Annotated in this window: 45 protein-coding genes and 1 tRNA gene (2 of these 46 cut by a window edge); 20 read left to right on the top strand and 26 right to left on the bottom strand. The window is 36.3% G+C overall.

Going from position 1 to position 57,671, the window contains the following annotated elements:
- The 3 genes from Q1K34_RS01945 to Q1K34_RS01935 form a co-directional block, all read right to left on the bottom strand.
- Positions 1-1,309: the 5' portion of a hypothetical protein gene (locus tag Q1K34_RS01945; RefSeq protein ID WP_300433988.1), read on the bottom strand. Its footprint begins 626 nt before the window's first position; 1,309 of the gene's 1,935 nt are visible here — the first part of the coding sequence; the start codon lies at positions 1,307-1,309; its stop codon lies off the left edge, out of view.
- Positions 1,310-1,477: 168 nt separating this feature from the next.
- Positions 1,478-2,128 (bottom strand): hypothetical protein, encoded by a 651-nt coding sequence (locus Q1K34_RS01940; protein ID WP_300433987.1) that lies wholly within the window; start codon positions 2,126-2,128, stop codon positions 1,478-1,480.
- A gap of 297 nt (positions 2,129-2,425) precedes the next feature.
- Positions 2,426-2,836: a hypothetical protein gene (locus tag Q1K34_RS01935; protein WP_300433986.1), complete on the bottom strand. Its 411-nt coding sequence runs from the start codon at positions 2,834-2,836 to the stop codon at positions 2,426-2,428.
- A gap of 110 nt (positions 2,837-2,946) precedes the next feature.
- Between Q1K34_RS01935 and Q1K34_RS01930 the strand changes: the two genes are divergently transcribed.
- From Q1K34_RS01930 to Q1K34_RS01920, 3 genes are all read left to right on the top strand, one after another.
- On the top strand, positions 2,947-3,126 hold the full coding sequence (locus Q1K34_RS01930) for a hypothetical protein (protein WP_300433985.1): 180 nt from the start codon (positions 2,947-2,949) through the stop codon (positions 3,124-3,126).
- A gap of 78 nt (positions 3,127-3,204) precedes the next feature.
- Positions 3,205-3,990 carry a sigma-70 family RNA polymerase sigma factor gene (locus Q1K34_RS01925; RefSeq protein WP_300433984.1) on the top strand — a complete coding sequence of 262 codons (786 nt, stop codon included), beginning with the start codon at positions 3,205-3,207 and terminating at the stop codon, positions 3,988-3,990.
- Position 3,991: 1 nt separating this feature from the next.
- Positions 3,992-5,089: a hypothetical protein gene (locus Q1K34_RS01920; RefSeq protein WP_300433983.1), complete on the top strand. Its 1,098-nt coding sequence runs from the start codon at positions 3,992-3,994 to the stop codon at positions 5,087-5,089.
- 201 nt (positions 5,090-5,290) lie between these two features.
- Here the strand turns inward: Q1K34_RS01920 and Q1K34_RS01915 are convergent, their stop codons facing one another.
- From Q1K34_RS01915 to Q1K34_RS01845, 15 genes are all read right to left on the bottom strand, one after another.
- Complete coding sequence (locus Q1K34_RS01915) at positions 5,291-6,274, bottom strand: type I phosphomannose isomerase catalytic subunit (protein WP_300433982.1); 984 nt, start codon at positions 6,272-6,274, stop codon at positions 5,291-5,293.
- Positions 6,275-6,319: 45 nt separating this feature from the next.
- A complete protein-coding gene (locus tag Q1K34_RS01910; RefSeq protein ID WP_300433981.1) occupies positions 6,320-7,633 on the bottom strand; it encodes a sugar MFS transporter in 1,314 nt (437 codons plus the stop codon).
- A complete protein-coding gene (locus Q1K34_RS01905; RefSeq protein WP_300433980.1) occupies positions 7,623-8,450 on the bottom strand; it encodes an alpha/beta hydrolase in 828 nt (275 codons plus the stop codon). The genes Q1K34_RS01910 and Q1K34_RS01905 overlap by 11 nt, the downstream gene beginning before the upstream one ends.
- Before the next feature lie 16 nt (positions 8,451-8,466).
- Positions 8,467-9,627 (bottom strand): esterase, encoded by a 1,161-nt coding sequence (locus Q1K34_RS01900; protein ID WP_300433979.1) that lies wholly within the window; start codon positions 9,625-9,627, stop codon positions 8,467-8,469.
- Between the two features lie 7 nt (positions 9,628-9,634).
- Positions 9,635-11,116, bottom strand: coding sequence for a glycoside hydrolase family 30 beta sandwich domain-containing protein (locus Q1K34_RS01895; RefSeq protein ID WP_300433978.1), 1,482 nt, complete (start codon positions 11,114-11,116; stop codon positions 9,635-9,637).
- 64 nt (positions 11,117-11,180) lie between these two features.
- The gene (locus Q1K34_RS01890; RefSeq protein WP_300433977.1) at positions 11,181-12,191 is read right to left on the bottom strand and encodes a LacI family DNA-binding transcriptional regulator; all 1,011 of its coding nucleotides are present in this window, start codon (positions 12,189-12,191) and stop codon (positions 11,181-11,183) included.
- A gap of 168 nt (positions 12,192-12,359) precedes the next feature.
- Positions 12,360-13,673 carry a cellulase family glycosylhydrolase gene (locus Q1K34_RS01885; RefSeq protein WP_300433976.1) on the bottom strand — a complete coding sequence of 438 codons (1,314 nt, stop codon included), beginning with the start codon at positions 13,671-13,673 and terminating at the stop codon, positions 12,360-12,362.
- Positions 13,674-13,815: 142 nt separating this feature from the next.
- Positions 13,816-15,450, bottom strand: a complete 1,635-nt coding sequence (locus Q1K34_RS01880; RefSeq protein ID WP_300433975.1) for a sodium:solute symporter — start codon at positions 15,448-15,450, stop codon at positions 13,816-13,818.
- Complete coding sequence (locus tag Q1K34_RS01875; RefSeq protein WP_300433974.1) at positions 15,447-17,015, bottom strand: cellulase family glycosylhydrolase; 1,569 nt, start codon at positions 17,013-17,015, stop codon at positions 15,447-15,449. The genes Q1K34_RS01880 and Q1K34_RS01875 overlap by 4 nt, the downstream gene beginning before the upstream one ends.
- Positions 17,008-18,060, bottom strand: a complete 1,053-nt coding sequence (locus Q1K34_RS01870; protein ID WP_300433973.1) for a glycosidase — start codon at positions 18,058-18,060, stop codon at positions 17,008-17,010. The genes Q1K34_RS01875 and Q1K34_RS01870 overlap by 8 nt, the downstream gene beginning before the upstream one ends.
- A gap of 139 nt (positions 18,061-18,199) precedes the next feature.
- Positions 18,200-19,405, bottom strand: coding sequence for a glycoside hydrolase family 26 protein (locus tag Q1K34_RS01865; protein WP_300433972.1), 1,206 nt, complete (start codon positions 19,403-19,405; stop codon positions 18,200-18,202).
- Positions 19,406-19,415: 10 nt separating this feature from the next.
- On the bottom strand, positions 19,416-20,822 hold the full coding sequence (locus Q1K34_RS01860) for a hypothetical protein (protein ID WP_300433971.1): 1,407 nt from the start codon (positions 20,820-20,822) through the stop codon (positions 19,416-19,418).
- A gap of 78 nt (positions 20,823-20,900) precedes the next feature.
- On the bottom strand, positions 20,901-21,842 hold the full coding sequence (locus Q1K34_RS01855) for a hypothetical protein (RefSeq protein ID WP_300433970.1): 942 nt from the start codon (positions 21,840-21,842) through the stop codon (positions 20,901-20,903).
- Between the two features lie 16 nt (positions 21,843-21,858).
- Positions 21,859-23,352 (bottom strand): RagB/SusD family nutrient uptake outer membrane protein, encoded by a 1,494-nt coding sequence (locus Q1K34_RS01850; protein WP_300433969.1) that lies wholly within the window; start codon positions 23,350-23,352, stop codon positions 21,859-21,861.
- A gap of 11 nt (positions 23,353-23,363) precedes the next feature.
- Positions 23,364-26,432, bottom strand: coding sequence for a TonB-dependent receptor (locus Q1K34_RS01845; protein WP_300433968.1), 3,069 nt, complete (start codon positions 26,430-26,432; stop codon positions 23,364-23,366).
- 266 nt (positions 26,433-26,698) lie between these two features.
- On the opposite strand from Q1K34_RS01845, the gene Q1K34_RS01840 reads away from it, so the two are divergent.
- From Q1K34_RS01840 to Q1K34_RS01770, 15 genes are all read left to right on the top strand, one after another.
- Positions 26,699-27,571: an AraC family transcriptional regulator gene (locus tag Q1K34_RS01840; RefSeq protein WP_300433967.1), complete on the top strand. Its 873-nt coding sequence runs from the start codon at positions 26,699-26,701 to the stop codon at positions 27,569-27,571.
- Positions 27,572-27,659: 88 nt separating this feature from the next.
- A complete protein-coding gene (locus Q1K34_RS01835) occupies positions 27,660-28,463 on the top strand; it encodes a sugar phosphate isomerase/epimerase (RefSeq protein ID WP_300433966.1) in 804 nt (267 codons plus the stop codon).
- A gap of 693 nt (positions 28,464-29,156) precedes the next feature.
- Positions 29,157-29,516 (top strand): single-stranded DNA-binding protein, encoded by a 360-nt coding sequence (locus Q1K34_RS01830; protein WP_300433965.1) that lies wholly within the window; start codon positions 29,157-29,159, stop codon positions 29,514-29,516.
- A 78-nt stretch (positions 29,517-29,594) separates the two neighbouring features.
- A complete protein-coding gene (locus Q1K34_RS01825; protein ID WP_300433964.1) occupies positions 29,595-30,044 on the top strand; it encodes a JAB domain-containing protein in 450 nt (149 codons plus the stop codon).
- Between the two features lie 587 nt (positions 30,045-30,631).
- Positions 30,632-31,159: a BfmA/BtgA family mobilization protein gene (locus tag Q1K34_RS01820; RefSeq protein ID WP_300433963.1), complete on the top strand. Its 528-nt coding sequence runs from the start codon at positions 30,632-30,634 to the stop codon at positions 31,157-31,159.
- Entirely contained in the window at positions 31,159-32,184 is a 1,026-nt protein-coding gene (gene mobB / locus Q1K34_RS01815; RefSeq protein ID WP_300433962.1) for a MobB family relaxase, read from the top strand. The genes Q1K34_RS01820 and mobB overlap by 1 nt, the downstream gene beginning before the upstream one ends.
- 11 nt (positions 32,185-32,195) lie before the next feature.
- Positions 32,196-33,800: a type IV secretion system DNA-binding domain-containing protein gene (locus Q1K34_RS01810; RefSeq protein WP_300433961.1), complete on the top strand. Its 1,605-nt coding sequence runs from the start codon at positions 32,196-32,198 to the stop codon at positions 33,798-33,800.
- Entirely contained in the window at positions 33,797-34,477 is a 681-nt protein-coding gene (locus Q1K34_RS01805; RefSeq protein WP_300433960.1) for a hypothetical protein, read from the top strand. The genes Q1K34_RS01810 and Q1K34_RS01805 overlap by 4 nt, the downstream gene beginning before the upstream one ends.
- 102 nt (positions 34,478-34,579) lie before the next feature.
- Positions 34,580-34,936, top strand: coding sequence for a hypothetical protein (locus Q1K34_RS01800; protein WP_300433959.1), 357 nt, complete (start codon positions 34,580-34,582; stop codon positions 34,934-34,936).
- A 142-nt stretch (positions 34,937-35,078) separates the two neighbouring features.
- Positions 35,079-36,281 carry a hypothetical protein gene (locus Q1K34_RS01795; RefSeq protein WP_300433958.1) on the top strand — a complete coding sequence of 401 codons (1,203 nt, stop codon included), beginning with the start codon at positions 35,079-35,081 and terminating at the stop codon, positions 36,279-36,281.
- Between the two features lie 7 nt (positions 36,282-36,288).
- Positions 36,289-37,161, top strand: a complete 873-nt coding sequence (locus tag Q1K34_RS01790; RefSeq protein ID WP_300433957.1) for an exonuclease domain-containing protein — start codon at positions 36,289-36,291, stop codon at positions 37,159-37,161.
- A 5-nt stretch (positions 37,162-37,166) separates the two neighbouring features.
- Positions 37,167-39,833 (top strand): tellurite resistance TerB C-terminal domain-containing protein, encoded by a 2,667-nt coding sequence (locus Q1K34_RS01785; protein WP_300433956.1) that lies wholly within the window; start codon positions 37,167-37,169, stop codon positions 39,831-39,833.
- 3 nt (positions 39,834-39,836) lie between these two features.
- Entirely contained in the window at positions 39,837-41,150 is a 1,314-nt protein-coding gene (locus tag Q1K34_RS01780) for an ATP-binding protein (RefSeq protein ID WP_300433955.1), read from the top strand.
- On the top strand, positions 41,150-43,273 hold the full coding sequence (locus Q1K34_RS01775; RefSeq protein ID WP_300433954.1) for a DEAD/DEAH box helicase: 2,124 nt from the start codon (positions 41,150-41,152) through the stop codon (positions 43,271-43,273). The genes Q1K34_RS01780 and Q1K34_RS01775 overlap by 1 nt, the downstream gene beginning before the upstream one ends.
- A gap of 5 nt (positions 43,274-43,278) precedes the next feature.
- On the top strand, positions 43,279-43,536 hold the full coding sequence (locus tag Q1K34_RS01770) for a phospholipase D-like domain-containing protein (protein WP_300433953.1): 258 nt from the start codon (positions 43,279-43,281) through the stop codon (positions 43,534-43,536).
- Here Q1K34_RS01770 and Q1K34_RS01765 read toward each other — a convergent pair.
- From Q1K34_RS01765 to Q1K34_RS01740, 6 genes are all read right to left on the bottom strand, one after another.
- On the bottom strand, positions 43,526-44,743 hold the full coding sequence (locus tag Q1K34_RS01765; protein WP_300433952.1) for a site-specific integrase: 1,218 nt from the start codon (positions 44,741-44,743) through the stop codon (positions 43,526-43,528). The two genes, Q1K34_RS01770 and Q1K34_RS01765, sit on opposite strands and share 11 nt — an antisense overlap.
- Before the next feature lie 243 nt (positions 44,744-44,986).
- A tRNA-Asp gene (locus Q1K34_RS01760) sits at positions 44,987-45,060 on the bottom strand.
- An 86-nt stretch (positions 45,061-45,146) separates the two neighbouring features.
- The gene (locus Q1K34_RS01755) at positions 45,147-46,076 is read right to left on the bottom strand and encodes a DUF58 domain-containing protein (RefSeq protein WP_300433951.1); all 930 of its coding nucleotides are present in this window, start codon (positions 46,074-46,076) and stop codon (positions 45,147-45,149) included.
- A gap of 81 nt (positions 46,077-46,157) precedes the next feature.
- On the bottom strand, positions 46,158-46,475 hold the full coding sequence (trxA, locus tag Q1K34_RS01750; protein WP_300433950.1) for a thioredoxin: 318 nt from the start codon (positions 46,473-46,475) through the stop codon (positions 46,158-46,160).
- 242 nt (positions 46,476-46,717) lie between these two features.
- Positions 46,718-51,103: a DNA polymerase III subunit alpha gene (gene dnaE, locus Q1K34_RS01745; protein ID WP_300433949.1), complete on the bottom strand. Its 4,386-nt coding sequence runs from the start codon at positions 51,101-51,103 to the stop codon at positions 46,718-46,720.
- Between the two features lie 253 nt (positions 51,104-51,356).
- On the bottom strand, positions 51,357-51,803 hold the full coding sequence (locus tag Q1K34_RS01740; protein WP_300433948.1) for a PA2169 family four-helix-bundle protein: 447 nt from the start codon (positions 51,801-51,803) through the stop codon (positions 51,357-51,359).
- Positions 51,804-52,070: 267 nt separating this feature from the next.
- Between Q1K34_RS01740 and Q1K34_RS01735 the strand changes: the two genes are divergently transcribed.
- Both Q1K34_RS01735 and rimM read left to right on the top strand, forming a co-directional pair.
- A complete protein-coding gene (locus Q1K34_RS01735; protein WP_300433947.1) occupies positions 52,071-52,655 on the top strand; it encodes a 30S ribosomal protein S16 in 585 nt (194 codons plus the stop codon).
- A gap of 14 nt (positions 52,656-52,669) precedes the next feature.
- A complete protein-coding gene (rimM, locus tag Q1K34_RS01730) occupies positions 52,670-53,197 on the top strand; it encodes a ribosome maturation factor RimM (protein ID WP_300433946.1) in 528 nt (175 codons plus the stop codon).
- A gap of 123 nt (positions 53,198-53,320) precedes the next feature.
- Here rimM and leuS read toward each other — a convergent pair whose 3' ends face one another.
- Both leuS and Q1K34_RS01720 read right to left on the bottom strand, forming a co-directional pair.
- Positions 53,321-56,638, bottom strand: coding sequence for a leucine--tRNA ligase (gene leuS, locus Q1K34_RS01725; protein ID WP_300433945.1), 3,318 nt, complete (start codon positions 56,636-56,638; stop codon positions 53,321-53,323).
- 173 nt (positions 56,639-56,811) lie between these two features.
- Positions 56,812-57,671 carry the 3' portion of a 2-dehydropantoate 2-reductase gene (locus Q1K34_RS01720; protein ID WP_300433944.1) on the bottom strand. The gene runs 70 nt beyond the window's last position, so the window shows 860 of its 930 coding nt (coding positions 71-930); the start codon falls outside the window, past its right edge — the gene reads right to left on this strand; its stop codon occupies positions 56,812-56,814.

The following is a 57,671-nucleotide window of genomic DNA, read 5'->3' as shown; positions in this document are numbered from 1 at the left end:
TTCCAAAATAAAGAGGAGAAGAGCTAAATTGAATTAAATCAAAATCTATGTGTCCTTCTTCTACATAGCATTCATATTGCTTAATCAAAAATTCTAGCTCTGGAGCTAGAACTCTAATTTTTTCATAAGGTGATATATTTTTCGAAGGAACAGATATCCGTAAATTACTAATTTCAAATTCTTCGTTTAGAAGTTCATTTACTTGAAAAGAAATCACTTCTTCCATTGATATATCATTTTCCTCTAAATAATTTAAATAGAGAGCAATTTGTAAATGAGAAAGGAGTCCTTTTTCATAAAATTTTTGTGAAATCCAATATTCATGCCTTGATCTCATTAAAGCGTTTTCAAATGGATCTATTTGATAGTGTTTTGTTACTAAATCTATACAGCCTTGATCATTTACATACCTAAATAAACTTGAAAAATTTTGAAAAACACCATTTAATGTTTTAGTATGATTCAACCATTTTTCGGAATAAGAATATGTCAAGGTACCTTCGTCTCTTAATATTTTTATCGGTTCTTGTTGATCAGCGGAAATTGTCCCTCCAATTCTATGATTAGATGTAACACCCTCTTCTAAAATTTCCTCATTCAATCTATCTGATACTTTTTTAGCTTTAAGCTTAATTTTGTCTGATAGTTTTAGATAACTTGATTTTACAATTAATCGAACATAATTTAGATTTGCATTTGGTGATTGTAAATAGTTTTCAATAATTACTTCTATTTCCGATTCCTTAAATTTCGGGAAATGCATCTCAGGGTGATCAGAAAAGTGCTCTTGTTCATAACAGGAAAGTAATAATTCGGCAGTTTCACTTGATTGGATAAGGTAGCTTTTAATTTCTCTTGAAAAATGATCAACAATCTTCTTTTGCTTTAATACTGGACGAATATTAAAACGTTTGTTTTTTAATAATTCATCCAAAGTATTTGGATTTATTTTCTTAAACGTACTGAATTTGCTTATGAGAGTCCAAAATGAATCGTAGTAATGGAATTCTATTTCTGAAAAAAGTTTTAGAAAATTTTCATCATCAATCTTAATCCAAAAGTTTCTTAACCACTCCCAATATTTTTCAACGATATTCTTATATTCTTGTTTTGTTTTTTCATCCCAACGGGATAGAAAAATCTCGTGATCGAAATATAATTTGATTTGGTATAATTCTATTATATCATTTACATCTAAACCGTCTTCTGAATTTAATTTCTTGAAAATTTTTTCCGCACTTTCTAGATTTCTATCTGCAGATAAGTCATACTTTGAATAAAATACTACTCTATTAAACTCATTTTTCATTTAAATTGAATTATGATAAAAATTGCTGCCCACGATCCCTGTTAACAACAAGTAGTGCGGAATTATGGACGCGGATTTGTCGGCTTAATATTAGTTTGTTGATCAAGTAAATATTTTCATTCTAACGCTGCCGGCTATTGGAGATTAACCTTTGTTCTTTGTTCGTGATTACGGGTCACATAGTAAAAATATACCTGATGCTACTGTTACTATGGCACCAGCCACAGGAATTAATAAGTCGGCAATTGCGCTTCCTCCAACTGCAATCCATTTACCTGTAGCTAAAATCTTATCATTTGGACTAATATCACCTTCTGGTTTTTTAAGTGTCTTTCTAACTGCTTTATCAAAAGCTTTTTGTGAAACTTGAACCGCAACTCCTCCAGCTTCTACAATTTTATCAAATGCTGCACGGAATTTTGCAATTAGCCAAGAATTGGTTGTAAGGAATTCCCATTCTTCATATAATATTTGTGTGATATCTCTACTTTCCGTTAGTTTCAACAAGTTTCCATAAAGATCCTCATTATTTATCTCAGATGACTCATACAGTTTGATATTATCTGAATTCTGGATCAGAAAATTCTTGATTAATTCCGGATTGCTTATATTTTCTTTAATTTCAAATTGGATTGCTAATTGATTAAGCATATTTATATTAGACTGATCATTATCGATAAATACACTTTTCAACATTTCAATAAGCTTTTTAGATATTACAATTTTATCTTCGTAATAATCCCTTAGTATTCGCGTTAGGTCAAAAAGACTGTCTTGATGCAATATTATGGATGCATCAATCATTATTCGATCTTTCATATTTTCTAAATTTCTGGTCGGTTTAATTACCTTAATTTACTGAAAATATCTAAATCACGACGCAAAACTCATTATAGCTATCAAAATATATTCCTCTAATAAATAATACAGCGGATTAAGAAAAGGTTTTGTTTAAATAATAAAGTATGGAAAGGAAGATTGCTAAAAATAAAGAGAAAGAGAGTCTCATTCAAATTTTGAGAATGAGAGATTTTACTTCTGACAAATCCTTCTAGAGAAATGATTTCATGGAATAAACCTCGAGGGCTAATTAAGTTTAAAATTTAAATTATAAACTTACTTTTTTGAATTGCTTTCAAGTTCGGTAATACGTTTCTGAAGAATTGCTTTCGTCTCTTTCAAAGAATCATTGGCATCTTCCAAAGCATTATTTGCTTTTTCCAGCGCATCTATTTGGCTTTGGAGGTTAACCAATTTTTCGCGGAGAACTCCTGGATCAGTTTCATTATAAATTGATTCTGCGGAATCCTTTTGAAGCATAGGACCATTCCCAGTTAAAATCCATTCTGCACTATATCGGGGATAATTATCTACTAATGCTAATAACCACTTTGCCTGAATATCAGTGCCTTTACTTATTGCCCGCGATAACACACCCTTACTTGCCCCAATCGTTTTTTCTAAGTTGGTTATACTAACCCTTTCATTTTGGGCAATATCTATAAAAACTTGTAAAATATTTCTCATACAGAAGATAATTATCTTCAAAAAGTTAGTTTAGTTGAAAATTATCAACTATATTTGGTTTTGTTCCCAACAAAGGAACAAGCCACCGAACAAGCAAACTTACGTAATTTATGAAGAAAACTTATAACACTGGAGTAGTAAAAGCCCTTGCTTGTAAATACGATGTGACTCCTCGTTACATAAGATATTGTCTAAGCGGTGATCGAACTCCGATATATGCAGATGAATTAATTGCAGAATATTATAAAATGTTGGAACAAGTGGAAAAAGCCCTGAAGGTCGGAGAATAAAGTTATAGAATTTAAAAATAGGCACCTCATTTAGGAATAAATCGCTCTGATTAAATAACTCAAGAAAAGAAAATTCTTATGTCACATGATTATTATGAATTATTATCACAGGGTCATCCTGCTGCTTTAAAATTTATACATAACCGATACAGCCGAATGGTTTACTGGTTGGGTAAAGGAATTATCAATGATGATTTCATTATAGAATGTTTAGTCCAGGATACTTTTTTAAAATTATGGGCGAACCGGGATAAGATCGAATCAGAGAAACATCTTTTCTTCTTTTTGAGAATGGTGATGAAAAGAAAATGTTATACCTATTATACTAGCCCCAAGCGTAAGTTCTTCCAGAAAATAAATTCTTTAGAAAGCTATGAGAACTATCAGGATTATCTTGCAGGGTATGATCCCAAAGAAGATATCAAGAACCAGAAGGACCATGAATCTCAACAGGAAGATTTTGAACTCGTACAAAAAGTATTACCCTTACTAATTCCAGAACGAAAAAGACTTATTGAACTCTGTTTGAAATATGGGTTTCGGTATAAGGTGATTGCCAGGGTCATGGGAATAAGTATAACCGAAGCCAGTAATGAGGTAAAGCAAGCCATTCAGGATCTTAAAAATATTCTCAACCATGATAGTAAACCAGAATCTAAGCCGCAACCTATTGTGAAAGGAAAAGTTCAGGATGAAATTTCAACTGAACAACAAAAAGTATTGGAGCTGCGATGTGTGAAGAAATATTCCTTTGAAGTTATTGCCACTGAACTTAATCTATCTCAAAAGCAAGTACATGCTGTATTTACAGCGGCTTATAAGCTAATGCAGGAGAAACACAATGATCAATTACAAATGGCTTGATATGGCAAATAAGACGATGAAATTGACGCGGAAAATCCAGCTGCTGGTAGACCTACCCACTAAAGAAGAGCGAAAAGAAGCGATGAATACACTCTACCAGTGGCAAAACAGGGCTTATCGGGCTGCCAATCTTATGGTCACTCACCTGTACGTTCAGGAAATGATCAAAGACTTTCTCTATTTATCAGAAGAGGTTAAGTATAAACTTGCAGATGAAAAAAAGGACGACCTCGGCATTTTAAATGGTTCGCGAATCCATACCACTTATCGGGTGGTATCCAACCGGTTTAAAGGTGAAATCCCTACTAATATTTTAACTAATCTAAAAAGTAGCTTATATAGCTCTTTTAATAAAGAAAAACTCGAATACTGGAAGGGTGAGCGTTCTTTAAAAAATTTCAGGAGGGATATGGCTTTTCCATTCGATACAGAAGGCATGAGTAAAATAACCTATAATGAAGAGAATAGAGCTTTCTGTTTTCGGTTATTCAAAATACCCTTAAAGACCTATTTGGGAAGAGACTTTTCTGATAAGCGAGTTTTACTGGAAAGGGTTATGAATGGAGAACTCAAACTCTGCACCTCTCATATAAAACTAAAGGATGGTAAGATCTTCTGGCTTCCTGTATTTGAGATAGAAAAGGAGAAACATGAACTCAAACCTGAAGTGATCGCCGAGGCTACGCTGTCCCTTGAATATCCAATTATAGTAAAAATTGGTAGGAAGAAGCATACCATTGGTACACGAGAGGAATTTTTATACAGACGACTTGCCATACAGGCTGCTATAAAAAGAGCAAAACACGGAGTTACGTATGCCAGATCTGGAAAAGGCCGTAAAAGAAAAACAAAAGCTCTGACCACGTTTCGTGATACCGAGAGAAATTATGTACATAATCGCCTCCATGTCTATAGCAGGAAACTCATAGATTTCTGCGTTAAACATCAGGCAGGAACTCTTCTGTTATTGAATCAAAAAGAAAAATCAGAAATAGCCAAGGAGGAAGAATTTGTGGTGAGGAACTGGAGTTACTTTGAACTAATGACCAAAATAAAATACAAGGCCGAAAAGGCCGGGGTAGAACTTATTATAGATTAAGTTTTAGTTGCGAGGGTGCCTGTACACCCGCAAGGTGAGGTCTAAGACACTCACTAAATGCGTAGAGCATATACAACGCGTGGGCTTGCTTATAACAATAATTAGATTGCCTCACATTTTAAATACACAATCAAGATAGAACAAATTTTACCTCAAAATTGGACATTCATTTTATTTGAGATAATCTAAATTTTAACATATCTATGAAATATAAACTTCAAGTAATTTTGAATGTTCACTTGTCATATGGGCGAAATCACAGATGGCGGGAATTAGTATTGATTCTCCTTGCTTGAGATGATCATTCTTGCCATTTATTCCAATCTCAACCTCTCCCTCAACAGACATTAATACTACAAATGACTTTAGATAGGAGTAATCCCTTTTAATTTCCCCATTAACCTTAATAAGGTTAGTTGTAAAAAATCTGCAATCAACAAGATTCGAAGTACTATTATTATTAATTGAATAATTGACAGTATGGTCATCAACAACATTATAATTCATTGCTTCCGCCGCCAACTCAGTATGTAATTCTCGGGATTTTCCATTTTCGTCTATCCTGTCCCAATCATAAACCCTATAAGTGATATCTGAAGTCTGCTGGATTTCAGCTAACATAACACCTTCTCCAATCGCATGCACTTTCCCGGCCTTAATAAAAAAAGTATCTCCCTCTTGAACCTTAATGAAATTAAGATGATCGGTTATTGTCCCTTTTTTTAAACTTTCACTGTATTCTTCTGAACTGATTCTATTTTTCCAGCCAACGTTTATCATTGCTCCTTCGTCAGCCTGCATCACATACCACATTTCTGTTTTTCCGAAGGAATCATGCTTTTTCTTGGCCATTTCATCCCCTGGATGCACCTGAACAGATAAGTTCCTGGAAGCATCTATATACTTGATCAGCAAAGGAAATTTTCCACCAAATCTGTCAACTACATACTTTCCCAAAATCTCGTCGGGAAAATGCTCAAGCAGTTCATCCAAATTCAAACCCGCATATACACCATTTTTTACTTCAGAGATATTACCTTCTACAGTTGAGATCTCCCAGCTTTCACCAGCCTTATCAGAAGCCGACTTCCCAAGGAGATTCCTTAATTTGGAGCCTCCCCAGATTTTATCTTTGATGATGGGCTTAAACCTAATTCCATACGGAATAAATTTTTCAGATGTCATAATTAATATTTTTTCTACTATTTTTAAAATTAACTGATTCCGATATTAGATAATTGAAACATTATTTGATTTATTTCTGGTTCCGTAGAAAATGATATAGGCATAACAGAGAATTACAAGTAAAAAAGCCATACCAAATCCGAAAGAATCGGTTAAGAACCCAAATGCCGGAGGGATAACGGCTCCTCCCATTATCATAGTACAAAGGATTCCAGACCCCTGGGGTTTATCATTTCCTAGTCCATCGAGTGCCAAACTGAAAATAGTTGGAAACATAATAGAATTGAAAAAACCTACGAAAATGATTGCCCACATCGCTAATAGACCTGACATTAAGGAAGAAAGCAAAATCATGATTATTGCGCACGTAGCAAAAGCTATTAATACCTTTGCAGGATTAATTATTTTTGTTAAATAAGATCCTATAAAACGTCCTACCATGGCTCCCGTCCAGTAGAATGTTACGAAAACCCCCACTAAAGCCATATCACTCGAGGAAGTGGCCCCCGTATTCAAAATTCCTTCGGCTATCCAAACCATGAACGGAGTACTAAGAGTTATTTCCTGAATATTTAAACTAAGAAAATAATTCACCATATAACTTCCTAAGGAAACCTCTGCACCCACATAAAAGAAAATTCCAAAGGCCCCCAATATCAAATTTTTATTTCGCAATACACCCCGGTAATTATTTGAAGAGGCCGTATCTCCAATCTTTGGAAGGTTGACAAAGCAAAAAAGTAAAGCTATCACTCCTATAAACGCAGCGATTCCCAAAAATGGAATCTGCACAGTAGCTGCTTCGTCAATATAATAATCATGCCTTGCACTTTTACTGAGCCTTTCAATATCAGAAATTGTCAATACCTTGTCTTTTAAAATAAAAAGTGCTCCTATTGCCGGTGCTACCGCCGTCCCTAAAGAGTTGAACGCCTGAGAAAGGTTTAAGCGACTGGAAGCATGTTTCTCAGGACCCAGCACAGTAACGTATGGATTAGCCGCAACTTGTAAAAAGGTTATTCCCGCTGCCAATGTGAAATATGCAAGCATAAATAGACCAAAAGCACGAAGAGATGATGCTGGATAAAAAAGCAAACATCCTAATGCCATTGTTACGAGACCAACTATAATTCCTCTTTTGTAACCTATTTTAGAAAGAAGGTACCCAGCTGGTATTGATAGTATCATATAGGCCCCAAAAAATGCAAACTGAACCAGCCCAGCCTGGAAATAAGATAAAGTAAAAATTTCTTTTAACCGAGGAATTAATGAATCAACTAGAACAGTTATGAAACCCCAAAGAAAAAAGAGTATTGTTATTAATGCAAATGATGATTTATACCTCCGATTATTTTTCATGATTAATTATTGATTGGACTTCATTCATGATTAATGGTATTGCAGGAACAACGTTAGAATGCCCATATCCCTGCAATTCAAATAACTTGGTATAATTATGTCCGGAGACCTCCATCATGTTTTTTAGAAATAAATTTTCTTCATATCTACCTGGTATGTCCATAATTCTATCACCGGTAAATAATATTAATGGAGGTGCATTATTAGTAATATGATTAAGTGGTGCATATTCATCAATAAGTATTTTATTATCCGGATATCCCATTTCTTCAATTATAGTTGAATGAGTTACCATCTGACCACTTAGAATGAACAAACCTGCCAATTGATTTGTGTTTATTCCGTAATTACTTAACCATTTTTTATCCAAACCAACTAAACTAGCCAGATAACCGCCAGCTGAATAACCCATTAAGAATATTTTCTCCTCATCACCTCCATAATCTTTTACGTTTTTAAATGTCCATGCAATAGCGGCGGCAACATCTTCTATATAAAGTGGGGCCTTAACTTTAGGAGAAAGTCTATAATTAACACTTACAATATTTAGCCCGGTATCCAATAATTCTTTAGGTAATTCAATTTTATCTCCTCCTTTTAACCAGCCCCCATGGATGTAAATGATTGTTACATTGTCTTTGGATAATTCGGAGTAATAAACATCAAGTGTACATTTTGCGATAATATCCTGAGAGGTCTGTAACGAGTCAGGGTAATAGTTTATATCAAAAACTGCCTGCTTCTCTTTATTTACCTGACTATTGGCCGTAAAAATCCATGAAAATAGAATTATGCAGATCCAAGATAATCTATGCATTTTCGTATTTAAATCTTTAATTTTTGAATAGCCTTTCAGTAAAACTTCTTAACTGCTCTCTCCAAAATTGCCATTCGTGGCCGTATGATGCCACATAAAATTCAGCATCAATTCCGTTATTCTCTAATTGGGTTACAAATTGTTTATGCCCCTCAAACCTAGGATCTTTACTGCCACAGGCTATCCAGAGTAATTCTAAAGATTTATTTAAAAGTTCAGATTTATTAAAAACCCCTGGGATATATGTTCCCATATTTATTTCCGGATCACTTAAAATGCCTGCACTAAAATCTCCAACGTACGAAAACTTATCAGGGTTTCTCATACCTATTACTACAGCTTGGCCACCGCCCATTGAAAGGCCTGCAATTGCCCTATCATCTTTATTTTTACTAACATGGTAACGCTTTTCAATCACTGGAATAATATCTTTAAATAACTCCTCTTCTAAATATTCCATTCCTTCAACTGTACTTCCACTGGCCCAAGATCCGTCAATTAAACCGTTAGACATAACAATGAGCATCGGCTTTGCTTTCCCTTCATTGATCAAATTATCAAGAATAATATTCGCATGCCCGTCATTTACCCAACTACCTTCATTATCCCCTCCTCCATGGCGTAAGTACAGTACTGGAAATTTTTTCTCTGGTGAAGCCAGATATATTTTTGGCACATAGACAAACATTTTTCGAATGCGGCCTAATGTTTTAGACCTATAATTTATAATATGCACATCCCCATGGGGAACATCCTGAAGTTCATCAAACCTCGCAGGGTCGCCCGGAACCTCCACAATACTACCATACACTTTAGTACCAACCTTAATATTGGGGTTTTCCGGATCCAGTTTTCTGAAGTGACCATTTACAAAAAAATTATATTGGTAAATTCCCGGTGGCACACTATCCAAGGTAACAGTCCAGTTGCCATCTTTATCTTTTAACATTACCTTTTTTTGTACATCCCATTCTCCAAAATGAAGTTCAACTGAAGTTGCCTCTGGTTCTTTCAATCTGAAGGTAATGCTATTGTCACCGCTAACTACAGGAGAAAATTTTGGTGCCGCCGGGCCCCACCAACCCTTAGTACTAAATGGGTTTCCCTGACCATAATTGTATGAACTCCCTAAAATGATCAGGAGGAATACGATTAAATATATTTTGTTATTCTTCATTATTATTTTAAATTTTCCAGGTAAATGTTCCTACCGAGCCTGGATCGAGACTTAAAACTGCATACTCTCCACCGTACTGAATCTTAAAAGAATTTTTGCCTGAACTGGTATTGGCTACAACTAGGACGATCTTATCATCAGGCGTTTTAAAGGCCACATTGGGCAAAAGGTTATTTTGACTACTGGACCATACCCTATTTACCATAGGTCGCTGTTCGTCCTGGTAAATGTATACAATCGGGTCATCCCCCTGAGTAGAATAAATTCTGCGTGATCCTGGTCTTACCAATTTTGAGGCATGGGCAATAGTATAAAATGCCAAATTTCGAGAAACCTTATTGCCATCAATTGTTAGAGCTCCCTGGCACATTGAACAACCACCGTTATCGGTGTGTGGATCATTTTCTGGATCTGCGGCCAGATTCCATAAAATGATATTTCGACTCCAGTTATTAATTCCTTGTATCACCAATCGGTTTACAGGTTCTGTAATATCGATCGAATCACTTTGAGGGTTTTCGGTAACCATTTGTTCGGTAAAATAAATGTGTTTGTCAGGACGAGCACGGTGAATTATTGACATGGTTTCCATATTACCTCGATAATTATGGAAGGCCGAACCATCAATAAATTTACTAGCTGTAGTATCCTGTAGAATACTCAAGGGATAATCCGGTCTATCTGTGTTATGATCGAAAATCACAATTTTAGTACTAAGTTTATTTTCCTTGAATTTAGGTCCTAAATGTTTTTTTATAAAATCTGCCTGTTCAAACCAGAACCAAGACATACTTGGAGTATTGCGAGAATTCATTGGTTCGTTTTGAATGGTGATTGCATCTATAGGAATCCCTTGTTCTTTCATTTCAAGAATATATTTCACAAAGTAATCTGCATATACTTCATAACAATCTTCTTTTAATTTCCCTCCACGAATATTATCATTAGTTTTCATCCATAAAGGAGCAGACCATGGGGACCCCATTACTTTGATTTCAGGATTAATTTCTAAAATTTCCCTCATAACCGGCACTACATCCTGCAGGTCCTGGCCAAGTGAAAATTTTTCCAATTTATAGTCTGTTTCTCCTTGTTCTAAATCATTGTAAGAAAAAGTGAAACTATTTAGATCAGAAGATCCTATACTCAACCTCACATAACTTACACCTATGTCCTCAGGATTGGTGCCATAAACATTTTGCAGAATTTCCCTTCGCTTTTTAGCTTCCATTTTCATCAGAAGCTCCGCACTTCCACCAGTAACGGCAAATCCGAAACCATCAATAGCCTGCATGGTTTGATTCGGATCAATAATAATGGCGGGATATCGGGGATTATTTTCCTTAGAAAAAGAAGCAGTTTTATTTCCTTTTTGAAAAAGTCTAGTGCGATCCTGACTGGTTATCCAGCATTCTATTTCTCTATTCTCCTGCGCAGTATGTGAGAATGCACTAAGGAAACATAGGGTTAGTAAAATTCTTATTTTCATTTTTCGGTATCTTAAGGGTGATTCTTGCTTATTGGATCCGGTTTATTTTTTATCCTTAAACCTTTTAAACGAATGTCCGCGTAGATTGTCGTTGTATGATTTCAGAATGCAATTGATGGTTAATATTTCCTACTGGAAGCAAGCCTTTAATTCTATCAATTAAAGTTTCTAGAGCTAGTCGCCCCTGTTCCTTTGGTTTAAGGTCGATAGAACTTAGCGGTGGCCAAAAGGATTTGCCAAGGTAACTATCATTAAAGCCTAAAACGGATACATCGTTGGGTATGGAAAATCCGTTTTTTAAGATAAAGCTCATTACCTCAATCGCTAATTGTTCTGTACAGGCAAGTATCCCGTCCATAGATTTTGACAAAAGGCGCTCTTTTAGATGTCTTTTTGGAAATTTTTCTCGGTACTCAATAATAACAGGAGTTAAACCTAAAGACTGCATGGCGTTTCGGTACCCTTTTTTTCTGGATTCATAAATGCCCACATCTGATGAATCAGCCAGAAAAATGATGTTTTCACAACCTGCCTTTTCCAAATTGTAAATTGCCAATTCTGTTTTCAACTCCTCATCAGTAGTTATAGTATCACAATCAATTTCCGAAAACCCTCTATCAAATGTTACAACAGGAATTCTATAAGCTTTTAATTTCGACAAATGTCCAACGGCTTTTGTTCTTTTTGTTTCACGAGAAGGTGAAATAATAAGTCCATCAACCTGTGTTTCAACAAGTTTTTGAATGCAGGCTTTTTCCTTTTCCAGTGATTCATTTGACAAACAAAAAACTATCCTATAATTATTTTTAACTGCTAAAGATTCAATTCCTTCAAAAACACTGGAAAAGAATGGAGTTGAAATAGTTGGAAGAATTACCCCAATTGTATTGCATTTTCCTGCTTTTAAGTTTCGCGCTGCCATATTGGGAACATAGTTATTTAACATTGCAAATTCTTTAACTTTATTTACCGTTGTCTTACTGATTTCCGGGCTGTTATTCAGAGCCTTTGAAATAGTACTAATAGATAAATTAAGTGATTTTGATAATTCCTTCATTGTCACTTTTCCCGACATTTATAAGCAATTTTATTAGATGATTAATTTCTAACCTCTCTTCAAGTATTTAGAACAAATAATAAACTCTATGAGTTTAGCTTTACCGAATCATAACTTTTTTAAATTTTCATAGAGATAAGTTTCGAATCGATTCCATATAGAGCTACAATAATTAAATCTTTATTTTTATAATTCTTGATTTAAACTTTCCGTTAATTCAGTATTGAGAGATGTAAATTTTTCCGAGAAATTTTTTAATATGATGAGAGTGGAAATATCTTTATTATAAACAGAATACCACCCTTGATATTCATGTGGAGGATCTCCTATAAAATCATCTCCTGTTTTCCAAATAGCCTTTGGAACTCTGGGTCTTCCCTCGCCTCCCCAAGCCCAAAAATTTACTCCAGACATTTGCTTCAAATTCTGAGCATAATTTAAAATTGATTGAAAAATAAATCTGAAGTAATTATCTCTATACATTACTTCTGAAGCTACCTTATAACTATTATCATCCCTTGATATTCCGAATTCCTCCAGAACTATCGGTTTATTTAATTCCTTTGCGACTTTCAGATGTTCATTAATATATTGAGAAGCCTTAAGGATAGCATCACTATATGTTTCTTCAGGTTCCTTTGGATTGTACCACCCCCAGTTTTGTACCCATAGATGAAACGTACAGTAATCTATAGAAGAGTAATTGTGGTCATTAAAAAAGTCTGTTCCATTTTTTGGTGAGGGGGTGTTTCCTTCGCTACCTATTGATACTAAATGATTACTGTCTAATTCTTTTATGAAATCGGCGGTTTCAAAGATCCATTTCCTATATAACTCCGGTTTATCTATTCCTTCCGGTTCATTGGCCAGTTGCCAAGCCATAATGGTTGGATCATTTCTGTATTCTAAACTATTTATAGTATTCTTTCTATTTACAATTTTGCGGATTAAATCTTTAAACCATTTTTGAGCTTTTTCATTTTGATAAAATTTTGCAGAGTATTCCTGATAAGTCCGCCAGTTTCCTCCTTCTGCAGGTGGGGGAAATGGAATCTCCTCATTTCCGTTCGCCCATGAAACGTATTGAGCGAACCCGCCAGACCAAGGCCAGAAATTATTTAGACATACAACTGCGAGCATATCCCGTTTTTTCATCTCATCAAGTAGAAAATCCAACCCAGCTAACAAATTTTCATTAAATTCTCCCGGTTCCGGCTGTAGGGTCGGATGCATTCGCCAGGGAGAATCTGGTTCACCCTCTGAAGATGCCATAATTCTTAAATTTTTCACCCCAAGTTTTTCTAATTGGTTTAATTCTCGAATCAGCCTATCCTTATTATTTGCGCCCAAGTTCATACCATACCAAAAATTTGTTCCCAAATAATGATAGGTTTTTCCACTCCTAACGAATTGGCCATCTTGAACCTCTACAAAATCTTGGGCATTGATTATTGAAAACATTAGCAAGCAGATAACTAAAATTATATAGTCTTTTTTCATATTTCAATTATATGGTTGATCTGGAATTAGAAAAACATAGTTAAAGCCATTGGGGATCAAATCTTTCCTTCATATCTTAATTCTAAAAGGCATTGATCTCTTTAAGAAATTTTTGCTTTGAAGGCCTTAATGCAGCCATTTTTTAGAAGAAAGCAGCATACATTCCAAAACAAGCTAGAATTAAAACAACCACTTGAACCCTATAATTTTTATACCATACCACTCCTTTCATTTCCTTGGTTTCATCCCTCCAGATTTGTACTGTCCAGGTATTTTCCCTGACCTTTTCTGTGGATGGCGGCTGGGTTACAAAGCTGACAATTACCGTTACCATTAAACTTATAATTAAAAGAACAGGAGCGAGAAGTAAAAAATGAAGTCCCAATTCAATATCTAAAACATATTTCAAGATCATTATTGCCGCAGCCACTATAAGACCTGAAAACAAGCCTGTAATTGCACCTGTTCCATTTGCTCTTTTCCAGAATAAGCCTAGAAAAAAGGTGCCTACAATCGGAGGAGCCAGATATGATACGATCTCCTGATAATAGGCAATCAGAGAGTCAAACTCCCGGATATATGGCGCCCAAATTACAGCAATTACTAGGGTAATTACAGCCGTTACCTGACCCACTCGAACTTTTTTCTTACTACTTGCATTCTTATCAATCTTACTGTAAAAATCCATTGTAAAGAGAGTGGATACCGAACTCAATGTAGCACTTAATGTAGAGGTCAGGGCGGATATCATTGCTGAAAGAATAATGCCAATAAGACCGATAGGTAAAAGTTCAAGAATTAGACGAGGATAAACCTGATCTGTATTAATCCCATAATCCTGTTTCAGCACACTTCCACTGATGATCTTATGAGGTAGATCTTCGACCCCGAAAAGGTTAATACCTCTAGCAATCAAACCTGGAATTATAAAAATAAATATGGTTAATAAGTATAAAAATCCGACCAATAAAACCCCTTTTCTTCCATGGTCTACAGATTTGGCAGAGAGCACCCTTTGCACCATAACCTGATTATTTGCCCAAAAGTAGAATCCTAGAATAGGAATTCCTACCCACATTCCAAGCCAAGGTACAGTTGGGTCATCAAGAGGACGTGTCAGCCTAAGCCAGAATCCGTCACTAAACCTTTCCACAAAAGTGTTCCATCCTCCAATATTATTAAGTGCAAAAAAGAATAACAGCGACGAACCAATTATTAGAATACCAGCCTGTATCATATCTGCATTGATAGCAGAAGAAAGACCACCAATAATTGTATAACTTCCGGCAACTGCAGCCATTCCAATAATTATCCAGACAATTTCAGCTTCCGGAAATATCATTTTAATAATTAAAGCTCCGGTATATAAAGTGGCCGCAGCATCTAAAAAGACATTTCCAATGATCGTAATGAAAGAAAAATAAGTCCTTGATCTTCCATCAAACCTTCTTTCAAGAAATTCTGGCATAGTAAAAATGCCTGATCTAATATAAAAAGGCAGAAAAAAGGTAGCGAAAAATGCCAGGACAAGCACAGATATCCAATTGTAATTAAAAACTGCTATTCCACTGATAAAACCTTCTCCGGAATGTCCCATTAAAGTAGAGCTAGAGACGCTTGCAGCGAAAAGAGAAAGACCTACCATTGGCCAGGTTAGGTTTCGTCCCGCCAGAAAATAGTCATCTGAGCTCGCCGTTTTTCCATGTTTTAATGCCCACCAAATAATGAATACTATATAGGCGAGTAAGACAAAAAAATCTATTGTACTTAGGCTCATGATTTTCCTTCGGAATTATATGTGGTATACAAAACAACACTTTTAGATGGTAATTTGAGTTTGAAGTTCTCCTTAAGCATTATATTATCCTTTTCCGGTATAGGAAAGCCAGAGGAATCGACTGGACGTTTACTTTCAGAGTATAGATATTTATTAAACCTTTTACCGTCTGCATTAAAGGAATTAACATCTACAGGCAATTCTATATCCTTTTCGGAATTGTTTATTACCGAAAAGGTGATATCCCCTTTAGAAGATTTACCAGCAACAAATCTCACTAATTCTGGTAATTTACCATTGCTTCCTATAATATCCATATCCCCTTTGAAATATCTGGTCATCAAAGCCCACGTATAGAACCAAGGGCGAATATCTTCATCTGATTTATCCCCAGTTAATTCTTCTCCTAAAATATTCCACATACCCCAACGCTTTAATTGAGTTTTATCCCCAGTATCACCGTTGGTATGCATAGCATCATCCAAACCCCAAGCAATCACACCATCAAAACCGGCATTAAGAGCCTGTGCCATGACATCTGCCATATCCACCCCATAATCATAATCATAAATCCTCATTTGACTATCGGGACTTGCATAAGGATCTGCTTTATATCGCGAAATATTGGGTTCTACATATTTTTCAAAACCTACCTCTCCTAACACAAACGGTTTATGTGCAACGCTGTCGGCAAAAGCGATCATTTCTGAATACATCTCTTGAAACTCGCCTGACCGAACTTTTTCTTGTGTAGGATAGTCATGTACATCATAAGCTCCTAAAACATCATTTAACTGCATAACTGCTTGCTCTGCCCATTCGACACCTTTATAAATCGACTTATCATTATTATAGGGGGTACTATCAGGACCCATGAGTTTTACCTGGTTCAAGTCTCTGGAAGCAATAGCGCTATCTAACATTTTAACGGCTTCTTTCCATTCCTTCCAGTTTCCATCAATTGATGACCAGTATCCATTAGGTTCATTAACCAAATTATAATATTTTATACATTGATAGCCCTTTTCCTTAATAAGATGTTCGAGGTGATCGGCGATGATAGAAATCCATTTAGGATCTGTTGCTCCGCTAAATGCGTTCTGCATATTCAGATTTGTGTCATGAACTTTATAAGGTTGTCCCCATTCCCCCAATATTACCTGTATATCATTCTTTTCACAATAATCAAGCAATTTGTAAAGTGCCTGCATTTCCTGATTTTCAAAGTCTAAAACAGGATTTCCATTATCCATACCTTTTAAGTATCTCCAGTTGGCCTGGTCGAGCACTCTAACAATTTTAGGTTGCATAAAATCCAGCCGTTCAAAAACAGTATTCCATTTATCCTCTGTCATTAAAAGACCCCACTCAGCTTCCTCTGCATCTGCGTGGGGATACGCCGACCATTCCACTCCTCCTCCAATAAAATCTGAAGATGGTGATATTATCTTATTAGGAAGCAACCCTATTACTTCCGAAGAAGAATTAGAAGATTTTTTATCACATCCTATAAATAACAGAACATTTGAACTTATCAAGGATATATAAATAATTCTTTTAAGCATTTTTCAAAGCATTTAGGAGTTCATCTAAATCACAGGTGGCAAGTCCCACATATTTATCTGCTGCACCATAATAAACGTACAAAGTTTTATCAATAATCATGTTGCCTGTTGGAAACACACAGCCTCTGTAATATCCTTCGAGCTCATAATCAAACTCCGGTTCCATAATAAAATATGGAAGTCTATGAGTTACAATTGTTGGGTCTTCAAGATCTAGCAGTACTGCTCCTACTCTATAAAACCCTTTACCGCCATTTTCAACACCATGATAGATAATTAACCATCCGTCTTTTGTTTTAAGAGGTGGGGTGCTTCCACCAATCTTCTCTTCCCAGGTACCTTTTATACCACTCAGTAATAACTTACTGGGTTCATCCCAAACCATAAGATCATTCGAAAATTTAATCCATATAGAAGGATGTTCACACCCATATTCTGTTCCCACCCATTCTTTGGGGCGGTGCAGCATTGCATATTTACCATTGATTTTTTCCGGAAACAAGATCACATCTCTATCATCAAGTTGGGGACTGGTAACACGTCCCAGTCTGCGATAAGTATGAAAATCTTTGGTTAATATTAATCCTGAATTTGCAATATTATTTTTTAATACCAAAGGTGCATCTTCGCCTACTTCAGGTAATCTTATTTCATCATGCCCAAAATTCCAATATTGCCCAGGTGGATAAGGCCGATAAGCATATGTGATATAATATTCTTCCCCAAATTTTACAATCCTCGGATCTTCTATTGCACCCATATCCGGACCATCTATACTAGGCTCTAAAACTGGTTTATCGGAAACTCTTTTAAAATCTTTTCCGTTATTACTGGTTGCCAATCCGAAACAAATCCTATGTTCTTCATCATTACCGGCGGCACGGTATAGCATATAAAAAATACCATCTTCGTACCACACCCCTGGATTGCAAGTCACAAGACTCTCCCAATCATTATTCATATTCGGCGACAACACAGGGTTGCTCTTAGATTTTTTTAGTTTCAATGACACGTTATTTAAAGTAGGTTTTTGAATTTCGTTCATTTTAAATTTTATTTTACTGGAATTATTTATCGATTTTGTTATTCCTTGTAATGTTTCGCTATTCTGAATATATTATCCACTGGGCCAGTCTGATGACCACATTGAATTTCTTTTGAGTATTCCGTTTTAATTCAGTTAATTATTCGATTGTAATTCCAGATGGCATTGTATACATATCTGGTAAATCTTCGCTGAACAGGATGTGAGACATATTATAAAAATCCAGAAAGTTTTCTGATGTTTCTTCTCCTTCAAATGGAGCAAAGTAATGATGGCCATTCTGGTTAGGATCATATTTATTTCGCCAGAGAACGACCATTGATATTTCTTTTCCTGTTAATGGGACTCCAATTTCGCTTGTCCAATAATCGTCTATAGAAGTCCCGTCCGTGTAGCGTATACCTTCTACACCTGTTTCAGTAACACCACAAGGCATCATTTTTTCCTGAGATAGTAATGACAAATTACGCAGGTTGGTACTAAAAGCCGAGGTATTGGTGCCGTGATAGCTGTCCATCCCTATGAAATCAACATAATCATCTCCAGGCCATCTGAACAGAAAACTATCCTTGGAACCAGCCTGATCCAATTGAGGTGATATAGCATAAATAAAATTATGCACCTCCTTGGAATTTTTTAAGTAATCAATGGTAAACTTCCAAAGTTGAATAAATTCATTTTGGGTTGTAGCACTTCTACCCCACCAGGACCAAGTTTGGGTATGTTCATGAAATGGTCTAAATATTATTGGAATTAGATCTCCATTGTTATCCTTAAGATTATTAGCGAAATCTGCTAGTTTATCCAGCCATTCTAAATATTTGATCTGGGTGGCACTTCCATCCGTCAGAATTTCCTTGGCAACCATATTGCTGGAATTATCCCAAGAGTCTCCCCCTGTTAAAGGATTATTTATGTGCATATTAGCAATTATTACTTCCCCTCTAGACCGCGCTTCTTTAATTGTTCGAATTCTGTCATCATTCAAATCGGATGTTCCGCTTCTATCATCCATAATTTCTGCTACATCTACACTGAATACAGCTGGATAATCACCAACCACATCTTTTATGTCAGACCTTCCCGCTTCAGTATACCAATTTCGCCCATATATCAAATCATCATGATGACCGAACATGGTTCCTCTTTGTTGGACTTCCCATAAATTGGCATACAAAGCTTTGGTTGTTTCTGTAGCTTTAGAATCTACAAGACTCAAGGTTGTATATTCATTGTCTTTTCCAGTTTCACCCTCAGTTTCCTCTACCGCAGGAGAATCTTTAGAACAACTAATAATCGTAAATAGTAATAAAACCAGCCAGTTCATTCTCATTTTCATTTTCATAGAATATTTATTATTTAATAGTCGTTAATACCGTCAACGATTCAGCAGGAAGGTGTAAGTGATTTTCTGAAGAATACTTGAGGTCTATCTCGTCATTAGGTTCTAACCTATAGTCCCCTACTTTATTTAGGTGACCTTTAGCATAATCAAATTTTTTAAAAATGCTTTTTCCTTCATATTTTGAAGGCACCAGGTTTATTTCTTTATTCTCATTAGAAATATTGACTATTGCAATAGTATACGATTCATTATATTTTAAAGCTATAGCCTTTATGGCTGGATCACCAGTAGTTTCTACTTTTAAAATCTTACTTCCTTTGGGCATATATTTCGTAAGTAAAGACCATGCATAATACCAAGGCCTTACCTCCTCTTCTTTATCTCCAAAATATTCCTCCCCAAGAATATTCCAGAATCCCCAAACCTTAAGTTTATTGGGAGATTCTTTTGAATGCATAGCATCATCAAGCATCCAGACGACACATCCAGCATATCCGGCATTAACTGTTTGGAACAAGGCATCAGCCATATCAATTCCATAACCATAATCATATACAAACATTTGGGAATCCTCAATAGATGCATAAGGTTTTGCCTTTGCTCGGCGTATATTTTCCTTCTGATAAACCGAATCTTCTGGTTCTACAAATTTAAATCCGATTTCGCCCATGATCATAGGAGTGTTCTCTGGGGCCGCTTCTCGATATGCTCGTATTATATTCTCGTATTTTCCGGAATTCACAGTAATTTTTGACGGATAAGTATGAATGTCATATAACCCCACAGCCTCTTTAAGATCATTCGTACTATTAGTCACCCAATCAATTTTATCCGTTTTCCAAATTGCTATATCCGGAGCCATTATTTTTACTTTATCATCTAATTCAAGTTCTTTCAATTCCTTATAAAAGAACTGAGTAGCATTCTTCCATAAATTGTAATTACCATCAGTAGCAGACCAAAAACCATTAGGTTCATTTATAAGATTGTAATATTTAATACAACTGTAATTCTTAGTATTGACTAAAAAATCAAGGTACTTTGCAGCAAGTTTTAAATTATTTTCATTGATGGTATTATCTTTACTATTAACCATTCCTCCACCCCAATCACCAAAGGTTACAGTCACCGAACGAGACTCACAATAATCCAATAATGGTTTTAAATCCTTAAATTCTTTATATGGATTTAAGGTGTCATTCGTAATGGATGAAGTAGTATTAACCATTACTCTAACCACCTGAGGTTTCATGAAATCAAGACGACTATATAATTTATCCCAATCCGCTTTAGAAATTTCGAGTTCCACTTCTCCATAATCCAATTGATAGGGATCCCATTGAACACCATTTCCTAAATAATTTTCAAGTGTAATAACATTTCCTTCAACAGTAACAGTTGCATCAGCTTGCGCCATACAACTGTTACTAAAGGAGACTAAAATCAAACTTAAACTGAATGCTATATAAACCAAACAGAACTGTTTCATAACTGATTATTCTGTTTTCGTGACCTCTATCCAATATCTTCTTGGACGCTTGACGAACTTATCATAATCAGAATAAATATTATCCCAGTCGTCAGTTCCGTTTAAATTGAAAGCAAAAGCCATATTTTCTATAGTTTTACTCAATCCATTACCAAGATCTTCGGTTCCTGCCGCTTCTATAGTTCCTGTGGTAGTATGGCCATCAGGAAAAGTAAAAGTAATAGTACCTGTAGTATAGTTTCTCGTCCATTCTGCTTCTCCTTTAGGTATCTTTCTGTAAAAATTGTTTACATCTGTTGCAGGCTCGAGAACAAACTGGAAATCAGCGTATGATTCGTCTGATCCGGCATAATTAGTTACCGTACCGTAGGTATTTCCTTCTGCCGTAATTCCTCCTAATTCAAAAACAAGATAATTATCAAGTTCTGCTTCAGGCCCTTGACCTTCAGGCCATATCCAAGGTTTCGAGGTTAAATCTAAAACGGCTCCGCCGCCATATTCGGGTCCAGTCCCACCATATAACACCAAATTATCAATTTCATATCTTCCCAATAAACTCTCAGTAAAGGAGTTGACCTTAATAGTATAATCGCGTGTCTTTCCATTTTGGGAGGTTACGGTTAAAACTGCCGAATTATCGGGATTTTCAAAATTAAGATTTTCACCCTCTTGAACATTTGAAGTTGCTCCATAGGATAGCACAAGTTCTTCTAAACTTATGGCACTAAGATCCTCAACAGCATCACCATTAATTGAAAGTTCAATTTCTCCAGTTTCATCATTAATTCTTTCAATAACAGGCTGTCCTACCTGGTTCTGGAACTTTATGGACAAAACACTCCTTTCATTATTCCAATCTCCTGATTCTATATCCTCCCAGGGGTCAACCTGACATGAATAGGTCATAATCCCGGTTATTATGAGCACTAAAATTTTAAAGTTTTTCATTGCATTAATTTTTTAATTATAAACTTGGATTCAAATCAATTTCCCTTTGAGGAAGTGGATAAAAATTAGCTTCTTCACTAGACAATCCTGATGCTTCCGACACAGTTTCGGTAACGATATTGAATCTTCTCAAATCATAGAGTCTATTTCCTTCCCAGGCTAACTCCCATTTTCTTTCATGTAAGACAGCTGCCCTAAAATCATCTGTATTTAATCCTGGATCCAAGTCATCAAGCCCAGCCCTATTTCTTATATAATTAACAAATTCGTAAGCCTGTGGAGTAGGTCCTGCCGCTTCAGCATATATAAGCGCAACATCAGAATACCTCAATAGAAATGGCTTCGTACTAGTTTTATCTCCTATAAAATTGGGATCAATATACTTTCGTGAAAAGGGGTATACAATAGCTCCTGGATAAGTCGCTGAGAGTTCACCTTGAGCATTATACACACTATCTACAATCAACTCTGTTTTTCTCTTGTCGTTATCATTGAAGCTATTATAAAATTCTGTTTGAGTATTAAAAACACTCCATCCATCATGAGAAGGGGTGTAAGTTCCATTGGGATTTTGTAGATATATGGTCGCCCCATCAATATATGGAATGAATAATTTGGAAATTTTGGAATAATCACCTTCAATAGTACCACTTCTATCCATTGAAAGGAGGAAAATATTCTCTCTTCCTAAAGGCATCTCAACGTCATAAATGTCTAATAGATCGTCTTCAAATCCATACACAGACTGTCCTTCTAGCACCTGAGCTGCTGTTTGCTCCGCAAGGCTATACATTGAATTGACATCCTTATCCATTTCCGTATAAAGTGAAACCCCATTTTCCTTGGCCGAAGCAATTTGCAAATAGACTTTTGCAAGCAAAGCCTGGGCTGCAACTTTATCAGCTCTTCCCAGTCTTTGATTTACTTCTAAAAGTTCAATAGCCTGCTGGCAATCTGAAATGATTAAATCATAAATTTCATCAAGGTTTTCTGAAAGCGGTGCTGCAGTTTGGTCCAGAGTTTCGACAACATTCTTATGAATAGGTACATTTCCAAAAGCTCTTACAAGATTGAAGTAATTCCAAGCTCTTAGAAAATAAGCTTCTCCAATAATTTGATTTTGAAAATTCTCTTCATAATTTGCTCCAGGTACATTTTCCAGGACAGCATTTGACCTATTAATGGCTATATACGCATATTTAAAAAAGTTGGTCAAAATCCTGTTGGTTGGAAACGAAGAAACTTGCCAGTTATTTAAATTTTGAACATCTATGCCCTCGTCATTCTTAGGGAAAATTTCATCAGTAGCTAAATCCCCCAGGAAAAAAATTGCCCGAGAATACTCTAGATAAGTTAATGCATCATAGGCGTAATTAACAGCCGCAATTGCATCAGCTTCGGTTTGATAAAAATTATCTTCTGAATAAAAACCATATGGCTCCTCTTCAAGATCACAGGAAATTATTCCTAAAAAAATGAATAGTAGTCCTATTTTATATCTGTATTTCATAGTATTATTTTTTAAAAAGTTAAATCTAACCCTAATGTAATCTGACGAAGTCTAGGATACCCACCCCAGTAGATACCATCTGTTCCTACTTCAGGATCATATCCTTCAAAATCAGTGAATGTGTATAAATTATTTGCATTGATATAAACTCTAGCATTATTGATGAAGGACCCATCAAACGGTAGAGTGTAGCCTGCAGTTAAATTCTGAACCCTAACAAATGAACCATCTTCTACCCACCAATCAGAAAAATAAGTTTGCCTTCCATCACGTAATCTTGGATAATCATTAGTAGTGTTATCTAAAGTCCATCTATATGGTAGATTGCTGGGCTGGTTAAACCTTTGTGTATTGATTACATCCTGTCCAAAACTCCCGCTAAAAAACACACTAAAATCAAAGTTGTGATAGTTAAGATTTAAGCCTAGACTTAAATTAAAGTCAGGATTAGGGTCTCCAATTATCGTTCTATCATCCAAATTAATGACACCATCTCCATTAATATCTACATATTTAAACTCTCCAGGTTGTGCCAGGTCGCCATCTAATCCAGCATCAATTCCTTCTTGTAAATCTTGTATAATTCCATCGGTCTTATAACCGTAGAATACATTTACAGGCTGACCTACTGCTAGGATATTTGGATATTGCCTAAATTGTTCAAGGCTGACACCGGAGTATTCAAATTGCATTCCCGTATTAGGATCCACCGTAAGACCAGATTCAGCAACTCCACCAAGATCAATGACTTCATTCTCATTCTTAAAAAATATTAGATTGGAGGTTAAGGAGAAATCATCCTTATTAATTAAGTTGGCATTAACACTCAATTCAACACCTTCATTTGTTATTTCCCCATTATTTACCCAAATTCGATCATAGCTTGAAGAAGGAGTAAGAATTCTTTCCCGCAATAAGTCCTTTGTGTGCTTTTTGTAATAATCAAATGTCAAGCTTAGCCTTTCCTCAAAAAATGCCATATCCAAACCAATATCATATTGTGAAGTGGTTTCCCATTTTAAATCTGGATTAGGGATTCCTCCCCATAATACTTCAATCCCTCCCTGACCAGCTCTTCCAACTTCATACCCCGGTCCTATGGCGGTTACCCAGCTTCCATTATCATAATACTGACTTACTCCATATCGACTTAGGGTTTGATAAGGACTGATTCCCTGGTTACCTGAAATTCCATAACTTAATCTTAATTTTAATTGATCAATGCTTTTAGAGTCTTTCAAAAAATTTTCCTCGTGGATTTTCCAACTAAGAGCACCGGAAGGAAAGAAAGCCCATTTATTATTCTTCCCGAATTTAGAAGATCCATCTACCCTTCCAGTAAAAGTGGCTAAGTAACGATCGAGATACCCATAATTAAGCCTGAAAATACCAGAGACTAATTCCGTTTCAATTTTCCCATTGGAAACCTGATTCAATTCTGGATTCCCTGCATCTAAATTCTCGTTTTGCAAGGTCTCGTTGACAAAATCAAATGCTCCAAGTGAAGAATTCCTTTGTAAATATTTTTCATAAGTGAATCCCGCCGTGGATCCAATAGTATGATCACCAAAAGTCTCGTCATAATTCGCAAACGTTTCAGTAACGTAATTATGCGATTGCCAGTTGTTAATATAAGCTGCACCATTATTGAAATCCCCAGCTTGTGTATAAATATTTGGAAAAAACTGATCATTAATATATTCACCGTATTTATAGTTAAAACGTGAAGTCAATTTCAAAGCATCAAAAATATCATACTCCAACGCTAGAGAAGTAATAACATCAGTCGTTTTTGTTTTGTCAAGCCTATTGTCTGAAATGGCAACTGGATGAAAATAATCATTTGTACCTACCAGAAAATAATCTCCATTTTCATCATAAACAGGGAATATTGGATTGCGCCAGTAGGCTAGGCCAGAATTAGAATCACGGTTACCTTTACTAAGTATGTTTGAAAATCTAATTTTAAAATCTTCGAAAAGATCGTGCTCGACCCTTAAGTTATATCCTGCCTTACTATAATCGTCGTCTTTGTAAACTCCCATATCTGTATAGTAATTAGCACTTAGATTAAAACTGGTTTTATCCGTCCCACTATTTACACTAAGGGTGGTATTATTTGAGATAGGAGCATCTCTAAAGACAATATCGTCCCACCTTGTAAAATATGGCCATTCACCTGATTGTAATTCAGAAACGGAAGGATAATAAACTCCCGTTGAGTTTTCAGCACCTATATAGAGTGGTTGAAACCCTCCATTGATTCTGGACTCATTATTAATTTGAGCCAAGAGAACGGGATCCCTCCACAAGTCTACCTCTGAATTAAAATAAGATACTGAAGATTGTTGTTGAATTCGTACAGTAGTTTTCCCTTCTTTAGCACGTTTGGTAGTAATAATGATCACCCCGTTTGCACCTCTTGAACCATAGATTGCTGAGGCCGAAGCATCTTTTAAAACATCCACACTTTCTATATCTGCTGGGTTTATTTGTTTCAAATTCCCAGCGTCACCCAATGGAAAACCATCTACTACTATTAGCGGAGAATTAGATCCTCTCAAAGAACTTCCTCCCCTAATCCTTACAGTAGCACCTGCACCCGGATCCTGAGAAGGGGTCGAAATTTGCAAACCAGCCACCCTGCCTTTCAAAACCCTCTCAATTGAGTTAGCAGGAATATCTTCGACCTTTTCCGTATTCAAAGTACTTACCGAACCGGTTAAATCTTTCCTTTGAACGTTTCCATAACCCACTACCACTACTTCGGATAATTGCTGCATATCCAGCTTAAGTGATACGTTTATCACCTGATCGGCCGGAATTGAAATCTTTTCGGTTTCAAAACCAATACTTGAAAAAACGATTTGGGAATCCAAAGAATTCACCTCCAGTCTGAAATTTCCATCAAAATCAGTGACGGTACCGTTAGAGGTGTTCTCTTCTATTACTGAGACACCGGGAAGCGGAACGCCTTTTTCATCAGTAACATTACCAGAAATTTCATTTTGTGCCTGAACACAAACACCTGTGATAATAAACATTATTAATATCACATAATTCTTAACTGTAAAATTCATATCCATTAATTATTCTATTAATTATTGCGATATAACAAATTAAATCGAAGTTCTTAAGAAATATTTTGTAAATACAGTTGATATATAATACTTTAATGAATTGATAATGATAATTAAATGAATTACTAGCTTTCAGCAAAATCCTTTTTTGGATCAATTTTCAAAACTTAGGCAGAATTTTATAGTTTAAATGTAATATATTAGACCTTTATTAAACATTTAATCATATATAATTATATTAATAAATACATAAACATGATACTTTTATGAATAAAAAAGAAAAAGTTCTGAGGGAATTGGTGCCTATTTCAGAAGACGACTTCTTTATTGTATTAAATCATCACAATGCGAAATTTGATTTTCCACTCCACTATCATCCAGAGCTGGAAATAAATCTAGTCTTAAATACTTCTGGTAAAAGAATTGTTGGTGATTCTATTGAAAACTATGAAGATCGTGATTTGGTGATTATAGGTCCTAATACTCCACATTACTGGATGGGAGGAATGGATAAAAGAGAAGCCCACGTTATTACTATCCAGTTCCAGGCAAATTTTTTATCACAAGCATCTCTTAATAAAAAACTTGCATTTCCTATTAAGGAGTTAATTGAAAAAGCACCGAGGGGTATAGCCTTTTCTACCGAAACCATTGAAAAGTTGGAACCTAAAATTCTTCAATTATCTCAAAGTCAGGATTTCGATTCCTTTTTAAATTTTCTATCCATATTATATGACCTGGCCATTGCCAGAAATACACACACCTTAGCTTCTATTTCCTATATCGACAATTATAAAATATCCAAGAGCAGACGAATTCAGAAAGTCAGTGATTACATTCATCAAAACCTTCATCAAAAAATACTAATCCAGGATGTAGCCGCTCTAATAAACATGTCAGAGTCCGCTTTTAGCCATTTTTTCAAAAAAAGTACCAACAGTTCATTCTCCGATTATGTAATTGATCTGCGACTTGGACATGCAGCACGTGAATTAACAGAGACCGATAAGTCTATTAATGAAATTTGTTTTGATTGTGGGTTTAGTAATATTTCCAACTTTAATAGGTCTTTTAAAAAAAAGATAGGTTTCACACCTAGTTCATTTAGAGCACAACAGAAATTAATTACGAAACATTAAAGCTCAAAACTTAAATAAAATAATTACCTGAAAATTGTTTCACCCAAAATCAGGTCTATCCATGTCTTCATCTACAATCTTTCCCTTTATGAATTTATTTTCTACTCAAAATCTTGTGGGCATCCAGTTATATTCATTAAAAGAAATAATTCCCAATGATACTAAGTTAATTTTCAAAAAGCTTTCTCTAGTGGGTTTCAAAGAAATTGAAACATATGGCTATTCAAATGGACATTTTTGGGGTATGAGAGCAGAAGAACTGAAAGAAGAATTAATAAAAAATAAACTTACCACCCCAAGTGGACATTACGGATTGGAATCTGTTTTTTATGGAAAACTTGATGAACTCAAGGAAATAATTGAAGTAGCAAAAATTCTAAATCAGAAATACGTTGTTATTCCAAGTATTCCCAGCCACCTCCGTAAATCCAAATCTGATTATATCGGAATTGCAGAGAAACTGAACATCGCTGGTAAATTATGTAAACAGTCAGGTTTGAAATTAGCATATCATAATCATGCATTTGAGTTTGAAGCATTAGATGATTCAAAAACCAACGGTTACGAACTATTACTTGAACACACCAATTCAGATATAATCACGTTTGAGATTGATATTTACTGGGTTGTTAGAGCCGGCATTAACCCAATAGCTTTATTTACGAAATATCCCGGAAGGTTTAAGCTATGGCATATAAAAGATATGGATAAAAACAATCGAGAATTAAATACTGAAATAGGGAGTGGAAATATTGATTTTCAGAAAATGATCCTCTACAAGGAGAAATCGGGAGTTGAACATTTTACCCTCGAACAAGAGAATTTTGAAATAGATCCTTTCGAAAGCCTTGAAAAAAGTTATAAATACATCTCTAGAACTTTATTGAATTAATTTTTTAATTATTCTAAATCTCATAAAAGTAATAGTTTGATATTTTTTTAATTTTAATAACGTATTGAAAAAATAAAAACTCAAAAAAAGATATTGAATAAATTTAAGAGGATTCGAGTAATCTAAAAGAATAAAAGGGGTTTAATGCCCTTCCATTAAAGAACCTTTTAATTCTAAAAAACCTTTTCCACAAGCCTTGGGAAATCCGGCTTAATATAAAAAGCCGCACCTGACATACTCCTTCACTACAAAGAAATCAAGGCTTCGACTTCTAAACTGAAGGATAGGAAAAGTACAATTAAAACTATACTTCTCGATAAAGTATTCTGATTTTAGCCTGCTTCACATTCACTCATCTTTCTCCTGTCCACTTTCTAATCCCCCCGTATGCTTTCCTTTTTTCTATATGCGAAATACCAGGATATAGAAGTTAGCTGGGCTGCATAAGCCGGTCGGCTACGCGCTCCCTTTTATAATCCCTCTCTAATTCTATATCCTGAATCTGTATCTGCATCAAAAAAGGAAATAGCATACGGCACTGAAAGAAGTAAATCCAATAAGAATATCATGAGATCACTCTATAGAAACATATCGGCAATCAGAGCGAAAGATCAAAAAAGAAAAGCTCCGGATAAAAAAAGTAAATCAATTTTTATTAATCAGGTCTGTTTACAGGCCATAATACTAAACATTATGAGTACTATCAGAAACAAAGTTCAGTTAATCGGAAATGTGGGAAATGCTCCCGAAGTCAGAAATCTCGACAGCGGTAAAAAGGTAGCCTCTTTCTCTCTTGCTACCAATGAATTCTTCAAAAATTCAAAAGGAGAAAAAGTACAAAATACCCAGTGGCACAATATCGTAGCCTGGGGAAAAACCGCAGAGATTGTAGAACAATACGTAGGCAAAGGAAAAGAAATTGCCATTGAAGGAAAACTTACTTCTCGATCCTATGAAACTAACGAAGGTGAAAAAAGATATGTCACCGAAATAGTCGCAAACGAAATCCTTCTTTTAGGGAATGCAAGGAATGCGGAGGAATCAGATTCGTAGAAAAAAACAGAGGGCGATGATCTTCACTCACGCCCTCTTATTCTTTTCTAAACTATTAAACATTAAAAGTTAGAAAACATGAAAACCAAAGTTAACGAAATATCCATTAGATATCAGGGGAATTTTAAAATTAACCAGGCTCCTAAGATAACTTCCTCTGAGAGTGCTGCATCTATCCTGTATAATAACTGGAATAAAGACCAGATCGGACTGCAGGAATGTTTTAAAGTAATACTCCTGAATAATGCCAATAAGGTAAAAGGAATCTATGAGGTATCAAGAGGGGGAATCACCGGAACCTTGGTGGACATCCGGATTCTGTTTGCCGTCATTCTTAAGAGCTTAACGGTGTCGGTAATAATCGGGCACAACCACCCATCAGGAACCCTTCGCCCAAGTATCGCAGATCAGAAAATTACTGAAAAAATTCAAACTGCCTGCCGGTACTTTGATATCAAACTCCTCGATCATCTAATCTTAACACCGGATGGAGCCTATTACTCCTTTGCCGATGAAGGGATGCTATGACCTTTTTTGTCCCTTACTTTAAAAGGTGGTCTGTTTAGATCACCTTTTTTCATTTTTTTACATTTTCCATGACTCCTTCAAAGCCTTCAATTTTTGATCAATTCCTGACCTTAAAATCTGAAAATCTGCCGTCGCCGCATCTTCAATTTGAGGCAAATAATGATTTTGATATCAAATTAGGCTAATTGGTACCAGCCTGTATGAATATTTCAGTTGACTGGAACAGGTGGAAACACTACCTTAAAGTGTTGACTTTCTGTATCGTAGAATTACAGAAATCCGGTTGATTTGATCTTCGTTTTTACAATACCCAAAAAATAATACAAGGATTTTTTAAATCCTGAAAAAGGCAGTTGGTGAAAACCAACTTGTATGAAAATTTTGTCCCGCAGGCGGGACGAAATGGAAGAGCAAGACGGTAACACGTTTCACGGTGTTATTCGATTGATTTAATTCTTAAAGCCGCATTTTAGAAGGGTTTACGAATTATTGAAATGGTGAGAATATCCACCCTGGTGGATATACCCCTCTGAAAAGACCAGTAAAATCAAAGGTGGCTATAGCCAGCATTTGTAAAAATAGTATCCATGACCGCAAAATCAAGACTTCAGTTAAAGACAAAGACAGCAGAAAGATTTAGGGAGTTTTCTAAGAAAAACGATAGCAACCAGTCGGAAACTTTAGACCTGATGTTGGACTTTTTTGAGAAAAATAATCTCTCTCCCTTTGAAACTTTAGTGCCTTCCAAAGTGAGCCTGGAACAACTGATCAAAAAAAGGATCGATGCCGTGATAGCTATCCTTAAAAATATTGAAAAGACCCAAACCAAACCAGGTTTACTCATGCTGAATTTACTCCTGGAAGAACGTTCCATTTCCAAACCTGCTATGGTGGAAAAGAATAAGATTCTTTCCTCCGATGTAAAGAGCCGGGAACAATTAATATTAGAAATCTCACGCCTGGAAGATGTATTGAACTCTACCACCAAAGATCTGGAGTACCTGCTGGAACATGTGGAGATAAAGGGAAACGCCTTCGGCTCAGATTTTTTAAAACTGAATATACCTCGAACAGAATTTGAACAATTCAAGGTGGCCCTAAAACGAAAGACCTAATGTATATCACCATCACTCCTCAGAAATTAGGCGGCGCTTTTTCACAAAGCGCAGGAGATTTTGTGAACTATCTGGAAAAGGAAAACCAGGGAAAGAATCCGCTGGACAAAGAATACTTCTTTAATCAGTATGAGGATACAATTAAACCTTACCAGGTCATTAAAGAGATCGATGGGAATACCGACAAGTTAAAACTCAAAGAACCCAAGTATTATTCCATCACGATCAATCCCAGCCAGTACGAATTAAAACATATTCGTAACAATCCGGAACAACTGCGGGCTTTTGTCCGGGAAGCCATGAAAGAATATGCCAGCTCCTTTCATCGGGAGATTGGTGGTAAACCTATCAGTGTAGACGATATTAAATATTTCGCCAAACTAGAGCATGAGCGGACTTATAAATCCAATGATGTGGCCGTTCGTGAAAATAGACCATACAACAATCAAATCGCTCATTTAAAAAATGAGATCCGGAAGGTGGAGCGCGGGGAAGTCTCTGGGAATATTCGGCAAATTGAAAAGGACATCCGAAAACTGGTCCGGGATGCTCCCTATAAAATTCGGGGACAGGTAGTAGAACCCGGCATGAAGAAAGAGGGCTTGCAGAGTCATATCCATATCATCGTCAGCCGGAAAGATGCTTCCAACTCATATAGTCTTTCGCCAGGTAGCAAATACAAAGCCTCCGAAGTGAAGATGCATGGCAAATTGGTAAAGCGGGGTTTTGAGCGGGATCGATTTATTCAGAATTCTGAAAAAGCCTTTGACAAGATGTTCCAGTACAACCGCAACTATGTGGAAAGCTACACGGCCAAAAAACTGCTGACCAAAAATCCTAAACAATACTTTGTATCTCTAAATAATCTGGGAATCAATGAGAAAAAAATCGCTTTTAAAATGATCCGTCAAACAGGATTACAACTCCCTGTATTACACCTGCCCCAAAACAAAGTGGGCTTCGCTTACAAACAACTCAAGAAAATAATTGAAGCTGGTATTAAATCAAGTTCTATCAGTTATTAAATTTCTGTCTTATGAATTCTAATTTATTGTTAATCCTGTTTTTAAATGTCGCTATGGGCGGCCTATTTTACTTTACTCTGAAAAATACCTCCTGGGGGTTTATCATCAACTTTCTAATTCTCTTTTTACTGCTGGTGATCAGTTTTCCTTCGGGTATTGATTTTGACCTTTTCGTGGTGCTTTCCATTCGCTATTTTATTCCGCTTATAACCATCAATATTTTATTGAATGAATGGCTTTTGAAGATGGAAAGGGAAAAGATAACTAGGCAATACGGTTTCCGGATCCCACTCTCTTCCGGCTCGATGAAGTTGAAAGATATCCGACGAGGAGTTTCCATTATCGGGGCTGCCGGGAGTGGGAAAACTGAAAGTGTCGTGGCCCAGTTTCTCAGGTATTTTAGCAGGCGAACTTTCTGTGGGATTATCCATGACTATAAAAATTTTGAACTCTCTAAAATTGCCTATCCCCTCTTCAAGGAAAGTAAAATACCTTTCTATATTATTTCATTTGATAGGATCTACCATAAGGTGAATCCCATTGCGCCGCGTTATATGGAGGATGAAGAAAGCGTGAATGAGATCTCCCGGGTCCTTTTGGAAAATCTATTAGAGAAAAAAGAAAGCAGTTCTTCAGGTAGTTCAAAGTTTTTTAATGATGCCGCGGAAGGGATCATTGGAGGGCTGATCTGGAAGCTTAAAACAGAACATCCAGGCTACTGTACTCTGCCACATCTGATTGCCTTATTTCAGCAGTTAACCACCTATCAGTTAGTAGATTTCTTAAGTTCCAACTACACCTCCCAGGCGATGGCCAACGCGTTTATTAACGGTGTGGATTCTGAAAAACAAACGGCTTCTGTAAAAAGTACGCTCTCCAATGCTTTTAAGAAAATAAGTACACAGCGGATCTTTATGGTGCTGTCGGAAGATGAGATCCCGTTGGATATCAATCATCCTGAAAATCCCGGAGTGATTTCAGTGGTAAATAATCCTAAGTTTGAATCGGCTTACTCTCCTATCGTGGCTACCATTATTCACTCGATTACCAAACAGATGAGCGTACATGACCGGCTTGGTTCTTTTATTCTTATGGAAGAAGCTTCCACAATCCGCTTACTGAACATGCACCGCATCCCTGCCACCCTACGAAGCTATAATATAGCTACGGTGTACGTTATTCAGGACAAAATCCAGAATGATATCCTCTATGGCAGGGAAGCAGGAAAAGCGATCCTGAGCAATCTTTCCTATCAGTTCTTTGGGAAGGTAAACGACCCCGATACCGCGAAATACTATGAGAGTTTCTTCGAGATCGTAAAGCGTAAAAGCATCAGTGTCAGCAAAAGTGATAATCTGAATTTCGATACCCGAACTACCAAAAGTGAACGGGAAGTAGCCAAGATAAGGGCCGATGTTTTCTTCCGATTAAAACCGGGTGAGTTTGTGACCTTTGCCGATGGTAAGGACCGCAAAGTAAAATTCTCCACGCCGAACTGGCCCAAGGAACTACCGGTTCCAAAACATGAGTTTTCCGCAAAAGACCTGGAATTGAATTTTCAGAAAATATACCAGGAAGCCAAAGCGATATACAAATCAGAAAACCGAAAAAGGTGAGCGAGGTTAATTACATACGTCATCTGAATGGAGTGTTGCGGAAATTTTCGGAAAATGGAAAGATCTCATCCTCACATCGCAGTTTATACCTGGCTTTCTTTGAACTCTGGAATCAAAAACATTTTCCGAAAAAGATTATGGTGAACAGTAAACAAGTAATGTCCCTGGCTAAAATACGCTCCAGGACGACCTATCATAAACTGCTGAGGGAACTAAAAATGTGGGGCTACCTGCAATACCATCCCAGCAGTAGTCCAAAAAATGGCTCACTAGTGGAACTGTTCAGATTTTGTACACCACCTGATCAAAAAATGGACAGGACTTGTTCAGTTTCTGAACAGGTACCTGTCCAAAAAATGGTCTCTTTTAATAAACATAATAATAAACATATTATAAACTCTTTTAAACAAACATGTCCAGAAAATGAACAGGTAGTAATAGCATATTTTAAATCTGAAAATAGAAGTATACTGGAGGCTAAAAGCTTTTATTTTTTTTACGAATCCATTGGCTGGAAATTAAATGGTGAAAAACCGATCACGAATTGGAAAGCTTGTGCCCGGAACTGGATGAAAAAAGCTGATGAAATAAAAAATGATCAAAGGCTTAAGGCTCCGGCCCAAATTAAAGACAGGTTAAAGTCTGGTAGGTTTAAGAATTATGGGGAGCCGTTGTGAAATTAAACTTTTTTTGAGACCTCGAAAAGCCATCAAAAAGCTGAAATACTTGACCAATCCCAACTTTATATTATATTTTTAACCGAATTAAAAAATTATGAAATGGCAACTCTTTTCGATATTGATGAAAGATTAATAAGTATTGATTTTAAAATTCAAAACTTAACATTGAAATTGGTTCAGATTATATCCGACAATTTCGATGGAAATAATCAAAATGAATTTCAAATTAATAGTATAGAGAACTCGGAATCATCTTATTTTATTACAGAAGGTGAGTTTGAAAATATTTTAGTTGGCATACATTATGACGGGCGATTCAACATTACATTAATAGGAAGAGATGCGGACTCTCCGTATACTCTAAAGATTGATTTAGACGAGTCATTGGTAAATAAACTTCCAAATGCGCTTAGGGAGGAGCTTGAGAATAAATATTACAGTAATCTTCACAATTAAAGCATACATTCTCTCTTAAATAAATGTAAGGAATAAAAAAACTCAAATATTTAGTTAAATTAGTCCATAATTACAAATGGATTGATTATCCCTACCTCTTCAATTCCATTATTCAATATTGATTTATCATATTATTGTTTACATGGAAAACCTAAACCTATTCTTCTCTAGAATTAAAGAACTTAATTTCTGGCAGCGTCTATTTTCATGGTCTTCAATCAAGGCTTTGAGTTACGATGCTTTTGATGAATTCAAAAGAATTACGGAACAAGTTCAAAGACAACACTCAAAAATTGAAGAATTAAAGAATCTCAATACAAAACTGGAAACCGAAAATATTGGATTATCCAAATCTGTTGTAGACCAAGGAAATACTTTGACAAAAAGGGATTTTGAATATGAGAAATTGAATGATAAATATGATAACCTGGTTGATTCTTTCAATGATATTCAAAAAAAATTAACTGAATACGACTCGGTTAAAGAATCTCGTGAAAAAGAATATGAATCCAAAATTTCTCAATTGAACCAAGCCAAACTTGATTTGGATAATGAGAGAATCAGGCTGAATGATGAAAGAGTTCAAGAAAAGCAGGACCAATTCGAGAAAATGAAAAAACAGTGGTCAGAACATGAAACAAATGTTCAACAATCAATCAAAGCCCTCTGTCAAAAACATTTGGTTACCTATGTAGATAAAGTTCCGTTCAAAGGCAATCCCGACAATACTTTAAGCATTTGTGATGAATTCATTGTATTTGATGCTAAATGTCCAGCAAACGAAGACTTAAATAACTTTCCTAAATATATTAAAGCCCAAACAGATAATGTAAAAAAGTATGCTGGTCAGGATGGAGTTAAAAAAGACATATTCCTAGTTATTCCAACAAACACTATTGACGCTATACCTCAGCATTCATACAATATGGGAGGCTATAACGTTTTTATTATCACACAGGACTCTTTAGAACCAATAATCTTATCATTAAAAAAAATCGAGGAATATGAATTCGCTGACCAATTAAGTCCTGAAGAGCGAGATAATATTTGTAGAGTTGTTGGAAAATTTGCTCATACCACGAAAAGGAAGATTCAAATAGACCAATTTTTTGCACAAGAATTTATTGAATTACTGGTAAAATGTAAAAACGATTTACCCGAAGAATTTTTACAATCTGTTATCGAATTTGAAAAAGCCGAAAAGCTGAACCCTCCAACAGAAAGACGAACTAAGCAAATACTCACCAAGGACTTATTAAGTAAAAATGAATCCATTAATGCCGAAGCGCAGATTAGAGATATCGAAATTCCGAGGAATTTTGAGGAAGTGAAAAAACTTAAATAACTCAAATATGGAAAATATTCAATCTCATTTCAAAGTAATAGATGTTGAGACAGCAAATGCCGATTTTTCCAGTATCTGCCAAATTGGAATTGCAGAGTTCAAAAATGGAGAATTAATCAATAAGTGGGAAACTCTAGTCAATCCAGAAGATTTTTTTGATAGTCTAAATTCTTCCATTCATGGAATTACTTCCCAATCAGTGCAAGATGCCCCTACTCTTCCTGAAATAAATAGCGAAATCAGAAAACATATTGACGGGAATATTGTGTTCCATCACATGCCCTTTGATAAAATAGCACTGAATCGAGCCTACGAAAAGTACCAACTTGAAAAAAATTTACCAACCTGGATAGATTCTGCTAAATTAGTAAGAAGAACTTTGAGTCAATTCTCTAAATCTGGTTATGGATTGAAAAATGTTACGGCTCATTATGGAATAAGTTTTAACCATCATGATGCATTAGAGGATGCTATTGCAACAGGAAAGATGGTTTTAAAAATTCTAGAGGAGTATAATTTAACTGTAGAGGAATGCATATCCAAAGTGAATAATTCCATCAATGTATATCGAAATGGTTCCAGTAATATAAGTCTAACAGGAAATCCTGATGGACCATTATTCGGAGAAAACATTGTTTTCACAGGTTCACTTTTTCTTACTAGAGCAGAGGCTGGAAAAATGGCAGCAGAATTAGGATGTAATGTAACTAACTCTGTAAGTAAAAAAACTACTATTTTGATAGTAGGCACACAGGACAATTTTAAATTGAATGGATATAAAAAAAGTTCTAAGCACCGCAAAGCCGAAGAATTGCTTCTTCAAGGTATAGACTTGAAAATTATGTCTGAAGATGACTTTCGAAATCTTGTAAACGCTTAAAAACTTTGAAATTATTATTCCTTACCTTATTCTCATTTTTCTTTCTGATTCAATCGGAATCTCAATATTATGAGGCTATCTCAGATGTGAATTTCAGAAAAGGTCCATCTACAAACCATGAGGTTCTCGATGTTATCCACAAAGGTGATACAGTCAAATTGATAGAAGATACAAACTCTTCATGGGCAAAGCTAATTTATCAAGACCAAGAAGGCTATTCTTCACTTCGCTTTTTTAATAAAATATCTGTCCATGAAGATCCTTCAGATAATGCATCTCAAGCAAATATGATTGATAATGAAGAAAAAAATCCACTCTTACAGTTTTGGATAATTTGGTTGGTTTTCGGTGGGTTACTTTCAATCTTAGTTTATTACCTGGGAAGAACTACCAATAGAAACAGAACTCTGTCAGTTCTCTTATCCCTTTTTACAGGTTTTATGGGGCTTCAGAAATTCTATCTAGGTAAATTCCAACAAGGTCTATTATGCTTAATATTTTTCTGGACCTTCATCCCCATTCTTTTTGGATTATGGGATATGGTGAAATTGTTCATTATGTCTGAAGATAAATTTCAGTTTAAATTTAATGGCATTACTCTATCTAAGGCAAAAAGAGTTAAAGTTGAGATAACAAGAAATGAAATTGAAGAAAACAGAAATTATTCTGTCTTGAATCATTCAAACAAAGGAGTAAGCTATAGTTCAAAATTGAGAGAAAATGGTGAATTCTCAACTTCGGAACCAGAAAAAAATATTGAATCAAGCAAGCCAAATTCTTTCTCTACAAGAAGTTCTAGTTATTCAGAAAATCAATTCAAATCTAGTTCTCGATACAATAGTAATGATATCAAAAGTGGTGTCGACTCATCTATTATTGACATTGAAGAGGAAGACCTAGAAATTACCATCCCGAAAGAATTTACAGATGAGCAACCAATAAATCAGAGTCAATATGATCCTAGCAGGTCAAGTGAAGTACCATTCTGGCATAAGTTCTATGTTTATTCATATAACGATTTAAACTCTGCTAATCAAACACAGAAAAAATTCTACAAGTATTTTAAGAATAGATTACTAAATAATCAATGGACTGCTATTGATGGAAATACCAACTATGCGTTTGTCCTTTATTTCGATTTATTAGATAGGTATAATGAACATCAGGACATTGCTTTATTAGAAAATCAATTGAAACTTCTTGGAGACTGTTGCTCTGAAACAAGGAATTACTCTTATTCTGCACTTATAAATTTACTAAGTAGGAGAAACGACAAAAAATCAATAGAAAAATTAGAACAGCTCCGAGACCCCTCAATTAGATACGAGCTTGGTTTCGCTGATTATGACCCCTATGCCTATAGATTAGGAAGAATTTATAAGGAGAAATTAAACCTATCCGATAAGCAAGAGGATTGGTTGAATAAGTTTTATAATCCATCGAATGTATTTAATTCGATGGAAGGATGCTGTATTGCAATTATGCAACTTTACCTAGAGGTACTTGAAACTTTGGATAATAACCTACAATCAGAAAAAAGTTCTTTGGAGGTAGAAATAAAAAAATTACAAGACAGAGTTTCAACCAAAAGTCCTTCCGATTATGACAGATATAATTATGATTATATGGCCGAACAGGTCGAACAAGAAGTTTACCTGATACTTTTTAAAACGACTGAAAATTCAGTAAGGGAAAAATATTCACATAAACGAAAACTTTCCGCTGAGTTCTCATATAACATAAAAAAGATTGATGTAGAGTTTGAAGAAAAAATAAGGTCAAGATTCATCAATATTTTAGAAAAATCTTATGATTCAATCTCGGAGCCAGATTTAGATACTCAAATTGACTTAAATGCACAAAATGTAAACAGATGGAAAGAAGAATTCAACAAAGCAAAATCACATCTCAAAACAAAAGATATTACCGCCTTTAATAATAGTATTAAACAATTAGAAGTCGCTAATCAGAAGAATCCGAATATCGAAAATATTTTTTTTGAAGCTTCTAAAGCTATAGCTAAGTATAATAATTCTCAAGCATTGGTTTATTATGCTAAGTATATTGACTACGACCTGAATTCCGATAAAATACATAACAAGAAATTGACTAAGACTGTTCAGAAGTCTTTATTCAAAACCAATGAGCAACTGAAAAAATTTGAAGAAATCATCCAAGATTTAATCAACAATCAAAATCTTGATGATGTTTTAATTCAATTAAAAGACTTCTATAAACCCACTCGGAAGAAAATCGTTTTAAATAAGAAGGATATCAATGACGCCAGAGAGAAACATAAGAACACAGTAAACATTTTATCTAATTACCTAGAAGATGAAGAAAAAAAGCCTGTTGAAATTGATGATTCTGATGATGAAATAGAAATGTCAATAACTGCGAAACAAGATTCTGAATTATCCATCTTTTTGGACGGTTTAGGTTTAAATACCCTTCAGCAGAAAGTCCTAAAAAAAATAGCTGAAAACTCCTTCACTATACGACAAGATGAAATTGAAGCAGTGGCTTTAGAAAATGGTCATATGAAAAATCAATTAATCGATAGCATAAATGAAATTTGTTCCGACATTTTAGATGGAGAATTTATCATCGAAGAGGATGAGGACAATTACATTGTAGAAGAATCCTTTTATACTGAATTACTAAAAAAATAAAATATGGCGGCAAAATTACGAGCAAAAGAATCTAAAGCAATCATTAACTCATTATCAGGTGGGGTAGTTCCAAGAATTGGTGTGCAACATATTACTGTTGGTAGGAAACCAGAAATTGAAGCATTCACTTCTGCGTTGGATGATGTAAAGGAAGGGCATAGTATGTGTAAATTCTGGATTGGAGATTTTGGTTCAGGAAAATCTTTTATGCTCCATCTTTTAAATACCGTAGCTACCAAACAAAAATTCGTAGTAGCTAATGCAGATTTCACCCCTGATAATCGATTATATTCTAATGACGGTAAAGCTCTAGCCTTATATAGAGCTATTATGGATAACGTTGCCATCCAGTCAAAACCAGAAGGAGGCGCTCTTCCTACCTTATTAGACAAATGGATAGAACAAGAAATTTCATCTACGGCTCAAAAAAATGGTGTTTCTATTCTAGAAATAAGAGACGAAAAATATCATCAGGAAATTGAACAGACCTTAATGTTAACAGTTAATGAGGTTACAGATACGGGTGGTTTTGATTTTGGGGTAGTAGTATTAAAATATTACAAAGGATATATTGAGGGTGACGACTACTTGAAAAGAAGTGCTCTTAAATGGTTAAAAGGCGAATACACAACAAAAACCGAAGCACGTCAGGATTTAGGAGTTCGAGAAATAATCAACGACCTGAATTATTATGATATGCTCAAAAATTTTTGTCGGCTTTTTGTTAGCATTGGATACAGTGGATTTATGATAAATCTTGATGAGGCTATTAATCTTTATAAAATCTCAACCTCCCCTACTCGAGCAAAGAATTATGAAAAAATACTAACCATTTTTAATGATTGTTTCCAGGGAAAGGTTTCCAACCTATTCATAAATTTCGCAGGCACCAAAGAATTCCTTGAAAACGAAAGGAGAGGTTTATTTAGCTATGATGCCTTAAAGACAAGGTTAGAAACCAACAAATTTGAAACAAGTAAGTTTAGAGACTATTCGCAGCCTGTTATTAAATTACAACCTTTAAACCACAGTGAAATATTCGTTCTACTGAAAAATCTGAAAGAAATATTTGACTCCAACTACAATGTCCAAATTGAAATTACTGATGAGGATATTCAATTGTATATGGAAGAGATTTTTAATAAACCTGGTGCTGATGAATTTCTAACTCCTAGAGAAGTCATCAGGGATTTCTTGAATATTCTGAACATATTAAGGCAAAACCCTTCTGCAGATAAGAAGGATCTTATTTTACAAATAGAAATTTCAGACGAAAGACCAGAAGAAATTAGTATTGATTCAATAGAAGAATTATAGTGTCATATAAACTTTTATCCGAGCCAATAAGAAAATATATTCGGTCGCAGGGCTGGGAAGCTCTCAGGCCAATTCAGGCAGCTTCAATATCGAAAATCCTATCAACAGACCATAATTACATTTTAGCATCTAGAACAGCCTCTGGAAAGACCGAAGCGGCTTTTCTTCCCATTCTATCTAAAACAAATTTCAATGAAAAGGGTGTGCAGGTTTTATATATTTCTCCTTTAATCGCATTAATAAACGACCAGGTAAGAAGAGTTGAAGATTTATGCAAGAACCTTGAAATAGATGTCACAAAATGGCATGGAGAAGCTAATAGGACCCTGAAAAAAAATTTGATAAAAAACCCAAATGGAATTGTTTTAATTACACCAGAGTCTATTGAGGCTATGTTTGTGAATGCTCCATATAACATCACAAATCTTTTTGGTAATCTAAAGTTTGTGATAATTGATGAGATTCATTCCTTTTTAGGGGTTGACAGAGGACTTCAATTGATGTCATTACTTTTCCGAATCCAAAGAAAGGCAAATAAAAAATTCAGAATAATTGGACTCTCCGCGACGATTGGTGATGAAAATTATATCCATGCCAAAAAATTAACTGGTGATGTTGAAAACACAAAGGTTTTATTAGATAGGACTAAGAAGCCAACCATAGCAAAGTTTAAATTCTATGAGTCAGAATCAAAAGAATTACCACTTGAACTATTAAAGGATTTATATATTGAAACAAAGGAAAACAAAGCATTAGTTTTTCCAAATAGCCGAGCAAGAACTGAAGAAGTAGCCGTTAAATTGCATAAAATTTCGGATAGAATAAATGGACATAAAAACTATTTCTCCCATCATTCCTCGGTCGATAAAGAAATAAGAGAAAGCGTAGAGTTTTTTGCTAAGAATAATCAAAGAGACAATTTCTGCATTTCGGCTACTTCAACTTTAGAATTAGGAATCGACATTGGCACTGTCGATAAAATAATTCAAATTGACTCAACATACTCAGTAGCATCCTTAGTTCAAAGAATTGGTCGTAGTGGTCGTAAAGAAGGAGAAAAAAGTGTGGTATGTATTTATGCTACAGAAAAGTGGAGCCTTCTTCAATCCTTAGCCTGCTGGAATCTTTACAAGAAAGATTTTTTGGAACCAATAAATACAGCTATTAAGCCCTATGACCTACTATTGCACCAGTTATTATCTATCGTCAAACAGTATTCTGGAATTCAAACTAAAGATTTAATCCATGAATTATCTGAAAATCCAGTTTTCGAACATATTTCTACAGAGGACATTGAGACACTTCTTCATTATTCTATTGAAGAAGATTTTCTTGAAAGGATTAGGACAGAATTAATTCTAGGACTTGCAGGTGAAAAAATCGTCAATTCAAGAGATTTTTATAGTGTTTTTAGCACAGACCCAGATTTTAAGGTTATCCATTCGGGAAGAAAAGTTGGACAAATTCCTTTTTCTCCGCAAATTCAAGTGAACGAAAACCTATTATTAGCAGCTAAAATTTGGAAAATAAAAGATATAGACCATAAAGCAGGAATAATTGAAGTTATCCCCGCAAAAGATGGTAAGGCCCCATCCTTTTTTGGAGGTACTGGCGGAATACATGAGGAAGTCAGGAAAGAGATGTTAAGAATTCTGAAATCAAAAGATGATTATAAGGAACTAAATCAAGAATGTAAGAATATTTTAAATGAATTGAGATTTGAATTCAAGAATTTTGACATCAGAAACTTCGAAGCCGACCGACCGTTAATTACAAAAGAACATCAAATTATACTTTATACTTTTTCAGGTACCAAAATAAACAGAAGCGTTTCATTCCTACTTGCCGTTTCAGGATATGATGTCATTTTGAATGACAATAATAGCTCCATAGAAATACGTACAGACTCTTTTGCCAAAGCTATATCAGATATTAAAAAGAATTACGAAGCCCTAGATTCTCATTTAGAAGAAAAACTTATTGAAAATGATACCCTATTAAGCTTCTCAAAGTGGGGAATCTATCTCCCGATGAATTATAAAATAGAAATTGTAAAAGAAAGATATTTTGATTTTAAGACCGCAATTGCTTTTATAAATAACATGAAAATTATCAAATATTAAAAAGAATGTCTCAAGAAGTTTTTTTTAATATTCGAAATGAAATAATTCAAAGATTACAGGAGTCAGAGAAGAATATAAAAATCGCAGTAGCCTGGTTTACGGACAAAAAAATAATTCAGGAGTTAGAGAAACAGGCTTCTAATAATATTAAAATAGAAATAATTCTTTATCATGACAAGATAAATAAAGCGAGATTATATGAATCACTTCATTCAGTCGGTGTAGATATATTTTATTTATCTAAAAGAAAGCTTAATTACTAAGCCGGCTTTCTAAAACCTCCATATCCCTGCCCACTTTCTCATCGAGGACCTTAGCATAGATCTGAGTGGTTTTAAGAGATCTGTGACCGAGCATCTTCCCTACCGACTCAATTGGAACTCCTTTTGAAAGCGTTACCGTGGTTGCGAATGTATGGCGGGCTAAATGCGTAGTTAAATTCTTTTTTATGCCGCATAAGTCAGCTATTTCCTTTAAATAGGCATTAGATTTTTGGTTGGTAAGAACAGGTAGGATTATATTCTTAGTTCTCACTTGAGGATTATCCTTATACTTTTCAATTATTGAAGCTGGAACATCCAGCAAAGGAATACTACTTAAAGATTTTGTCTTTTGACGTTTAGTTTTGATCCATTTCTTACCATTAATCCCGAGGACAATATCATCTTCTGAAAGTTTTTTTACATCAGCAAAGGCTAATCCAGTATAACAACAAAACAAAAAGATATCTCGTACCAATTCCAGGCGGGGAATCTCAAATTCTTTTTCGGCCATTTCCTGAAGTTCAGAATCAGTTAGAAATTCCCGTTCCGAGGATTTCCAGCTGCCTTTCCAGTGAAAGAATGGATCCCGGTCTATCCATTGATTTGCGTAAGCAATCCGAATAATTTTTTTAAAATTCACAATGTATTTCAAAGCTGTATTATGTGCGCAATTCTTTTGTGATTTCAAGTAATGATCTAACCCGGTGATAAATTTATGGTCGACCTGCTGAATAGGAATATCCTTTTTCTTATAAGCGAATAAAAGGTATTCCTCAATATGTTTTTTACAGGCGTTATAACGTTGCATAGTGCCTTTGCTATAGCCCTTTCCTATTAACTTTTTCATTCCATCGTTATGCTCTTGAAAAATCTCCATTAGCATACGTTCCTGCTCATCCCCTTTCCCAAAATATATATCCTTAATAATTTTGGCTGAAATTGGTTGATTATCCCTTATTAACCTATCGTGGATATCATAAAGTTTGGAACGAATGGAATCTAAATATCTATTAATAGCCTTTGATTCATCTGAATTACCTTTGGCAATACTCCCATGCTTATTCCACTTATTTGGAGCAATTTTTCTAGAAGTTGTGAAATCTGCACGTTTCCCGTTATAGGTTAAACGAACGTACAGAACCGCGGTATTGTTTTTAGCCGAAGTAGTTCTCTTTGGATAAAAAAGTATAGAAAAAGAATTGTTCATAGGTGCATATTTATATTTTAACACCTTCAAGATATAAAAACAAAGTGTTAAATTATACTCGCAAACCTTTTATTAACAGTTCATTACGAGACTCGAGGTGCATATTATATTACGTAAAAAATATGCACCGAATTGAGCACCAATTACTTGCATTTAACTGCCATAAAATGACATTAAATAAAAAGAAAAAGCCTCTAAATCATTGATTTAAAGGCTTTTAGTTGTAATTTAATATATTAAAAGCGGTCTGGACGAGACTCGAACTCGCGACCCCCTGCGTGACAGGCAGGTATTCTAACCAACTGAACTACCAGACCGTTGCGTTATTGCGAGGGCAAATATACTACCCTTTTTAGATTCACCAAACCTTTTTTTGAAATTTTTAAAATTAAAAAAACAGGCCTTATCCAAACTTTTGTTTTTCAAGTAAGTAAGCCGTCATTAGATTGTCAAAACTTTTATTAATGTCTGCCTCTATATATTTTATTCGATATTTTGCACACTGCATTTGCAGATCTGCCAGATATTTTTCTACTGCTTTTTTATAGTTTTCTCTAATATTATCAGAATAAAGGTCTACCTCAGCTCCCGTTTCCACATCGGTAAACCTCCGCGGAGTATTCCCGAAATTAAAATCCAACTCCCTTTTTTCATCAATTACATGAAAAAGGATCACTTCATGCCGATTATATTTTAAATGCCTCAAAGCTTTAAATAATTTTTCTTCATCCGTATCTGCCTGAAACATATCGGTAAAAAGAAATATCAGAGATCTGCGCTTTAATTTTTCAGCGATCTGATGTAAATAGGTGTACGTATCTGTACTCTTTTTTTGGACAGATTTCTCAAGCATCCCATTCAGCCTATTCAACAACATATGATGGTGCCGCTCACTGGATCTCTCCGGGGCATAGAACTCAAATTCATCACTATAGACACTCAAGCCTACTGCGTCCCTTTGTCGTTTTAATATCTCCATTAAACATGCTGAGGCTAATACTGAAAATCCAATCTTATTCAAAGAACCCAAATTTTGCTGCTTCACCAATGGAAAATGCATCGACGCCGAATTATCTATAATGAGATGACATCTTAAATTGGTCTCTTCTTCATAGCGTCTCGTATAAAGCTTATCAGTCTTCGCAAAAAGTTTCCAGTCTATATGCCGGGTACTTTCGCCGTTATTATAGATTTTATGTTCAGCAAATTCCGCAGAAAAACCATGAAACGGACTCTTATGGATTCCCGAAATATAACCTTCCACGACCTGTTTTGCCAAAAGGTCTAGGTTAAAAAATCCCCCTGATTCGTGAAGTTCCTTTTCAATATTCATAGCAGGCATTAAATTACCTATAGTTTCTGAATAAAAAAAGCCCCGCAAGTAGCGAGGCTTCATATTATATAAAATCAGCTATTACAATAACTGGTCAATTGCATCTGCATAGGTTTGTTTTGGAGCAACACCAACCTGGCGGCCTACTACTTCTCCATTTTGAAAAACCAGCACCGTCGGGATATTTCTAACTCCGTATTTTGCAGCAAATTCCTGGTTGGCATCTACATCAAGTTTACCAACAACGGCTTTTCCTTCATATTCAGTACTAATTTCATCGATGATAGGTCCAACCATCCTACAAGGTCCGCACCATGCAGCCCAAAAATCTACCATTACAGGTTTATCACTTTTAAGTACCTGTTCTTCAAAATTTGCGTCAGTTATTTCAACAGCCATAATATGTATTTTTTTATGTTTTTAATTTGATTCGTAAAAGTAGTCAATAAAATAAATATTCCTTACACCACCAATATTGCATTTGCCTATGAGTTTATTGTTTAGTTTTATTTGGGAGCCTCATGTTTCGCTACCGCTCCACATGACCGGGCTTTCGGCGCTACAAGGTAGCTCGCCTCAATCCCTGGCCCAAGACCTCCACTATTAACTTCTCCCCCTCCAAGGGGGAGGTTAGGAGGGGGTCAGTTAAGTTTATACATAAACTGCTCCTTTTCCAGCATCTCAATCAACTCCTGTGAGATCTTGATCTTATGCTTCCTGCTCGGCATTCTCAATTTCACCTGCTCCTCCATTTCATAAACCACAAAATTTAAATGGCAATCTCCCTTATGAGACATAAAAGTATCTTTTAGCCATTCGATCTTTTCGTTCTTAAGATCATTGATATTCAACTGGATGGTGAGTTTTTTGGCATTTTTATCCATAATATCATGTAAAAGACAAATCTCCCTAAACTGAATCCTTGGTTCTCCTTTTTTACCAGTATCCTTATTTGTCCAGCCTTCCTTCACAAATATTTTCATGTGAATAAAATTATTCGGAACAAAGAAATGCTTCATCCTCAAATATTCTTCCCCAAAGATCTTGAACTCGTAAGATTCGTCATAATCTTCTACGGTAAAGATCGCCCAGCCTTTTCCGTTTTTAGAAGTTCTATGCTGTACATCCACCACTACACAACCCATGGTAAGCTCCCTATTCACAATAGCTTCCAAATTTCTACAATCTGAAAGTTTCCCGTTACAGAAATAGTTCATCTCGATCTTGAAATCATCCAAAGGGTGTCCGGAAATATATATCCCCACCACTTCTTTTTCACGGCGAAGTTTTTCCATGGTACCCCATTCTTCACAGGGCGGCACTTCAGGTTCCGGAATTTGCACATCACTGGCTTCCCCAAACAGGCTCACCTGAGAAGAATTTTGATTCTCCTGAAATTTTTGAGCATATTTCACCACTTTTTCAAGAAAAACCATTCCACTACCATCATCATGGAAATACTGGGCGCGATGAGTGCTCCCAAATCCATCAAAGCCTCCTGCCAAAGCAAGATTTTCAAAAGCTTTTTTATTAGCCGCCCTAAGATCTATCCTTTTAGCCATATCGAAAATTGATCGATACGCACCTTCTTTTGTTTTTCTGTTCTCAACAATGGTTTTTACAGCTCCCGAGCCAACTCCTTTTATGGCTCCCATTCCAAAACGAACGGCATTATCCTTATTTACAGAGAATTTATAGTAAGATTCATTAACATCGGGCCCAAGAACATTCAGCTTCATACGCTTACATTCCTCCATGAAGAAGGTCACCTGTTTAATGTCATTCATATTATTGGAAAGAACCGCCGCCATATATTCCGCAGGATAATGCGCTTTTAAATAAGCAGTCTGGTACGCGATCCACGCATAACAGGTAGAGTGGGACTTATTAAAGGCGTATGAAGCAAAAGCCTCCCAATCTTTCCAGATTTTTTCAAGAATATCTTCCGGGTGACCTTTTTCTTTTCCTCCACCAATAAATTTTGGTTTTAATTCTGCCAGTAAGGAGGCGATCTTTTTACCCATAGCCTTACGAAGCATATCGGCTTCACCTTTGGAAAAACCAGCTAACTTTTGCGATAAAAGCATCACCTGCTCCTGGTAAACTGTAATCCCATAGGTTTCTTCCAGATATTCTTCCATTTCGGGAAGGTCATAAGCGATCTCCTCATCTCCATGTTTACGGGCAATGAAACTTGGAATATATTCCATTGGACCAGGACGATATAAAGCGTTCATCGCAATAAGGTCATCAAAAACCGTTGGTTTTAGTGACTGCATGTGTTTTTGCATCCCCGGAGATTCATACTGGAAAATCCCGATGGTCTCTCCACGTTGGAAAAGTTTATAAGTTTCCTCATCGTCAAGCGGAAAACTATCCGGATCCAGATCTATATCATGTCTTCCTTTGACGATCTTCACCGTATCTTTAATTAAGGTTAAAGTTTTTAAACCCAGGAAATCCATTTTTAGCAGACCCGCACTTTCTACGACCGAGTTATCAAACTGGGTAACATACAGATCGGAATCTTTTGCCACCGAGACGGGTACATAATTGGTAATATCTCCCGGAGTAATGATTACCCCACAAGCGTGAATACCAGTATTTCTAACTGAACCTTCTAGAATTCGAGCCTGGTTCACCGTTTGTGCCTCCAGGTCGTCTCCTTCAGAAATATTAAATAGTTCGTTTATCTTCTCAATTTCATCCCCTCGAAATTTAGACTTGATCGTCTTATCATCCATAGCGAATAGCTTTCCAAGCTTCGTATTGGGAATAAGCTTCGCAATCCTATCAGAATCCATCAAAGGAAGATCCAGAACTCGCGCCGTATCTCGAATTGAAGATTTTGCAGCCATAGTACCATAGGTAATGATCTGCGCCACCTGATTCGCTCCATATTTCTCGATCACATAGTCCATTACCCGGCTTCTACCTTCATCATCAAAATCGATATCAATATCGGGCATACTTACACGATCCGGATTTAAGAATCTCTCAAAAAGCAGATCGTATTTAATAGGATCGATATTGGTAATCCAGAGGCAATAGGCCACCACAGATCCCGCAGCCGATCCACGTCCCGGCCCCACCGAAACGCCCATCTCCCTGGCCGCCCGAATGAAATCTTCCACAATAAGGAAGTAACCGGGATATCCCGTATTTTCAATTACCGATAATTCGAAATTTAATCGGTCTTCTATTTCCGGGGTGATCTCTGGATATCGTTTTTTAGCACCTTCAAAAGTGATATGCTTTAAATAGGCATTTTCTCCTCTTTTACCTCCATCAACAAGATCTTCTTCGCTCTGGAATTCTTCCGGAATCTCAAAAGCCGGAAGTAGTACATCTCTGGCGAGTTCAAAAGGTTCTATCTTATCTACGATCTCCTGAATATTACTAATAGCCTCGGGTAAATCCTTAAACAGCTTTTTCATCTCGCTTCCAGATTTGAAGTAATATTCTTCATTTGGTAATCCGTACCTGTAACCACGGCCACGGCCAATAGGAGTTGCCTGCTTCTCACCGTCCTTTACACAGAGTAAAATATCGTGAGCATTAGCATCTTCCTGTTTCCAATAATAAGTATTATTGGTCGCGATCAATTTCACGTCATGCTTTTTGGAAAATTCAACCAGCACAGGATTTACCCGGTTTTCATCTTCCTGATCATGACGCATTAATTCGATATACAGATCGTCACCAAATTCAGTTTTCCACCAAAGCAACGCTTCTTCAGCTTGCTTTTCTCCTACATTTAAAATCTTACTGGGAACCTCTCCATAAAGGTTTCCGGTAAGGACGATCACATCCTCTTTATATTGTTTAATAACCTCTTTATCTATACGCGGCACATAATAGAACCCGTCGGTATAGGCTTTAGAGGACATTTTAGCCAGATTATGATATCCTTTTTTGTTCTTGGCCAGCATTACCACCTGATACCCATTATCTTTCCTGGTCTTATCTGTATGATTTTCACAGACGAAGAATTCACATCCAACAATTCCCTTTAATGGCTTTTTTAGGTCTTCTCCATTTTCTTCCGCAGTTGCATTATACTCTTTGATATTCTTATTATAGGCACCCACTTCTTTTACAAAATGAAAAGCCCCCATCATGTTCGCATGATCTGTAAGAGCCACGGCATTCATATCCTCTTCAGCCGCTGCAGCAACCAGATCTGGAATACTTATAGTGGACTGTAACACGGAAAATTGGGAGTGGTTATGCAAATGTGCGAATGGAATCTCATCAAGTTTCTCCAGGTTTTCCTGGATCTCTTCATTGGAGATATCATCTGAAGGCTGCTGTTTTTCCAGCCTTTCCCTGATCTTATCTGAAGCTTTTTTTAGATTTACATGCTTCAGCCCGATCAGCTCAATCCTCTGTGGATTTTCTTCTGAAAAGTTTTCGAAATAATCTGAAGGAACATCCAGCTCCTCGATAGTATAAATTCTTTGCCTGATTAATTCAAGAAAGCAACGTGTTGTTGCTTCCACATCGGCAGTAGCATTATGCGCTTCTGCAAATGCCTCATCAAATAAAAATTCATGTAACTCAGTAAGTGTGGGTAATTTGAATTTCCCACCACGACCACCGGGAATTTTACACAGCTCTGCCGTTCTTTCAGTACAGGTATCCAACACCGGCATTTCCTGAAGTGAATTTTCAAAATTTCTCCTGAAGAATTCGGCACCCATAATGTTAAGATCAAACCCCACATTTTGTCCTACCACAAATTTTGATTTCCGAAGGGCTGCATTGAACTTTTCCAACACCTCTTCAAGGGGAATTCCCTGCTCTTTCGCAAGATCTGTAGAGATCCCGTGGATACGCTCAGAATCATATGGAATATCAAAACCTTCAGGCTGAATTAAATAATCCTGATTTTCAACAAGATTCCCCATTTCATCATGCACCTGCCAGGCGATCTGTATACATCGCGGCCAGTTATCAGAATCGGTTAATGGTGCATCCCAGCGCTTGGGAAGTCCGGTAGTTTCGGTATCAAAAATGAGGTACATTCAGTAGTATTTTATGCCTTTTCAGAAGAAAATTATAGGATTCAGCAGATTGAATCATCTGGGCTAAAATAAGGAACTTTTCAGCTGAAAGAAAACTTAGTTTTCAGGAATTATCAACCACAAAAAAAGCCTCACAAAAACCTGAAAATTCAGATAATTTGTGAGGCCTGATACGAACACTAAAAACTACTACTTCAATCAAACATTGCTCGCATCAATTTTATAAATTGCGATTCTTAGTAAGAATCTCGTTCTAGGCTTGTTTTTCAAGAGTTTTCACTTCGTTTAAAGATGCTACTATGGCGTTTTTCTGTTTCATAAGTATATTTCCTGTAGAAGCAGGAATTTCAGATTCCTTCAAGATATCTTCATATTCTTCTACAGCAGCTTTTTCTCCACGAATCGTTTCCTCAAGGATCGATTCATCTTTATCACTGGAAAGACTGGCTTTTAAATTCATCCAGGATCTATGGGCATCTCCCGCAAGGCTGGATCCCTTATTTGGGGTTTCCCCAAAATTTTTGATTTCCGACTTCAGTTCGTGTCCAAAATCATATCGTTCCTGTGCGCGTTGAGAGAAAAAGTTTTTTAATCTTTCATCCTTAACTTTTTCTGCTGCTAGTTTATATCCTTTTTCAGCGTCATAATTTTTTTCCAGTAACTCATTTAGTTTTTTGGAAATTTCATTTGAATAACTCATAGCTTAATTTTTATTTTTTGTTCGAGTAAATATAAGCTCCTAAAATCGTCTCAACAACCTATTTAACAGGGTTTAGCACTAATTAACCTCTTTTAACAGCAAGGTCGATTTTTAACTAAAAAGATTCCTAATTAAGTTTTCATCGAGAGGATTTGGAACGGACAACCTAGTTGAAAATAACTACCGAAAAGCTTGGATATTAGAAAAATGTAGTATCTTTGCACACTTATTAATAATCGGGGTCGAGAACCCCAAAATTTAATTTTTATGCCAGTAAAAATAAGACTACAAAGACACGGTAAAAAAGGAAAACCTTTTTTCTGGATCGTAGCTGCGGATACCCGCGCTAAAAGAGACGGTAAATTTTTGGACAAATTGGGAATCTACAACCCTAACACGAATCCTGCTACTATCGAACTTGATGTAGACGGAGCTGTTAAGTGGTTACAAAATGGTGCCCAACCAACAGATACCGCTCGTGCTATCCTTTCTTACAAAGGAGCCCTTCTTAAGAAACACCTTGCAGTAGGTGTGCAAAAAGGAGCTTTAACTGAAGAGCAGGCTGAAGAGAAATTCCAAGCATGGTTAGAAGAAAAAGAAGGAAAGATCGGAGCTAAAAAAGAATCTTTGAGCAAAGCTCAGGAAGCTGAAAAAACAAAAGCATTAGAAGCAGAGAAAGAAGCAAACGCTAAGCGTGAAGCGGAATTCAAAGAAGCTGAAGAAGCTGCTGCCGCCGCTGAAGCCGAAAGAACGGCTGAAGCTACAGATGAGGCTACTGTAGAAAACGCTGAAGAAGAAGTTGGTGCTGCAACTGCAGACGAAGCTTCTACTGAAGAGAAAAAAGACGCTTAAAACACCTACCCACGATGACTAAGGAAGAATGCTTCTACCTGGGAAGAATCGTAGGGAAATTTAGCTTTAAGGGAGAGGTGCTCATTAAACTGGACACCGATGAACCTGAAACTTACACAGAAATGGAATCAGTTTTTGTTGAATACAACGAAAACCTGGTTCCATTTTTTATTGAAAGATCCTATCTGCATAAAAGCACCTTATTACGTGCTAAATTTGAAGATATCGATACAGAAGAAGATGCAGAAGATATGATTGGCGCTGAAGTATACCTGCCTTTGACCATGCTTCCCGAACTGTCTGAGGATAAATTCTATTTCCACGAGATCATTGGTTTTGATGTGATCGATACGGAACATGGCAATATTGGGAAATTAGTTTCCATCAATGATTCTACTGCCCAGGCTTTATTCGAAATTGAAAAAGACGGAAAGCAGATACTGATTCCCATGAATGACGAATTCATTGAAAAAGTAGACAAAAAAAATAAAGAGATCAAAGTAATCACTCCTGAAGGCTTGATTGACCTTTATTTGGATTAGCTACCTCTCCTCATCTCAATTTTATCTACAAGAGATGCTGAAATGAGTTCAGCATGACGATAATCAATAAAAAAACCACTCCCTTTCGAAAGTGGCTTTTGGATATTTATTTGTTATATAAGCTTAGCCTACAATATTCACAATTTTTCCAGGCACTACGATTACTTTTTTAGGAGTACGTCCATCCAGTTGTTTTTGCGTCCGCTCATCTGCCAGGACAGTCTTCTCTATTTCATCTTTACTCATATCTAACGGCAGCTCCATCGTAAACCTCATCTTCCCATTAAAAGAAACAGGATAATTCTTTACACTTTCCACCAGATATTTTTCCTCAAATTCTGGATATTTTGCGGTAGTAATAGATTCCGAATGGCCTAATCTCTCCCATAGTTCTTCCGCTATGTGAGGAGCGTAAGGCGCAATTAAGATCACAAGCGGTTCAAGAACCTCTCTGCTATTACATTTCTGCGCGGTTAACTCATTTACGCAGATCATAAAAGTGGACACAGAAGTATTAAAGCTGAAATTCTCAATATCCTCGGTCACCTTTTTGATGGTTTTATGCAAGGTTTTAAGCCCCCCTTCTATCCTCTCCGAAGCCTGGGAATCTTCAACATAAAACGAGCCTTCCGGGCCGGAATGATATAATTTCCAAAACTTTTTTAGGAAATTATGCACTCCGGTGATTCCCGCAGTATTCCAGGGTTTCGCCTGCTCCAGCGGCCCCAGGAACATTTCATACATTCTTAAAGTATCTGCTCCATAATCATGGCAGATCTCATCAGGATTTACCACGTTATATTTGGATTTAGACATTTTCTCCACTTCCCTACCAACAATGTAAGCCCCATCCGGCCTCCCCGAAGGAGAGGAGTTGGCATCGTAAACTTCTCCATTATCTAAAACAAATTTGGCATCGGCAAATTCTGGTCGCCATTTTTTAAAGCCATCGATATCCAGTTCATTTGATGAATTAATTAAAGAAACATCAGCATGTATTGGCTGAACGCTATTTCCTTTGATCTGATTTTTGGAAACAAACACATTTTCTCCTTCCAGTCGGTACACAAAAGCACTGGTCCCAAGGATCATCCCCTGGTTGATCAGCTTTTTGAAGGGCTCTTCGACAGTCAACCACCCGCGGTCATGTAAAAATTTAGTCCAGAAACGGGAATATAAAAGGTGCCCCGTGGCATGCTCGCTTCCGCCAATATACAAATCTACATTTTCCCAGTATTTCTGGGCTTCTTCGGAAACAAAGCGGTCAGGGTTCCCGGCATCCATATACCTGAAAAGGTACCAGCTGCTTCCTGCCCACCCCGGCATGGTATTCAGCTCTAATGGGAAGACCGTTTTATCGTCAATCTTATCATTTGAAACTACTTCATTTTTCTGGGTATCCCAGGCCCAATCGGTAGCATTACCTAATGGCGGCTCCCCGGTTTCAGTTGGAAGATATTTCTCCACTTCAGGCAATCTTAAAGGGAGATGCTCAAGGTCTATCGTTTTAGGCAGACCATTCACGTAATATACCGGGAAGGGCTCCCCCCAATATCTTTGTCGGCTAAACACCGCATCTCTAAGCCTGTAATTAGTCTTTCCATAACCCTGGCCGGTTTTTTCAAGTTCCAGGATCACTTTATTCAGTGCTTCTTTATATTCTAGTCCGCTAAGGAAATCTGAATTTGCGATTACCGTGCCTTCTTTACCCGCATAGGCTTCCTGAGAAACATCTACATTTTCAAAAATATTAGTAATTGGCAAATCGAAATGTCTTGCGAAATCATGATCCCGCTGGTCACCACATGGAACAGCCATTACCGCTCCGGTTCCGTAACCTGCAAGTACATAATCCCCAATCCAGATTGGCACTGGTTCCTTAGTGAAAGGATGTTCGGCATAAGCACCGGTAAATACGCCACTAATGGTTTTAACATCAGCCATACGCTCACGTTCACTTCGTTTTGCACTGGCTTGTATATAAGCCTCGACCTCTTCACGTTGCCCGGCAGTTGTTATTTCTTTCACCAGGTCATGCTCCGGGGCAAGCGTTAGAAAAGTAACCCCAAAAATGGTATCTGGACGGGTGGTGAAAACCTTAATCCCCCCGGCCACCGAAGGGGGAGTTTCATGTGAATTTTGAGTGGCAGTAGGTTGTTTAGAAAGATTTATTTTTATTTTCTCCAGAACCGCCTCAATATCCCCAATAACCTCTTCATCTCTAAACCTAATAACCTTGAATCCTTTGCGCTCAATTATTTGTGTCCGCTCCCTATCTTCCTGAACCTGGGAATCATGAATAGTTCCATCAACTTCAACAACCAATCTTTTGGAGAGACACACGAAATCAACAATAAAATGATCAATTAAATGTTGCTGCCGAAATTTATAACCTAAGTTCCTATTTCTTAAATTATTCCATAACAACTTTTCAGCATCAGTGGGATTATTCCTGTTTTCCCTGGCTTTTTCAAGTAGTAAATGAGAATTATTACCACCAGTCATATATCCCGGTTCTGTTTTCTCTTCCCCCTCGGGGAAGGATAGGATGGGGAATTCAACCATCGCTCCTACAGATTTCCCTATCCAGTTTCGCTGACTCTCCTTTAAACTTTCTGTCCAGTCGATTTTATTTAGATCCTGAAGCAGTCTTTCGGCAAACGCAGAAATTCGCATGCTCCATTGCGTCATTTTCTTTCTTACAACAGGATATCCTCCACGTTCCGAAACACCATTTACGATCTCATCGTTCGCTAAAACAGTTCCAAGTTGTGGACACCAGTTGACTTCAGCTTCCGCGAGGTATGTCAAACGGTATTTTAACAGGATCTGCTCTTTCTCGTCCTGAGAGTATTTATTCCATTCTTCAGCTGAAAATTGCTCCACATCATCATCACATGCAGCATTTATCCTCGAGTTACCTTCCGAAGAAAAAACAGCTTCAAGTTCGGATATCGGGCGGGACTTCTCCGTTTCTCTATCATACCAGCTTTCAAAAAGCTGAATAAAGATCCATTGCGTCCACTTATAATAATCCGGCTCGCTAGTTCTCACTTCCCGACTCCAGTCAAACGAAAAACCGATCTTATCTAACTGCTCCCGATAACGGGCGATATTATTTTCAGTAGTTACCGCAGGATGCTGACCGGTTTGAATGGCGTATTGCTCCGCCGGAAGTCCGAAACTATCATAACCCTGGGGATGCAACACGTTAAAACCTTTGTGACGTTTAAACCTTGCATAGATATCACTGGCGATATAACCTAACGGATGCCCAACATGTAGGCCCGCCCCCGAAGGATAAGGAAACATGTCCAACACGTAATATTTCGGAGCCCCCTCCATCTCCCCCGAAAGCGGAGGGTTTTGTGCCTTGAATGTCTGGTTTTCTGCCCAGTATTTCTGCCATTTTTTTTCGATCTTATTAAAGTGGTAACTCATTTTCTGTCTTACTATTATCCAATTATCATAGGAGTCATTGCGAGCGTAGCGACGCAATCTCTTTATTCCCTGAGGCTACTTCAGTAGTTTCCCTCCTTCGCAGTGACGTTAATCACTAATTGCCTGCAAAAATACAATTTTAAAAGACTTATAGGGAAGGATTGGAAGTTCTATTACTTTGATTTTCGGGCGGCGGCTTCCATAGGTTTCAGGCACTCATGGATATACCTGTTCACTGGAGTTTCAATACCTAACTTTTCTCCTTCCTTAACGATAAATCCATTGAAATTTCCCAATTCTGAAGCTTTGCCATTCATGATATCCCTTTGTGTGGAAGCGGTAGTTCCTTCGGGTTGCCCATTAATGATCTCGAATACCATTTCTAAATGTTCATTGGTAAACGGAACACCTTTTGCCTTGCCCACTTCAATAATCTCCTTAGCCGATTTTCTCATCATTTCGTAAAGGAATTCACTTTCCCTGATCTTATTTATGGGTACACGAGTGAGACCGCCAATACCACTAATGGTACAAATAAAGAGGAACTTTTTCCAAATCTCCAGCTGAATATTATCCGGAATATTATTTTCAATTCCCGCCTCATTAAGAATATCATGAATTTTCATTACTCGATCTGACTTTGAATTATCAACTTCCCCAAACATGATCTTTGGTTCATAAGCCGCATGTTTTATTTTACCTGGTTTTTCTATAAAACTTACAATGAAACAAAGACCCGCGAGCACATTTTCCTTTGGTAATATTTCTATTAATTTCTCGTAATTATCAGCGCCATTTTGCAATGGAAGCACAACTGTATTTTCTCCCATTATCGGTTTTATTTCAGCAGCGACAGATGGAATCTGCCAGGATTTAATTCCGAGAATAATAAGATCTGGTTTTGGAACTTCAGAAACTTCTGAAGTCGCAACTTTAGGTATTACCTTAAAATCACCTTTAATGCTATCAACTTTAAGTCCGTGTTTTTGGATCTGCTTTAAATGCTGCCCCCTGGCTATCATACTTACATTGA

It is taken from the genome of Christiangramia sp., from assembly GCF_029937855.1.
Taxonomy (GTDB): Bacteria; Bacteroidota; Bacteroidia; order Flavobacteriales; family Flavobacteriaceae; genus Christiangramia.
Note: the sequence above shows the minus strand (reverse complement) of the source record. Positions and strands in the feature narration are given on the sequence as shown.

Excerpts from the sequence above, each read along its gene's own strand:
- Q1K34_RS01865 (WP_300433972.1), bottom strand. The coding sequence starts at position 19,405 with ATGAAAATGAAAATGAGAATGAACTGGCTGGTTTTATTACTATTTACG.
- Q1K34_RS01770 (WP_300433953.1), top strand. The coding sequence starts at position 43,279 with ATGTCTCAAGAAGTTTTTTTTAATATTCGAAATGAAATAATTCAAAGA.
- Q1K34_RS01900 (WP_300433979.1), bottom strand. The coding sequence starts at position 9,627 with ATGAAGAATAACAAAATATATTTAATCGTATTCCTCCTGATCATTTTA.
- Q1K34_RS01780 (WP_300433955.1), top strand. The coding sequence starts at position 39,837 with ATGGCGGCAAAATTACGAGCAAAAGAATCTAAAGCAATCATTAACTCA.
- Q1K34_RS01880 (WP_300433975.1), bottom strand. The coding sequence starts at position 15,450 with ATGAGCCTAAGTACAATAGATTTTTTTGTCTTACTCGCCTATATAGTA.
- Q1K34_RS01755 (WP_300433951.1), bottom strand. The coding sequence starts at position 46,076 with ATGAATATTGAAAAGGAACTTCACGAATCAGGGGGATTTTTTAACCTA.
- Q1K34_RS01850 (WP_300433969.1), bottom strand. The coding sequence starts at position 23,352 with ATGAAATACAGATATAAAATAGGACTACTATTCATTTTTTTAGGAATA.
- Q1K34_RS01870 (WP_300433973.1), bottom strand. The coding sequence starts at position 18,060 with ATGAACGAAATTCAAAAACCTACTTTAAATAACGTGTCATTGAAACTA.
- Q1K34_RS01885 (WP_300433976.1), bottom strand. The coding sequence starts at position 13,673 with ATGAAAAAAGACTATATAATTTTAGTTATCTGCTTGCTAATGTTTTCA.
- Q1K34_RS01930 (WP_300433985.1), top strand. The coding sequence starts at position 2,947 with ATGAAGAAAACTTATAACACTGGAGTAGTAAAAGCCCTTGCTTGTAAA.
- Q1K34_RS01895 (WP_300433978.1), bottom strand. The coding sequence starts at position 11,116 with ATGAAAATAAGAATTTTACTAACCCTATGTTTCCTTAGTGCATTCTCA.
- Q1K34_RS01795 (WP_300433958.1), top strand. The coding sequence starts at position 35,079 with ATGGAAAACCTAAACCTATTCTTCTCTAGAATTAAAGAACTTAATTTC.
- Q1K34_RS01830 (WP_300433965.1), top strand. The coding sequence starts at position 29,157 with ATGAGTACTATCAGAAACAAAGTTCAGTTAATCGGAAATGTGGGAAAT.
- Q1K34_RS01940 (WP_300433987.1), bottom strand. The coding sequence starts at position 2,128 with ATGAAAGATCGAATAATGATTGATGCATCCATAATATTGCATCAAGAC.
- Q1K34_RS01920 (WP_300433983.1), top strand. The coding sequence starts at position 3,992 with ATGGCAAATAAGACGATGAAATTGACGCGGAAAATCCAGCTGCTGGTA.
- Q1K34_RS01800 (WP_300433959.1), top strand. The coding sequence starts at position 34,580 with ATGGCAACTCTTTTCGATATTGATGAAAGATTAATAAGTATTGATTTT.
- Q1K34_RS01735 (WP_300433947.1), top strand. The coding sequence starts at position 52,071 with ATGCCAGTAAAAATAAGACTACAAAGACACGGTAAAAAAGGAAAACCT.
- Q1K34_RS01910 (WP_300433981.1), bottom strand. The coding sequence starts at position 7,633 with ATGAAAAATAATCGGAGGTATAAATCATCATTTGCATTAATAACAATA.
- Q1K34_RS01740 (WP_300433948.1), bottom strand. The coding sequence starts at position 51,803 with ATGAGTTATTCAAATGAAATTTCCAAAAAACTAAATGAGTTACTGGAA.
- Q1K34_RS01890 (WP_300433977.1), bottom strand. The coding sequence starts at position 12,191 with ATGTCGGGAAAAGTGACAATGAAGGAATTATCAAAATCACTTAATTTA.
- Q1K34_RS01915 (WP_300433982.1), bottom strand. The coding sequence starts at position 6,274 with ATGACATCTGAAAAATTTATTCCGTATGGAATTAGGTTTAAGCCCATC.
- Q1K34_RS01845 (WP_300433968.1), bottom strand. The coding sequence starts at position 26,432 with ATGAATTTTACAGTTAAGAATTATGTGATATTAATAATGTTTATTATC.
- Q1K34_RS01835 (WP_300433966.1), top strand. The coding sequence starts at position 27,660 with ATGAATTTATTTTCTACTCAAAATCTTGTGGGCATCCAGTTATATTCA.
- Q1K34_RS01790 (WP_300433957.1), top strand. The coding sequence starts at position 36,289 with ATGGAAAATATTCAATCTCATTTCAAAGTAATAGATGTTGAGACAGCA.
- Q1K34_RS01905 (WP_300433980.1), bottom strand. The coding sequence starts at position 8,450 with ATGCATAGATTATCTTGGATCTGCATAATTCTATTTTCATGGATTTTT.
- Q1K34_RS01860 (WP_300433971.1), bottom strand. The coding sequence starts at position 20,822 with ATGGCGCAAGCTGATGCAACTGTTACTGTTGAAGGAAATGTTATTACA.
- Q1K34_RS01935 (WP_300433986.1), bottom strand. The coding sequence starts at position 2,836 with ATGAGAAATATTTTACAAGTTTTTATAGATATTGCCCAAAATGAAAGG.
- Q1K34_RS01825 (WP_300433964.1), top strand. The coding sequence starts at position 29,595 with ATGAAAACCAAAGTTAACGAAATATCCATTAGATATCAGGGGAATTTT.
- mobB (WP_300433962.1), top strand. The coding sequence starts at position 31,159 with ATGTATATCACCATCACTCCTCAGAAATTAGGCGGCGCTTTTTCACAA.
- Q1K34_RS01765 (WP_300433952.1), bottom strand. The coding sequence starts at position 44,743 with ATGAACAATTCTTTTTCTATACTTTTTTATCCAAAGAGAACTACTTCG.
- Q1K34_RS01925 (WP_300433984.1), top strand. The coding sequence starts at position 3,205 with ATGTCACATGATTATTATGAATTATTATCACAGGGTCATCCTGCTGCT.
- leuS (WP_300433945.1), bottom strand. The coding sequence starts at position 56,638 with ATGAGTTACCACTTTAATAAGATCGAAAAAAAATGGCAGAAATACTGG.
- dnaE (WP_300433949.1), bottom strand. The coding sequence starts at position 51,103 with ATGTACCTCATTTTTGATACCGAAACTACCGGACTTCCCAAGCGCTGG.
- Q1K34_RS01820 (WP_300433963.1), top strand. The coding sequence starts at position 30,632 with ATGACCGCAAAATCAAGACTTCAGTTAAAGACAAAGACAGCAGAAAGA.
- trxA (WP_300433950.1), bottom strand. The coding sequence starts at position 46,475 with ATGGCTGTTGAAATAACTGACGCAAATTTTGAAGAACAGGTACTTAAA.
- Q1K34_RS01840 (WP_300433967.1), top strand. The coding sequence starts at position 26,699 with ATGAATAAAAAAGAAAAAGTTCTGAGGGAATTGGTGCCTATTTCAGAA.
- Q1K34_RS01810 (WP_300433961.1), top strand. The coding sequence starts at position 32,196 with ATGAATTCTAATTTATTGTTAATCCTGTTTTTAAATGTCGCTATGGGC.
- Q1K34_RS01875 (WP_300433974.1), bottom strand. The coding sequence starts at position 17,015 with ATGCTTAAAAGAATTATTTATATATCCTTGATAAGTTCAAATGTTCTG.
- rimM (WP_300433946.1), top strand. The coding sequence starts at position 52,670 with ATGACTAAGGAAGAATGCTTCTACCTGGGAAGAATCGTAGGGAAATTT.
- Q1K34_RS01855 (WP_300433970.1), bottom strand. The coding sequence starts at position 21,842 with ATGAAAAACTTTAAAATTTTAGTGCTCATAATAACCGGGATTATGACC.